General features: G+C 40.7%; 51 protein-coding genes and 3 pseudogenes (1 of these 54 running past the window's edge). 35 read left to right on the top strand and 19 right to left on the bottom strand.

The features are described 5' to 3' along the window. From ABD676_RS04600 to ABD676_RS04580, 5 genes and pseudogenes are all read left to right on the top strand, one after another. Nucleotides 1-500, top strand: partial view of a heavy metal translocating P-type ATPase gene (locus tag ABD676_RS04600; RefSeq protein ID WP_003010077.1) — the 3' portion only. The gene continues 1,612 nt to the left of window position 1, outside the view; the window shows 500 of its 2,112 coding nt (coding positions 1,613-2,112); its start codon lies off the left edge, out of view; the stop codon is at nt 498-500. A gap of 129 nt (nt 501-629) precedes the next feature. After that, nucleotides 630-1,700 (top strand): multicopper oxidase domain-containing protein, encoded by a 1,071-nt coding sequence (locus tag ABD676_RS04595; RefSeq protein WP_313260114.1) that lies wholly within the window; start codon nt 630-632, stop codon nt 1,698-1,700. A 124-nt stretch (nt 1,701-1,824) separates the two neighbouring features. Further along, complete coding sequence (locus ABD676_RS04590) at nt 1,825-3,033, top strand: multicopper oxidase domain-containing protein (RefSeq protein ID WP_344673466.1); 1,209 nt, start codon at nt 1,825-1,827, stop codon at nt 3,031-3,033. Nucleotides 3,034-3,098: 65 nt separating this feature from the next. After that, nucleotides 3,099-3,925, top strand: a pseudogene (locus ABD676_RS04585) (RteC domain-containing protein). Nucleotides 3,926-4,013: 88 nt separating this feature from the next. Continuing rightward, nucleotides 4,014-5,130: pseudogene (locus ABD676_RS04580) on the top strand (IS256 family transposase). Nucleotides 5,131-5,334: 204 nt separating this feature from the next. On the opposite strand, the gene ABD676_RS18295 reads toward ABD676_RS04580, so the two are convergent. From ABD676_RS18295 to ABD676_RS04555, 4 genes are all read right to left on the bottom strand, one after another. Then, nucleotides 5,335-5,670: a four-helix bundle copper-binding protein gene (locus tag ABD676_RS18295; protein WP_002993225.1), complete on the bottom strand. Its 336-nt coding sequence runs from the start codon at nt 5,668-5,670 to the stop codon at nt 5,335-5,337. Between the two features lie 28 nt (nt 5,671-5,698). Further along, nucleotides 5,699-6,319 (bottom strand): DUF305 domain-containing protein, encoded by a 621-nt coding sequence (locus ABD676_RS04565; RefSeq protein ID WP_344673465.1) that lies wholly within the window; start codon nt 6,317-6,319, stop codon nt 5,699-5,701. A gap of 285 nt (nt 6,320-6,604) precedes the next feature. Next, nucleotides 6,605-12,037 (bottom strand): N-6 DNA methylase, encoded by a 5,433-nt coding sequence (locus ABD676_RS04560; protein ID WP_344673464.1) that lies wholly within the window; start codon nt 12,035-12,037, stop codon nt 6,605-6,607. Further along, the gene (locus ABD676_RS04555; RefSeq protein WP_002993229.1) at nt 12,024-12,461 is read right to left on the bottom strand and encodes a DUF1896 domain-containing protein; all 438 of its coding nucleotides are present in this window, start codon (nt 12,459-12,461) and stop codon (nt 12,024-12,026) included. Before ABD676_RS04555 ends, ABD676_RS04560 begins: the two co-directional genes overlap by 14 nt. A 613-nt stretch (nt 12,462-13,074) precedes the next feature. On the opposite strand from ABD676_RS04555, the gene ABD676_RS04550 reads away from it, so the two are divergent. The 4 genes from ABD676_RS04550 to arsB all read left to right on the top strand — a co-directional run bounded on the left by ABD676_RS04550 (nt 13,075) and on the right by arsB (nt 15,610). Then, nucleotides 13,075-13,404 carry an ArsR/SmtB family transcription factor gene (locus ABD676_RS04550; protein ID WP_003010092.1) on the top strand — a complete coding sequence of 110 codons (330 nt, stop codon included), beginning with the start codon at nt 13,075-13,077 and terminating at the stop codon, nt 13,402-13,404. Nucleotides 13,405-13,479: 75 nt separating this feature from the next. After that, entirely contained in the window at nt 13,480-13,944 is a 465-nt protein-coding gene (locus ABD676_RS04545) for a DUF6428 family protein (protein ID WP_002993236.1), read from the top strand. A 19-nt stretch (nt 13,945-13,963) separates the two neighbouring features. Further along, complete coding sequence (locus ABD676_RS04540) at nt 13,964-14,578, top strand: low molecular weight phosphatase family protein (protein ID WP_002993237.1); 615 nt, start codon at nt 13,964-13,966, stop codon at nt 14,576-14,578. A gap of 3 nt (nt 14,579-14,581) precedes the next feature. After that, the gene (gene arsB, locus ABD676_RS04535; RefSeq protein ID WP_148917773.1) at nt 14,582-15,610 is read left to right on the top strand and encodes an ACR3 family arsenite efflux transporter; all 1,029 of its coding nucleotides are present in this window, start codon (nt 14,582-14,584) and stop codon (nt 15,608-15,610) included. Nucleotides 15,611-15,683: 73 nt separating this feature from the next. Here the strand turns inward: arsB and ABD676_RS04530 are convergent, their stop codons facing one another. After that, nucleotides 15,684-15,953, bottom strand: a complete 270-nt coding sequence (locus ABD676_RS04530; RefSeq protein WP_425565268.1) for a fic family toxin-antitoxin system — start codon at nt 15,951-15,953, stop codon at nt 15,684-15,686. A 34-nt stretch (nt 15,954-15,987) separates the two neighbouring features. On the opposite strand from ABD676_RS04530, the gene ABD676_RS04525 reads away from it, so the two are divergent. The 4 genes from ABD676_RS04525 (at nt 15,988) to ABD676_RS04510 (ending at nt 18,572) form a co-directional block, all read left to right on the top strand. Then, the gene (locus tag ABD676_RS04525) at nt 15,988-16,566 is read left to right on the top strand and encodes an efflux RND transporter permease subunit (protein WP_313260103.1); all 579 of its coding nucleotides are present in this window, start codon (nt 15,988-15,990) and stop codon (nt 16,564-16,566) included. Beyond that, the gene (locus tag ABD676_RS04520) at nt 16,563-17,264 is read left to right on the top strand and encodes a TolC family protein (RefSeq protein WP_313260101.1); all 702 of its coding nucleotides are present in this window, start codon (nt 16,563-16,565) and stop codon (nt 17,262-17,264) included. The genes ABD676_RS04525 and ABD676_RS04520 overlap by 4 nt, the downstream gene beginning before the upstream one ends. A gap of 8 nt (nt 17,265-17,272) precedes the next feature. Continuing rightward, entirely contained in the window at nt 17,273-17,746 is a 474-nt protein-coding gene (locus ABD676_RS04515; protein WP_313260099.1) for a TolC family protein, read from the top strand. A 262-nt stretch (nt 17,747-18,008) separates the two neighbouring features. Continuing rightward, a complete protein-coding gene (locus ABD676_RS04510; protein WP_002993247.1) occupies nt 18,009-18,572 on the top strand; it encodes a helix-turn-helix domain-containing protein in 564 nt (187 codons plus the stop codon). Nucleotides 18,573-18,587: 15 nt separating this feature from the next. Here ABD676_RS04510 and ABD676_RS04505 read toward each other — a convergent pair whose 3' ends face one another. Continuing rightward, nucleotides 18,588-18,965 carry a Fur family transcriptional regulator gene (locus ABD676_RS04505; protein ID WP_313260096.1) on the bottom strand — a complete coding sequence of 126 codons (378 nt, stop codon included), beginning with the start codon at nt 18,963-18,965 and terminating at the stop codon, nt 18,588-18,590. After that, on the bottom strand, nt 18,883-19,101 hold the full coding sequence (locus ABD676_RS04500) for a hypothetical protein (protein ID WP_344673473.1): 219 nt from the start codon (nt 19,099-19,101) through the stop codon (nt 18,883-18,885). The genes ABD676_RS04505 and ABD676_RS04500 overlap by 83 nt, the downstream gene beginning before the upstream one ends. On the opposite strand from ABD676_RS04500, the gene ABD676_RS04495 reads away from it, so the two are divergent. From ABD676_RS04495 to ABD676_RS04430, 14 genes are all read left to right on the top strand, one after another. Further along, nucleotides 19,040-21,382, top strand: coding sequence for a TonB-dependent receptor (locus tag ABD676_RS04495; RefSeq protein ID WP_344673463.1), 2,343 nt, complete (start codon nt 19,040-19,042; stop codon nt 21,380-21,382). The genes ABD676_RS04500 and ABD676_RS04495 overlap by 62 nt on opposite strands. Before the next feature lie 35 nt (nt 21,383-21,417). Beyond that, the gene (locus ABD676_RS04490; RefSeq protein WP_003010105.1) at nt 21,418-21,981 is read left to right on the top strand and encodes a hypothetical protein; all 564 of its coding nucleotides are present in this window, start codon (nt 21,418-21,420) and stop codon (nt 21,979-21,981) included. Nucleotides 21,982-22,245: 264 nt separating this feature from the next. Next, nucleotides 22,246-24,657: a heavy metal translocating P-type ATPase gene (locus ABD676_RS04485; RefSeq protein WP_003010106.1), complete on the top strand. Its 2,412-nt coding sequence runs from the start codon at nt 22,246-22,248 to the stop codon at nt 24,655-24,657. A 99-nt stretch (nt 24,658-24,756) separates the two neighbouring features. Further along, a complete protein-coding gene (locus ABD676_RS04480; protein WP_002993257.1) occupies nt 24,757-24,978 on the top strand; it encodes a heavy-metal-associated domain-containing protein in 222 nt (73 codons plus the stop codon). Nucleotides 24,979-25,239: 261 nt separating this feature from the next. Beyond that, complete coding sequence (locus tag ABD676_RS04475; RefSeq protein WP_002993259.1) at nt 25,240-25,419, top strand: hypothetical protein; 180 nt, start codon at nt 25,240-25,242, stop codon at nt 25,417-25,419. Between the two features lie 459 nt (nt 25,420-25,878). Next, nucleotides 25,879-26,568, top strand: a complete 690-nt coding sequence (locus ABD676_RS04470) for a DUF3347 domain-containing protein (protein WP_344673462.1) — start codon at nt 25,879-25,881, stop codon at nt 26,566-26,568. Nucleotides 26,569-26,600: 32 nt separating this feature from the next. Next, nucleotides 26,601-26,888 carry a phosphoribosylpyrophosphate synthetase gene (locus ABD676_RS04465; RefSeq protein WP_344673461.1) on the top strand — a complete coding sequence of 96 codons (288 nt, stop codon included), beginning with the start codon at nt 26,601-26,603 and terminating at the stop codon, nt 26,886-26,888. 18 nt (nt 26,889-26,906) lie between these two features. Further along, a complete protein-coding gene (locus ABD676_RS04460; RefSeq protein WP_344673460.1) occupies nt 26,907-29,030 on the top strand; it encodes a heavy metal translocating P-type ATPase in 2,124 nt (707 codons plus the stop codon). A gap of 2 nt (nt 29,031-29,032) precedes the next feature. Beyond that, complete coding sequence (locus ABD676_RS04455; protein WP_313260087.1) at nt 29,033-29,698, top strand: DUF3347 domain-containing protein; 666 nt, start codon at nt 29,033-29,035, stop codon at nt 29,696-29,698. A gap of 11 nt (nt 29,699-29,709) precedes the next feature. Beyond that, complete coding sequence (locus tag ABD676_RS04450) at nt 29,710-30,234, top strand: DUF305 domain-containing protein (RefSeq protein WP_313260086.1); 525 nt, start codon at nt 29,710-29,712, stop codon at nt 30,232-30,234. A gap of 24 nt (nt 30,235-30,258) precedes the next feature. Beyond that, nucleotides 30,259-30,675: a hypothetical protein gene (locus tag ABD676_RS04445; RefSeq protein WP_313260084.1), complete on the top strand. Its 417-nt coding sequence runs from the start codon at nt 30,259-30,261 to the stop codon at nt 30,673-30,675. A gap of 32 nt (nt 30,676-30,707) precedes the next feature. Further along, nucleotides 30,708-31,163 carry a heme-binding domain-containing protein gene (locus ABD676_RS04440; RefSeq protein ID WP_313512396.1) on the top strand — a complete coding sequence of 152 codons (456 nt, stop codon included), beginning with the start codon at nt 30,708-30,710 and terminating at the stop codon, nt 31,161-31,163. Between the two features lie 13 nt (nt 31,164-31,176). Then, nucleotides 31,177-33,450, top strand: coding sequence for a multicopper oxidase family protein (locus tag ABD676_RS04435; protein WP_344673459.1), 2,274 nt, complete (start codon nt 31,177-31,179; stop codon nt 33,448-33,450). Nucleotides 33,451-33,712: 262 nt separating this feature from the next. Further along, on the top strand, nt 33,713-34,549 hold the full coding sequence (locus ABD676_RS04430; RefSeq protein ID WP_313260336.1) for an RteC domain-containing protein: 837 nt from the start codon (nt 33,713-33,715) through the stop codon (nt 34,547-34,549). A gap of 118 nt (nt 34,550-34,667) precedes the next feature. Here ABD676_RS04430 and ABD676_RS04425 read toward each other — a convergent pair whose 3' ends face one another. Next, nucleotides 34,668-35,084, bottom strand: a complete 417-nt coding sequence (locus ABD676_RS04425) for a helix-turn-helix domain-containing protein (RefSeq protein ID WP_313512390.1) — start codon at nt 35,082-35,084, stop codon at nt 34,668-34,670. Between the two features lie 8 nt (nt 35,085-35,092). Beyond that, nucleotides 35,093-35,524: a helix-turn-helix domain-containing protein gene (locus tag ABD676_RS04420; protein WP_313260078.1), complete on the bottom strand. Its 432-nt coding sequence runs from the start codon at nt 35,522-35,524 to the stop codon at nt 35,093-35,095. Between the two features lie 308 nt (nt 35,525-35,832). Between ABD676_RS04420 and ABD676_RS04415 the strand changes: the two genes are divergently transcribed. Genes ABD676_RS04415 through ABD676_RS04405 form a run of 3 tightly spaced genes read left to right on the top strand, consistent with a single transcriptional unit; the run spans nt 35,833 to nt 41,731 of the window. Beyond that, nucleotides 35,833-37,161 carry a TlpA family protein disulfide reductase gene (locus tag ABD676_RS04415; RefSeq protein WP_313512387.1) on the top strand — a complete coding sequence of 443 codons (1,329 nt, stop codon included), beginning with the start codon at nt 35,833-35,835 and terminating at the stop codon, nt 37,159-37,161. A gap of 13 nt (nt 37,162-37,174) precedes the next feature. Continuing rightward, complete coding sequence (locus ABD676_RS04410; RefSeq protein ID WP_313260074.1) at nt 37,175-40,369, top strand: SusC/RagA family TonB-linked outer membrane protein; 3,195 nt, start codon at nt 37,175-37,177, stop codon at nt 40,367-40,369. 12 nt (nt 40,370-40,381) lie between these two features. Further along, on the top strand, nt 40,382-41,731 hold the full coding sequence (locus ABD676_RS04405) for a RagB/SusD family nutrient uptake outer membrane protein (RefSeq protein ID WP_313260072.1): 1,350 nt from the start codon (nt 40,382-40,384) through the stop codon (nt 41,729-41,731). Between the two features lie 30 nt (nt 41,732-41,761). Here ABD676_RS04405 and ABD676_RS04400 read toward each other — a convergent pair whose 3' ends face one another. From ABD676_RS04400 to ABD676_RS04360, 9 genes and pseudogenes are all read right to left on the bottom strand, one after another. Next, nucleotides 41,762-41,998 (bottom strand): peptide ABC transporter substrate-binding protein, encoded by a 237-nt coding sequence (locus tag ABD676_RS04400; protein ID WP_313260070.1) that lies wholly within the window; start codon nt 41,996-41,998, stop codon nt 41,762-41,764. 213 nt (nt 41,999-42,211) lie between these two features. Then, nucleotides 42,212-42,451, bottom strand: a complete 240-nt coding sequence (locus ABD676_RS04395) for a peptide ABC transporter substrate-binding protein (protein WP_313260069.1) — start codon at nt 42,449-42,451, stop codon at nt 42,212-42,214. A gap of 78 nt (nt 42,452-42,529) precedes the next feature. Beyond that, nucleotides 42,530-43,057 (bottom strand): annotated as a pseudogene (locus ABD676_RS04390) (MauE/DoxX family redox-associated membrane protein). A gap of 144 nt (nt 43,058-43,201) precedes the next feature. Beyond that, a complete protein-coding gene (locus ABD676_RS04385) occupies nt 43,202-44,146 on the bottom strand; it encodes an AraC family transcriptional regulator (RefSeq protein WP_313260065.1) in 945 nt (314 codons plus the stop codon). Between the two features lie 430 nt (nt 44,147-44,576). Then, nucleotides 44,577-45,374, bottom strand: coding sequence for an ORF6N domain-containing protein (locus ABD676_RS04380; RefSeq protein ID WP_425565267.1), 798 nt, complete (start codon nt 45,372-45,374; stop codon nt 44,577-44,579). Beyond that, complete coding sequence (locus ABD676_RS04375) at nt 45,371-47,455, bottom strand: type IA DNA topoisomerase (RefSeq protein ID WP_185216106.1); 2,085 nt, start codon at nt 47,453-47,455, stop codon at nt 45,371-45,373. Before ABD676_RS04375 ends, ABD676_RS04380 begins: the two co-directional genes overlap by 4 nt. Before the next feature lie 2 nt (nt 47,456-47,457). Beyond that, nucleotides 47,458-48,924, bottom strand: a complete 1,467-nt coding sequence (locus tag ABD676_RS04370; RefSeq protein WP_313260063.1) for a DUF3945 domain-containing protein — start codon at nt 48,922-48,924, stop codon at nt 47,458-47,460. Between the two features lie 100 nt (nt 48,925-49,024). Beyond that, a complete protein-coding gene (locus ABD676_RS04365; RefSeq protein WP_002993296.1) occupies nt 49,025-49,306 on the bottom strand; it encodes a helix-turn-helix domain-containing protein in 282 nt (93 codons plus the stop codon). A 262-nt stretch (nt 49,307-49,568) separates the two neighbouring features. Then, nucleotides 49,569-50,414, bottom strand: coding sequence for an RteC domain-containing protein (locus tag ABD676_RS04360; protein ID WP_002993297.1), 846 nt, complete (start codon nt 50,412-50,414; stop codon nt 49,569-49,571). Between the two features lie 1,065 nt (nt 50,415-51,479). On the opposite strand from ABD676_RS04360, the gene ABD676_RS04355 reads away from it, so the two are divergent. Continuing rightward, on the top strand, nt 51,480-51,725 hold the full coding sequence (locus tag ABD676_RS04355) for a hypothetical protein (RefSeq protein ID WP_344673458.1): 246 nt from the start codon (nt 51,480-51,482) through the stop codon (nt 51,723-51,725). Nucleotides 51,726-52,051: 326 nt separating this feature from the next. Here ABD676_RS04355 and ABD676_RS04350 read toward each other — a convergent pair whose 3' ends face one another. Beyond that, nucleotides 52,052-53,443 carry a sulfatase gene (locus tag ABD676_RS04350; protein WP_344673457.1) on the bottom strand — a complete coding sequence of 464 codons (1,392 nt, stop codon included), beginning with the start codon at nt 53,441-53,443 and terminating at the stop codon, nt 52,052-52,054. 548 nt (nt 53,444-53,991) lie between these two features. On the opposite strand from ABD676_RS04350, the gene ABD676_RS04345 reads away from it, so the two are divergent. The 4 genes from ABD676_RS04345 to ABD676_RS04330 all read left to right on the top strand — a co-directional run bounded on the left by ABD676_RS04345 (nt 53,992) and on the right by ABD676_RS04330 (nt 57,470). Continuing rightward, nucleotides 53,992-54,621 carry a hypothetical protein gene (locus ABD676_RS04345; protein ID WP_344673456.1) on the top strand — a complete coding sequence of 210 codons (630 nt, stop codon included), beginning with the start codon at nt 53,992-53,994 and terminating at the stop codon, nt 54,619-54,621. A gap of 324 nt (nt 54,622-54,945) precedes the next feature. Then, entirely contained in the window at nt 54,946-55,767 is an 822-nt protein-coding gene (locus ABD676_RS04340) for an alpha/beta hydrolase (RefSeq protein ID WP_344673455.1), read from the top strand. Nucleotides 55,768-55,918: 151 nt separating this feature from the next. Beyond that, complete coding sequence (locus ABD676_RS04335) at nt 55,919-56,758, top strand: LytR/AlgR family response regulator transcription factor (RefSeq protein WP_344673454.1); 840 nt, start codon at nt 55,919-55,921, stop codon at nt 56,756-56,758. A gap of 91 nt (nt 56,759-56,849) precedes the next feature. Further along, a complete protein-coding gene (locus ABD676_RS04330; protein WP_344673453.1) occupies nt 56,850-57,470 on the top strand; it encodes a peptidase associated/transthyretin-like domain-containing protein in 621 nt (206 codons plus the stop codon). Nucleotides 57,471-57,671: the final 201 nt, after the last annotated feature.

The raw sequence follows: 57,671 nt of genomic DNA, 5'->3' as shown, positions 1-57,671 counted from the left end.
ACATCAAATCTTTCCTGCTCACGGGCGATAATGAACACATAGCCAAAGCGGTTTCCGATAAATTAGGGATGGATGGCTTTATGGCCAATGTTCTGCCCCACCAAAAACAGGAAAAGGTAAAAGAGTATCAGGCAGCCGGAGAAATTGTAGCAATGACCGGAGACGGCGTGAATGATGCGCCCGCTTTAGCACAGGCAGATGTCGGCATAGCAGTGGGTTCCGGAACAGATGTAGCGGCCGAAACTGCGGATATTATCTTAGTAAACAGTGATCCACGGGATGTAATGAAATTAGTGGATTTTGGAAAACGGACATACAAGAAAATGGTTCAAAATCTTATTTGGGCTGTAGGTTACAACGTGGTAGCCATTCCTTTAGCAGCAGGGATATTGTATCCAAATTTCGTACTCAGCCCTGCAATGGGTGCGGTGTTGATGAGCGTTAGTACCATTGTAGTAGCGATCAATGCGAGCCTCTTAAAATTAAAACCGCTAAAATGATGGTGGCAATCAATCCTTGTCGAACAGTAACAACAACAATATGTTATGAGATATAATTTAATACTGCTACTTATGCTTGTTACGATAAACAGTAGCGCTCAATCAACACACTCGTCTCATGAGCAAAAAATGGGTAACCCACAAATAAATGTAAATGAGGGCGAGACGGAACAACAAAAGGCATACACCTGTCCAATGCATCCAGAAATACTCTCCGATAAACCGGGAAACTGTCCCAAATGCGGGATGAAGCTTGTTCCTAGAAAGATGGAGGGTAACGAAAGCCACGGAGAGATGAATATGAACAAGCAAGCCCAAGAAAATGTCCCAATGCTTCCAGAGAAGATAATTGGTGGCGGAAAGGTTGTAAAATACCATCTGTATGTAAAAGACACCATTGTTACCTATGGCGGAAAATCCAAAAGAGCTATCGCAGTTAATGGACAGATACCGATGCCCACATTGACATTTACGGAAGGGGACACGGCAGAGATCATGGTACACAACCTTATGGACGAAGCCACATCCCTGCATTGGCATGGTGTAATGCTGCCCAACAAAGAAGATGGTGTTCCTTGGCTGACCCAAAAGCCCATTGAGCCAAATTCTACCTATACGTATCGCTTTCCGATAATCCAACATGGTACGCATTGGTACCATTCGCATTCCGGCATGCAGGAACAGATAGGTATGTATGGTTCTTTCATAATGAATAAACGTGAGGGTGATCCCACATTCAGGAAAGGTATTGATGATCTGCCTACAGTTCCTTTGATTTTAAGTGAATGGACAAATTTAAATCCAGACAATGTCCACCGGATGCTTCATAATGCCAATGACTGGTTTGCAATTAAGAAAGGGACGACCCAAAGTTATCTGGAAGCTATAAAAGAAGGACATTTTAAAACGAAAGTTACAAACGAGTGGAAACGTATGCTTGCGATGGATGTCAGTGATGTTTATTATGATAAATTTTTGATCAACGGCGCAGATGGGCAGCAACTCTCACAATTTAAGGCGGGAGACAAAGTTCGGTTGAGGATCGCTAATGGTGGTGCTTCATCCTATTTTTGGATCAATTACGCAGGTGGAAAGATTACCGTCGTTGCCAGTGACGGGAATGATGTCGAACCGGTTGAAGTGGATAGGCTGATCGTAGGGGGTTTCGGAAACTTACGATATCATCGTTACCATTCCTGAGCCAAATAATTCCTATGAGTTATTGGTTACCCCTGAGGATCGCACCGAATCTGCATCGATTTATATCGGCGAAGGAAGGAAAGTACCACATCCCCCACTTCCGAAACTTAAATACTTTGAGGGCATGAAGATGATGAACGATATGATGAAAATGAACGGGGACATGAAGGACATGGGGATGAAAATGAGTCTCCAAAAGATGGACATGAATTCGGTAATGTATCCCGAGATCACAGGTGATAAAAATGTTAATAAAGCGATGGGTAAAATGGAAATGGACTCCTCAATGGATCACTCAGCCCATGATATGTCAAGTTATGACATCGTTACCTTAAATTACGACATGCTTAAATCACCGTACAATACCGAACTGTCAAAAGATCAACCGGTAAAAGAAGTGACCTTTACGCTCACAGGGAACATGAATAGGTATGTCTGGAGCATGGATAACAAGGTTCTTTCCGAAGTGGATAAGATTCCTGTCAAGAAAGGAGAAATTCTCAGGATTAAACTGTTCAACAACTCCATGATGCGGCATCCAATGCATCTCCACGGATTTGATTTCCTTGTCCTAAATAGTAATGGAATACAGTCCCCGCTAAAGAATGTCATTGACATCATGCCTATGGAGACGAATATCATTGAATTTGCCGCCAATACCGAGGGTGACTGGTTCTTCCATTGTCATATTATGTATCATATGATGGCAGGTATGAACCGGGTTTTTGCAGTAGGTGATTATCAAAACCCAAATCTGCCTAACAAAGAAAAAGCATATAAAAAACTGCAAAAAGAGAGCAATGGATGGCATTTTATGGCTGAGAACGACTTTGCTACAAATGGTAACGACGGGCAGGCAATGCTTCAAAATACACGCTGGAAACTTAGTACCGAATGGAGATTAGGTTATAATAATCGCCATGGATATGAAACTGAAACGCACTTCGGTCGATATATCGGAAAAATGCAGTGGTTTCTGCCTTTCGTAGGCTTCGATTGGAGATATCGGGAATTTGGCAGCCATGAGATCGAAAAGAATATGTTCGGGCAGAAAAACACGAAAAATAAAAGAGCCAAACTAAGTGCAGGTTTCGTTTACACTTTACCTATGCTGGTCGATTTTCAAGCTGAGGTATATTCAGACGGTATTGTCCGCCTCCAATTAGCACGGCAGGATATCCCTTTGACTGCAAGATTGAGAGGGGCATTTATGGTAAATACAGACAAAGAGTATATGGGTGGTCTAAAATACATTTTGACCAGAAACATTGCCGCTACTACCCATTATGACAGCGATATGGGCTGGGGGTTCGGATTGAATTTGTCCTATTAAGTTTGACTTTCTATGAGGTCGGATTTAGAATCCGACCTCTTTTGATGAATTAAAAATGTTACTTAATGAGCAATTATTACGAGGAAATAATAAAGAAACTAGAAGATGAAATAAAAGAGGTGTCTCTTGAACTGGATGGTTCCATAGCTTTGTATGAAGTTATTATCGAGTTGATATTATCGAGACTTTCCGAAATAAAGGAATATACACTAAAAAATGGCTTTGATAGTATAAATGAAGAGATCCACTTTTTCAAATATCAAAAACCAGTCATTGTTGCAAAACTCATTTACTATAACGCTATCTATAAAATAGAGACAAAAAAACCTAATGATATAAAAGCTATTAGGAAATACATTAATGGTGAGCTAAGGAAACTCAAACGGTATTTTGAGAGTAACCTTGAATTCTATAAATATTACCGAACAGGCAGTTCATTTGTAGATGAAAAGTTATTTGTTCGGGGCAAACACGATATAAAGTAAGTTTGGACACGGTTTATTTTGAAACCGACCACCGGTTTTCTACATCCCACGATTATAAGGCGGCAAAAATAATTGCCAATGACCTGATTCAAGTTTATCTTGAAGACCAACTTCACAACATAATCTATAAAGATAAATCAATAGACCTACCAACATTAAGTTGGACGGGAAGCAAAGCGGCTTTAACGGAATTGATTTACGGACTGCATTCTCAAGCCGTCTTCAATAATGGGAATACAGATATTATAACCATAGTCAGATTTTTTGAAAACAGTTTTAATGTTGATTTGGGCGATTTTTACCATACATTTTTGGAACTCAAAGCAAGAAAGCTGAACCGAACGAAATTCCTTGACAGCTTACGTGATGCTTTGATTAAAAAAATGGAAGAACAGGACGAAATATAAAATCAAAAGACGATTTTGTCGATCAGAGACTGTAAAATAAACTGTGTCAAGGATAATAAACAGAAGTATTATTTTTGACATAGTAATTATGAGTATTAAGGAAAGCGATTTTGATTTTGAGTCCATGAAGGACCTGGCCCTAGAACAGTTACGTAGTGGTGAATCACTTTATGGCAAGAACTGAGCTTTTGCTCCTTTAATGAAAAAGTTTTTAGAAGCAGCGCTAGAAGCTGAGATTGAGAGCCATCTGGATGAAGCTGAACGCTCTTGTGGTAATCGTCGTAACGGCAAGTCCAGCAAGCAGATTCGCACCTCAGATGGCACTATCGAGATCGATACTCCGCGTGACCGTCGGTCTAACTTCGAACCCCAGCTTATTAAGAAACGTGAGACGATTTTAGCTTTCTTCGATTACCGATAAGATCATTCCCCAGGTCAAGGAGTGGCAATCAAGAAGTCTAGACTCGCTTTATACGATTGTTTGGATGGACGCCATGCACTACAAAGTAAAAGAAGACCATCGGTTTGTTTCGCGGGCAGTATACAATATTCTTGGCATTGATCGAAATGGACATAAGCATCTGTTAGGGATGTATGTTTCGGAGAATGAGGGAGCTAACTTTTGGTTGAGCGTATTGACTGATTTACAAAATCGAGGCGTAGAGGATATCTTAATTGCTTGTATCGATAATTTAAAAGGGTTTTCCGAAGCGATACAGAGTGTTTTTCCCGACACCGGAGTACAGACCTGTGTAGTACATCAAATCCGAAACAGCCTAAAGTATGTAGCCAGTAAGGATCAAAAGGAGTTCATGAACGATCTAAAACCCGTATATAGGGCCGATACGTTGGATCTAGCCGAGCTTCGGATGGATGAACTTCAGGATAAATGGGGTGAAAAGTATCCTGTGGTCATTGAATCCTGGCGACGCAACTGGGATCGTCTGACCACCTATTTCCGATACGATAAATCCATCCGAAAGTTGATATACACGACTAACACGATCGAAGGATTTCATCGCCAAGTGCGTAAGGTCACCAAAACTAAAGGTGCATTCACCTCCGATATAGCGTTATTGAAATTGATTTATTTAGCACATAACAACATTAAGAAGAAATGGACGATGCCACTAGCCAATTGGGGAACAACAGCACAGAAATTAGCAATTTGGTTTCCGGGAAGAATGGTGTTAGATTTGCAATAAGAAAAATGGTTGAATTACCGCCCCGCGGGGCGGTAATTCAACCATTGACACAGTTTATTTTACACTCCCGTCGATCATTATTCGGCGAAGGAGCCAGTCCATTTTCCTCTTTCCCTAACTATCGTTTACAAATGGAAACGGTCCTGAAATTCTTTACCCAGTTTGAATTCATTGGAGGTTTTTAGACTTCTACCAATAATGAGATTATACCGCCGTTGCCATTTGCTCACAAGCTTCTGCGCATTTGTAGCAAGCATCCGCACACTCTTTGCAATGTTGCATATCATGCTTAGCACATTCATCTCCACACGCTCTACAAATCTCCGCACATAGCTTGCAAAGGTGACGGCTATATTGGCTTCCCAAACTCATGAGTTCGGCTGCGGCTCTACATATGGCTGCACATTCCAGATCAAGCTGGATACATCGAGCCATCATTTTTACATTGTCCTCTTGCAAGCAAGAAGCTGCACAATGGTTACAAGCTACAGCACAGGCGTAGCATTCGTCAATACATTTTTGAAATTGTTGATGTGACATAATTTTATTGTTTAAAGTGAGAAATTATTTATCTATTCTTATTAGCTAATAACCAGGTTTGAATCTCCGAGATTTCCTGATCCTGTTTTTCAATAATATTTTTTGCCATTGTCTGCATAGCACTTTCGTGTCCGTAAATAAGTTCCAATCTTGCGTTTCCAATTGCATTTTGATGATGCTGAATCATCAACATGGCAAAATCGTGATCCGTGTCTCCATTAATGATTTGGAGATCTGTCACTCTGCCTGAGCGTTCCATATTTTTCATCTGCTCTGTAACAAATTCGGGAACATTTAGATGCGGTACGTGACCATTGAGAAATGTGGTTAATTCTTGAATCTCAGCCTTCTGGTCTTTAATTATTTTCTGGGCCATCTCCCTCATTTGCGCATCATCGCCGGATTGCAGTTCCTTATTTGCCATGTCGATCGCTCCCTGATGATGCATTCGCATCATCAGAGCAAAAGCATTATCAGGGTCGGGGGGCATTTGCATGGCCATCATCTCATCCATCATGTTGTGCATGATAGTCATCATTTCATTGTCATCGTGATTCTGGATTTTGATTTTGTTGATATCGTCCTTATCGCACGCTTGGATAAATAACAGTATTCCTGCCATTGCCATTATTTTTATCGCTAATTTCATAGATGTATATTATTATTATCAATTTCCTTTTCTCTTTTAATAATGAAATGTTAAAGACTTTTTTTTGATAGCACACATAGACAGAACAACATACAATTCAATTTGTTTGATTTTTTGGATTCAAAACGAGCTACAGATAAGATATGTGGGTGTAAGATTATTTCTGTAATGTAGTGGTTTATGCTACTATTTATTCATCAATTTTGAAATGAATCACAGTCCAGAAATAAATTGAACGAACCTGAGATGTTGTGATTAGGAAAATGTATGAATGGGTAAATGTTTTTACAATACTCCCCGTGACATATAAATACTTTTTGTCGGTACTACGCTTTCCATAGCCTTTGGATTTTCTTGCTGCTTTTCGACTTGTTCTGTAGACTTTTCTATTGGTTCCGGAGTGATAGATAACTGTATTTTCCGCTCAATTGCCGCCAACTCCGTTTTGAGTTCGCTAAGTCGGTTTTCTTTTGTCCACGTACCATTGATTACTTCCTTAAGTATTGGAATGTTTTTTTGGAAATCTGCCATATTCTCCTGTTCTTTTCTGATATAGGTGGGCAGCTTTTCCAATGCTTTAATAAAATTTAGTGAAGCTGTTTCGGGATCTTTTGCCATTACACCATTGTTGAATGTATATTTGATAGTACCCTTACCTTGAATAAAAAAACGGTTTACACGAATATCCACCCCCTCTTTTTGTGACATTTCCGTTTTTACCAAAAGTTGAAAGCCATACAGATTACCGATTTCTTCATAATCCCCACCCGTTCGGGATTTGTCGGCAAGCTGATTGAGCTTTGCACCGATTTGTTTTATATCCGCATTGGGCGACAAAACGTCTAATTTAATAAGGTTGGCAACGGAACCGTCAGTGTTTTTTTGGATACGTCCCTGCAAATTATTCCAATCAAGGCTCATACGGTCATAGCGGGATTGGGCTTTTCCAAGTTCTGCCTCATAATCTTCCAGTTTGTACTTGGCACTTGATTTTGAACGATTGAACGATTGCCTTTCGCTTTCCAATCCGGCAATCTGTTTCTCTATTTTAGCTTTGTCCAAAAGGTCGGTATTGCCCATAAGGATAGCTACATATTCCGAGAAATTCATACCCGACTTTTCATCCATACCACCTTCGTCAATCGTCCGTTTACCAAGATTGTTGGATTTTAATTGGTCAATAAATAGCTGTTTGTTGTGCAGCAGGTTGAACTTATAACTATCCAGCGATTTTTCAACGGCATAGATGATTACATCCACTTTATTGTCGTTAAAATGCTTGGCAATCTCATTGCCTTTGCGGATAGCCCTACCGTCCCTTTGCGCAAGGTCGGACGGTCGCCACGGCGTATCTAAATGGTGTACGGCAACGGCTCTTTTCTGTGCGTTCACACCTGTACCGAGCATACTCGTAGAACCGAAAAGGACACGGATTTTGCCCTCGTTCATTCCTTTGATTAGCTCTTTTCGTTGCTTGTCATTCTTCGCTTCCTGTATAAAGCGGATTTCGTGTGCAGGTATGTCGTGGTCTTCCACGAGCTTACGTTTGATTTCGGAGTAGATATTCCACTGATTTGGCTTGTATGTTCCCAAATCCGAGAAGATGAACTGCGTGCCTTTCTGTGCATTGAATTTATTGTAATATTTAGCAATATTATCTGCACAATGGGAAGCTCTGTTATCGGCGTGGTCTTGGTAATGGGGGCTTACCATTCGCATATCCAAAGACATCTTTCGAGCGTAGTCCGTAGCGATAAGCATTTTTGCTTTTTCTTCTTTTTTAGATAGCGGTTTTCTGCCAAGTAATTCCCCTTTGCCTGATTTGGCAAACTCCATCAGCTTTTCAATAAACTTCTCCTGGTCTGGAGTTGGAGGTATGTTGTAAAATATCTCGTTCTTTTCGGGACGGTCTATTCCAATCATTTCGGCGGTACGGTAATCCGTGATTTCGGAGTAGAATTGAGCGAGTTCCGGCACTTTGATAAAGTAGCGGAAACGCTCTTTTGCCACGATATTATTGGCGACCGAAAACTCATAATCGGTTGTTTTCTTTGCGTAGATTGCCGCCCACGCATCAAACGAGTTAATGCCCTGTTTTGCCAAAGCCCTTGGTCGCAGGTATTTGAACAACAGGTACAATTCGGTCAGTGAATTGCTGATAGTCGTACCCGAAAGGAAAGTTGCCCCCATATCCGCATCGGTACGTTCCTGTATAGTCCGTATAGCAAACAAAAGATTCAGTGCCTTTAGGCTTCCCTGTTGATTGCCCAATCCTGCAACCCTTGAATGCCTTGTGTTGAAAATCAGGTTTTTGAATTGGTGGCTTTCGTCTACAAATAAATGGTCGATACCCATCATCTTGAAGTCCACAATATCATCTTTGCGGTTTTCAATGTCGTGTTGCAGGGTTTTCAGCTTGACTTCGAGGTTTTCTTTCTGTTTCTCTGCTCCGGCGAGCATACCCCGGGTTACTTCATCGCCCTGACTTCGCAAAACGTCAAGATTTTCCTCCACACTGTCCAGTTCGGATTGCAGGATTTCCTTTTGTATTTCGGGCGATTGGGGTATCATTCCGAACTGGTCGTGGGTCAATATCACACAATCCCACTCGTTGTTCTTAATATCTCCGAAAATCCGCAGTCGTTTTTGGGGCGTAAAATCATCAATGCCCGGATAGAGTATTTTAGCGTGCGGATAGGCGGTGCGGTAGGCTTCGGCAATTTCAGGTATATTCGCTTTCAACCCGATAATCATCGGTTTGTGGGCCAGTCCCAAACGCTTCATTTCCTGTGCACCCGTGCACATTATCAACGTCTTTCCGGCACCTACTTCATGGTCGCAGATAGCACCGTTATTGAGCTTTATTATCCAGACAGCATCCTTTTGGCTTGAATACAGGTCTTCAATACCCAATGCTTTTCGGTCCAATTCCGGAAACACCTGATGGGAACCGTCGTAGTGCGGTCGGACAAAACAGTTAAAGGTGTCGTTGTATTGGTCAGTCATCCTTATCTTGAACTCATCGTTTTGGGCGTGGAGCCAATCGTTAAAGGAGGTTCGGATTTCGTCAATCTTGGTATTCGCCATTTGTATGGCTTCCATATCCCGTACCTTGACATTCTTTCCGTCAACCTGTACCATTTTGGAAATATCGGGTGTGGTATTGACAAGGGCGTGCTTGAGCAGGGCAATCCCGTCATACGTCCGGCTTTGGGCTTTGACCGCATATTTATCCCATATATGGACATTTTTCTGTTTGCAGGTGACGGAAAAATCATCGGCACTGTCCGAATAGTGGATTTTCACATCTGCGTCGAACAGATGCGATGCAAATCGGGCGTAGATGCCAGTGGGTATCCAGCGTTCGCCCAGATTAAAATCGAGTTCCTCAAATTCGATACGTCTTGGTCGGGCTTCTTCCAAAACGGTAAGGCTTTCTTTAGCTTGGGTATCATCGGGATTGCTTTCGAGGTAATCTCTTATTTCGTTGGCTTTCTCCACTACATTGCCCGCAACCCAGCGTTCGAATATTTCATATTCCTTTTGCAATGGATTGTAGTAGATGAGACCGTGTAAGGCTTCTTTCAAAGCATCAGCAGGCATACCGCTGATTTCGGACATAAAGTCCAAATCCACGCTTCCGTATTTGTTCAGCGAAGCCGATAACGCTTCTTCGGGATTGTCCGTTGCAATGGTTGCGGTAGAAAAACTTACAGGACGGCTGAATATATCTGCCTTATGGATTACACCACCAACGACACGCTCCAGATAGGGCATTTCTTTGCCTACACTGTCTGTTTTGATGAGCTTGATATTGTCCGCACTGTTGAGATTTCCGTACCTTTTGACAAAAGCATCGTATAAGCGGTTAAGGTTTTCCCTTTCTTCCTTGTGTTCTGAATGTTTCTCGGCTTCTTTTTGGTAGAGGTCGATATAGGTATCACGAACTTGGATATATGCTTCGGCTCTTGCTTTTTGCAAAGACGGTAACTGCAACGGGTGGAATATTGCCCTTGCATCACTTTTATCCACTTCCTGCAAATAGCCGACCCAACCGTTATCTACGACAAGGCAATCGTTACGGTGAAACTGTTGGAGTTCGTCACTGTACGGAGCAGGTTCGGGAACAGTAGCAGGTACGGTACCGGCTGACTTATCTGCTTGGCCATTACTGTTTGCCTGTGAAAATAAATCGCCGATTGTTTTCTGTTTTGTGCCATTGGTTTGTAAGGTTTTATTGACCGTGCCGTTTGATGCTGGAGATGTATAGGACTGTTGCATCGCTCCGCTAAAGAGGTCGGTTTGCCGACCTCTTGGGGTACGTTTTCTTTTTGTCGTTTGTCTTTTGGCTTGGGTGGTTTTCTTTGGCGGGGTAATAACCGCTACGGTTTCATTTACATTTTCAAACAGGTCGAAAATGCTTAGCTGTTTTAATTCCTGCTGGCTTTCCTGTACAATGGCTGGTGCAGTAAAACGCGGTCGTTCGGGTTGTATGATTTCGGGTTCAGTAGCCGGAGGTGCCGGCGTTGGCGTAATCGGAATTTGTACGATAGGTTCATCGTTGCTTTCGCCTTTGTACAAATCAAAATTCAGGTGCTTTCCAAAATCTTCGGAAAGCATTTGCTTCAAATCTTTGGCAATCCCCGCAACACCGTCTTTATGCGTATAGATAATTGCAGGTTTTCCGTATGGGTCGGTATCTATCTTACGGTCGGTATGTATGACCCTCGTACCGTCACGGAAAAAAGCATTGCTTGAAGTATCGTATTTGGTCTGCCTGCTTTGGCAAAACAGCTCTTCCAATTCGCTCAGAGGTTGTTTTGCCGTATTCTTTTGCAGGATAATCAGGTCGCTTCCGACTTCTGTACCTGCATATTCCGTGAACAGGTTGTTTGGCAATCGGACAACCGACACCAGATGGTTGCTTTTCATTAACGCCCTACGTATCGGCTCATTGTTGGGGCTGTTTAAAATTCCTTGCGAAGTAATAAATACCTGCAAACCACCCTCACGGAGCATATCGTTTCCTTTCAAAAAGAAATAATTGTGTATGCTACGGGCAGCCTGTATTTTTGCGGGGTCTTTGCTTCGGGAAAACGTAAGATCGAACACGGAAGTATCGCCAAACGGAATGTTGCTTGCAACAACATCATAGCTATTTTGTTCCTTTTCGGGGATTTCCTCAAAACCGCTCACACGGATATTGCTTTCGGGATAGAGGTGTTTTAGGATTTTGCCTGTCAGCAAATCTTTTTCATAGGCAGTTACTTTGGTTTGTTGGTTTTCGGAAAAGGATTGTATAAACGAGCCGATACCTGCGGAGGGTTCAAGGAATTTCTGAATATTTACATCGCTTTCCCGCAGGGTTTCGGAAATTGCATCAATTACCTGTGGAGGTGTATAAAAAGCCGTCAGCACGGAGCTTTTCATACTGTCCACGTATCGGCGGTATTGCTTATCGTCTTCGGACTTTTCTTTGAGCAGTTTGTGGAGTTCCAGCGTAATGGGGAATAAATCGTGTTCGGTTTTCCTCCAATGGTTGATATCTATTTCATTTGCTATGGGGTTCAATACGAATTTAAGACCGCCAAATCCGCTGTATTGTTTCATTGACAGTCTTTCACCCACGGTAGCGTTTCGTTGCTCTTTTTCCAATGTAAAGGCAATCCGCAGGGCTTCGATATTGTGCAAGAGATGCTGCCGTTTACTGAAGCCCATTTTCCTCAATCCATATTGCGATGGTTCCGGTTATCTCGGTATAGAGCAGGTCAAACTCATAACCGTAGGCAAAATCATCGGCTAGTTCATATTGGGCGAAAACATTCTCGCAAACAGGGAACATTTTCAGAGCGAACCGCCGCAGTTCCTCGTCTGCCATTAGGGTATCGAACTCATTGCAGACTACCTGAAAAACCATATCAAACTTGGAGAAGTGCAAACCCTCAAAGAGTATGTAATTCGCTATCTCATTACATTGCTCAATGGCATTGCCGGAACGGAACGCATCCTCATAGGCATTGGCAGCCCACGAGGAACGCTGGTCAATAAATTTTTGGTTGCTGGCTTTTTCAGGGAAACTACTGTTCAGGAGTTCCTGTAGTCGTAAACGGAAATACGACAGGTCTTTTTGCTGTGTACTCATAATAAAATTTTGTTTAGAATTTTGCGTAAAACCTAAAATTAGAGCAGGGAGCAAGAGCCTTTGAAGAAGTGGCAGGGTTTGGCTTCGGGAGGCAGGATTTGGCAGAACAGTGTTTATTCAGATATCGTTATAGAGTTGTCCACTTCATTGACATATACGTCCGACCCATCAAAATCATCATCATCGTTTTGGGAACTTTGTCTTGTAAAAAGCTCCAGTCTGTCAACTTGCCCAAAAAGCCGAACAATACGCTTTCTGATTTTGTCAGGTTTTTCGGATTGTCTTCCACGGGGAGATATAAGCACCTGTGGAACATCTCTTACATGTCTTTCAAGAGGTTTTCCCTTTGTGAACAGTAGGACGATTTCTGCATTTGCCCGTGTAATATATCCCATTCCAATAAAAACCCAATCATTGTTCCTGTTCGTTTTTTTTTTCTTGCAACGGCTAAGGTATCAGCGAGAAGAAAAGGTCGACTGAAAGTGGCAGAGTTTGGCTTTGAGAGGTAGGGTTTTACCACACATAAGATTATTAAAAGAATTGATTGTTTTTTTACAAACCATATTATATCTAAATTTATTATCGTAATATTGCGATATATAAAAAACAAAGCATGGGACTTACTAAATCAGAAATATTCACGGACGAGCAAAACAGATTAGCTTCTCTATTTAAGGTTCTGGCACACCCTGCAAGGGTTGCCATACTTCAATATATCATTAACCAGAAAGCCTGTATCTGTAATGATCTGGTCGAGGAATTGGGATTGGCACAGGCTACGATTTCTCAGCATTTAAAGGAGTTAAAGAGTATCGGCATCATTCAAGGCACAATCGAGGGTAAATCTGTTTGTTATTGCATCGATAAAAATGTTTGGAAAAAAATCCAAGCAGATTTTAATTCATTCTTTGATCAGGAAGTAAAGGTAAACAAGTGCTGTTAGCCGTGTTTTTTTAATATTTAACATCGCTATATTACGATACAATATTTTAATAAATCATTTCAAAATTCAAAAACAATGAAACTATCAAACATCAAAGAAATCTTACCAACATTGGACAATGTTGAATTTCAATTAGCGGACGGAACATTTGTCCCCAAACATTTCCACGTTACGGAGGTAGGTATTGTTACAAAACATTTTATTGATTGTGGCGGAACGATCAGAAATGAAAAGGTCGTCAACTTCCAGTTGTGGAACGCCAACGATTTTGAACACAGGCTAAAGCCGACCAAACTATTGAACATCATCAAACTGTCCGAAGAAAAATTGGATATTCAAGATGCCGAAATAGAAGTGGAATACCAAAGCGAAACCATTGGCAAATACAATCTGGATTTTAACGGAAACCATTTTGTACTGAAAAACAAACAAACCGCTTGTTTGGCAAGTGATGCCTGCGGTATTCCTGCCGAAAAACAAAAAGTAGAATTATCAGAGCTGAACAGTGCTTGCTGTTCGCCTAATTCGGACTGTTGTTAAACCCTATAAACCAATCGTAATGTACAAGAATTTAGCTGAAACCATAAAGGGAATATCTGATGTTCAGACCGTAAGCGAAGAACGTAAAACCATATTGCAACCCTTGATAGACTTCGTACAACAAAAAGTAAGCAACGGACAGGTAATAAATCTCAATTTCATCTGTACACACAATTCACGAAGAAGCCATTTATCGCAGGTTTGGGCACAGGTGGCAAGTGTATATTACCATATCCCGAATGTATATTGCTATTCGGGCGGTACGGAAGAAACGGCATTATTTCCGAAAGTAGTGGAAACATTGAATGAACAGGGTTTTTCTGCTTTCAAAATTTCGGAAGCGGACAATCCTGTTTATGCTATTAAGTACAGTGAAAATGCTTTGCCGATTATCGGTTTTTCAAAAAAGTACGATAGCCCTTTCAATCCTGTATCGGCATTCACTGCCATTATGACCTGTTCACAGGCAGACGATGGCTGTCCTTTTATTGCAGGTGCAGAAAAGAGAATACCTATCACATTTGAAGACCCGAAGATTTCAGACGGCACAACAGAGCAGACAAAGATATATGCGGAAAGGAGTTTGGAGATAGCAACTGAAATGTTCTATGTTTTTTCAATGATTAAAAAATAACCAATGCAACCAAAACTAAAATTTCTTGACCGTTACCTTACCCTATGGATATTCCTTGCTATGGCATTTGGCGTAGGATTAGGATATTTCTTTCCCAACATTTCTAACGTAACAGACAGCTTGTCCGTAGGAACCACTAATATCCCGCTGGCAATAGGTTTGATACTGATGATGTACCCGCCATTGGCAAAGGTGGATTATACAGTATTGCCCAAAGCGTTTAAGGATAAAAAAGTAATTGGAATATCTTTATTCCTCAATTGGGTAATCGGTACGGTAATGATGTTCGGGTTAGCCGTTCTGTTTTTAAGGAATGAACCCGATTATATGACGGGATTGATTTTGATAGGATTGGCAAGATGTATCGCAATGGTAATTGTATGGAGCGACCTGGCAAAAGCCAACAGGGAATATACGGCACTATTGGTAGCGTTGAACAGTGTCTTTCAGATATTGAGTTACAGTTTTTTGGTTTGGCTTTTTATCAACGTATTGCCGAGTAAATTAGGATTAGCCAATTTCAATGTAAATGTATCAATGAAAGACGTTACCGAAAGCGTGTTGATATACTTGGGTATTCCTTTTTTTACAGGTTTCGTGAGCCGATATGTTCTTATAAAATCAAAAGGCATTGAATGGTACAATAGAAAATACATACCGGCAGTATCACCTATTACACTTTACGCATTATTGTTTACCATTGTACTGATGTTCAGTTTGAAAGGCGACAAGATATTGGAGTTGCCAGTGGACGTGATTAAGATAGCCATACCGCTAATCATCTATTTTGTATTGATGTTTTTCGTGAGCTTTTTTATAAGCAAATCCCTGAATGTTCCTTATGACAGGAACGCGTCCATAGCATTTACAGCCACCGGGAACAATTTTGAATTGGCCATAGCCGTAGCCATTGCGGTTTTTGGTATTCATTCTCCACAGGCATTTGTTGGCGTTATCGGACCATTGGTCGAAGTGCCTGTACTGATACTATTGGTAAGGGCAAGTTTATGGTTGAAGAAGAAACTATACTAAGTTGATGTAAATAACTTAGCGGGATTTTAGAATTGTCAAGAAACTAAAATTAAACCCTCTGAATCCGGAGCGTTTATTGTTTGTTCAAGATGTGAAGCATCCTGCCCACCTCAATATCCATTCGGGAAAATGCAAACCATTTTTTGCCCAGGTCTTTGAGCGAAGCCCCTATATGGTAAAGCTCCGCTTGGTCTATTATCAAAAATCGGTCGTGGGTATCGGAGAAAACCTTAATTTCAATCGGGAGGTATTGGCTGTTGTACCGTTTTATGTCCAATTGTAGCTGATTGCTGATTGCTTTGGTGTAGATTGTTGCGGTTACATTTTGTTTTCGCTTACCCAATATCGTTAGTGCCGTTGAGGAAATCCAACAGATAGTGGGCGAAAAAATAAAGCTGCCCGAAGATTACCACATTGAATACGGTGGGCAATTTGAAGCGGAGGCAGAAGCATCGCAGACCTTGATTGCGACCTCCCTGCTTTCCATTCTGATTATTTTCCTGATACTGTTCCGGGAGTTCAAAACGGTAAAGTTAGCCGCCATCATTTTAATCAACCTGTCTTTGGCATTGATTGGCGGTGTGTTCAGCATCTATTTTACCAGTGGCATTTTGAGCATTCCTGCCATTATCGGTTTTATCACCTTGTTTGGTGTGGCTACCCGTAACGGCATCCTGCTCGTATCGCATTACAATACATTGTGTGATGAGGGGTTGGATTTGTACGATACGGTTATACAAGGCTCAAAGAACAGGTTAAGCCCCATCCTGATGACGGCACTTACCGGAGGGCTGGCATTGATACCGCTTGCTATTGCGGGCGATTTGCCCGGCAACGAGATACAAAGTCCTATGGCAAAAGTGATATTGGGTGGCTTGCTTACTTCTACATTGCTCAACATTTTTATTGTTCCGGCGGTGTACTATTTATCTAACAAAAAAGCAGCTAAAGCATGAACATAAAATTTTTAACGGCAATCTGTATGTGCGTTTTTACCATACAATTGCAGGCACAGTCAGGATTGGAAACCGTCTTGTCTGATGTTGCCAAGAACAATAAAACGCTGCAAACCCAAAGCAAATATTGGGATGCGCAGAAGTTATTGTACCATACGGGCAATACGCTGTACGACCCTGTGGTCAGCTACGATTTTATGCGTGGCTCACCCAATGCCATTGCGGGCAACCAAACGGACATTAACGTCTTGCAGCGTTTCGACTTTCCCACGGTTTACAGTAAAAAGAAAGCATTGGCTGGCGAGCAGAGTAAGCAGGCAGATTTTTCGCTAACAGCCAACAGGCAGGAAATATTATTGGGAGCGAAAAAGATTTGCATTGAACTGATATACCGCAATAAACTTCAGGAAAGAATTATAGAACGGAAAACAAAAACCGAAAAGTTCCTGACCGACTTTCAGACCAAACTGGATAAGGGCGAAGGTAATGTGCTGGACGTGAATAAGGCTAAACTTCAATTGATTGAGATTAATAAAGATTATCAGTTGAACATTTCCGCTATCAACCAACTTCATCAAAAACTGACGGAACTTAACGGCGGTATAGAGATAGTCTTTAACGATACCATATACCCTGAATATAAGCCCGTTCCTGCATTTGAAGAATTGGAAGAAACAATTGAATACAAGACCCGGTAAGAAAATATTTGACACAACAGACCGTAGTAGCCCAAAAGGATATTGAAGTTACTAAGGCATTGACCCTGCCAAAATTTGAAGTGGGTTTTCATTATCAGGGTATTTTAGGGCAGCAGTTTTACGGTGCAAAAGTAGGCGTGAGCATTCCTTTGTGGGAAAACAAAAATCGGGTGAAGCAAAAGCAGGCTGAATTATCGGTGGCAGAAGTACAGGTAGCACGGCACAAGAACGAACATTATTATCATTTGAAGCAACTGTATGAAAAGTATATCAACCTGCAAAAGACGGTAGCAGAATATGAGAAAGTATTAAGCAGTATCAACAGTATTAAACTATTGGATAAAGCGTTATCATTCGGAGAGATAACCACTATCCAATATTTTTTGGAGGCAAGTTACTTTTATACCGCTACCAATAATTATTTGCAGGCGGAGAAAGAGTACAACGATGCAATAGCCGAACTGTACCAGTATTTGCTATAATTTAATATTGTAGGGTGAATGCAGACCATTAGCAAAGGCAGATGTATCACTGTTTTAAAACCTTGCGGAATACAACTTTCGCAAGGTTTCAATTAACTAAATTAGAAGCCTGGGCCGAGGCTTCAGGTTAACAAAAACCCAAATTAAAAGCGCCTATGCAGACAATGCAATCAGATAACTTGATTTAGACAGGAAGCAACGAGCGTAGTTCGACTTAAATCGTAAATTTGTTTATTGTGCTTAATATAGCAGTTAGTAAGATATGAATACACTCTTTATTAAAAATATGGTATGCGACCGCTGTATTATGGTGGTGCAAAACGAATTGGATAAACTTGGTTTAGATGCTAAAAATGTAAAGCTGGGCGAAGTTACCCTTACCAAAGAAATTACACCTACGGAGAAAGAGGCTTTGGTCAAGACTTTAGAGCCATTGGGGTTTGAAGTAATTGATGATAAAAAAGGCAGGATAATAGAAAAGATAAAGAACATTATCATTGACCTGGTACATCATCAGGATAGTGATGTAAAAACCAACCTTTCCGATGTATTGAGCGATAAACTGCACCACGATTACAATTACTTGTCCAATCTGTTTTCAGAAGTAGAGGGTACAACTATTGAAAAATACTTTATCGCCCAAAAGGTGGAAAAGGTAAAAGAACTGCTGGTGTATGATGAACTGTCGTTAAGTGAGATTGCCATGCGCCTCAACTATTCAAGCGTAGCCTATTTGAGCAACCAGTTCAAGAAAGTAACGGGGCTTACCCCGAGCTATTTCAAACAAGTCCGGGAAGATAAGAGAAAGCCGTTGGATAAAGTATAGGAACGGCTACGCTATTCAGGAACACTGCGGGCAAAGCCCTGACACCGTAAAATTGACTTCACTTATTTTATATCCTTTAGGCAACTTAAATAACGGTTGCACATCCTCTATACAAGTTACCGATTTACATTTTTGACAACTGAAATGCAAGTGGTTATGATTGTGGACTACTTCACAGTTATGGCAACTTGCATATCGTACACCCCCGTCAACGTTTACCACTTTGTGGACTAAATCTTCTTCCATTAACCTATCCAGTACCCTGTAAATCGTCACCCTGTCGCACAGACCATCCAACGCCAACTGGATTTCAGCGTGCGACAATGCCAAATCCGACTTGTGGAGCAGGTTCAAAATCGCTGTTTTGGCGACTGTGTTTCGTACTTGTTTCATTTTTATTATATAATAATTGCAATGTTGTTGCGTTTTCAAAGATAATAATTTGTTTTTGCAACAACATTGCATTAATGCGATTGTCGTTTTCTATGAATAAAGTTGTTTTACTTTTTATCCTATTAGTCGCAAACATCCATACCAGCTATGCCCAAAAATGCAACTATACCATATCCGGTCAGGTGGGAAGCTCTGACAAGGGCAGCCCGTTGAGCGGGGTATATATCAACCTGAACAACGGCCAATATGTGGCGGTTTCCGATAGTTCGGGAAATTTTAAGTTTGAAAAACTATGCAAAGGGAACTATCTCATAAAGGCCAGCTATATGGGACATGAGGCGGAGCCGCAAAACATTTCTTTGGAAGCGTCTCGTCACATTGAAATCTTTGTAGAGGAAAACTCCACGATGCTTGACCCGGTGGTCATTACCACCACGGTCAATAAGGCGCAGAATACCGGGCTTCTAAGAGAATTAAGACAGGGGGAACTAAGCAAGAGCAGCGGTCTCCCGCTGGCGGATATGCTCGGCCAGCTTCCCGGGATCAACGTCATGCAGACCGGAACGACCATATCCAAACCTATCTTTCACGGCCTGCACAGCAACAGGTTATTGACCATAAACAACGGTGTGAGGCAGGAGGGGCAGCAATGGGGCAACGAACACGCTCCCGAAATAGACCCCTTCATTGCAGACAATATTGCTGTCATCAAAGGTGTGGATGAACTGAAATACGGTTCGGATGCCATCGGCGGTGTTGTCCTTGTCAACCCCAAACCACTGCGGTACAGCGGATTTTCGGGAGAACTGAATACGGGCTACTTTACCAATAACAATCAGTTTGTGGTATCTGCAATGGCAGAGCAGCAACTCAAAAGTATACCCCAACTAAGTTTCCGTGTACAGGGAACTTTTAAGCAGGGCGGCAATATCCAAACGCCGGACTACATACTGAACAACACCTCCCTGAACGAATACAATTTTTCATTCACGACCGGGTACAAGACCGACAAGTATTCCATTGAAGCCTTTTACAGCCACTTTCAGACCAAGGTAGGCATATTTCAGGGTTCACACATGGGGAACTTGGCAGACTTACAGACTGCGATTGATGCGGACAGACCCAACGACATCTTTTTGGGCTATAAAAGCTTTCAGATTGGCAGACCTTACCAAAGGGTGACACACGATTTGCTAAAGGTAAAATCGGAGATATTTGCCGGAGAGAAAGCCGGGAAACTGAACATACAGATTGCCGCACAATTCAACAACAGGGAAGAATTTGATATAGTCAGGAACAGCGAAATTACAACGCCTCAAATGACTTTGAATGTCAGCACGATTTCCGAAGAAATTTCTTGGGAGCATCCCACATTCAAAAACTTTAACGGAAGTATCGGCATATCCGCTATGCAGCAGGACAATACCTACAAAGGTCGGTATCTCATCCCTGCCTACAATTCCCAAACATACGGTGCATACTGGATTGAAAAATGGAAGAAGAACAAATGGGAGCTTCAGGGCGGTATCAGGTATGATTTTAAGCAAATCAGTACGGTACGATACCCTTACAATAACCAGCCTGTGGAGCATGACTTTGATTTTTCAACAATCGGGGCATCATTCAATACCATCTACCATCTTTCAGACCATATCAGGATAAACGGAATGGTCAGCCTTGCCAATAGGGCTCCCCACGTTAACGAACTGCTCATTGACGGCATACATCAAGGTACTGCCACCTATGAACTTGGGGACGTAAACCTGAAAATAGAGCAGGCTGTAAACACGGTCTTGGGGCTTTCATATAGCAATGAAGAAAAATCGGTAAATATAGACTGGTCTGTATTCTACAATTCCATCAACAACTTTATCTATTTACAGCCCCGACCGGGAGAGCCTGTATTGACCATTGCAGGTGCATTTCCCAAATTCGTCTATCAACAGGCTGATGCCTATCTCACGGGAACGGATTTATTAATCAATTACAAGCCTGTACAGAAACTGGACATCATAGGAAAGGCATCTTTGCTAAGGGCGTACAATAAAACGATAAACGACTGGCTGATTTCCATGCCATCGGACAGGTTTTCATTGGGGTTCAATTACGAACTGCCCGATATAAGGTCTTTCCAAAAATCCTATATCGGGATGGAAATTCCGCTGGTCTTAAAACAGACAAGAGTACCTGATGAAAACATACACGGCCAGCAGGATTATAAGCTGCCCCCTGATGGTTATCTCCTGACAAATATATCCGCTGGTACAGTGGTCAGTGTCTTGGGCAGGTCACTGAACATCAATCTTGCAGTGAGCAACCTGTTCAATACCCGGTACAGAAACTACCTGAACAGCTTCAGGTATTTTACGGACGAAATGGGCAGAAACATCTCCGTTAGATTAAAGTACGTTTTCTGACAAACACGTTTTTCAACAATTAAATTTATATAACAATGACACAGAAATTCAAACATTTTTCTTCGATTGCCGTAGCGGCAATCGTACTATTCGCAACCTCATGCAGCAAAGACGATGACCCTATCCCCGAAGAAAACGACAACGAGGTAATCACTACGGTACAGCTACGTTTTAAGGAACAGGGAACCACGAACGAACTTCTTTATGCTTGGAAAGATGCTGACGGAGCCGGAGGAAACGCCCCGGTCATAGACCAGATTGCACTGCAACCGGGTAAGTCCTATGATGTCAGCGTATCCTTTCTTGACGAGGTAAATGGTGAAGACATTACCGAAGAAGTAAGTGAGGAAAATATAGACCACCGTATTTATTACGTGCCATCTTCCACATCAAATATACAAATCACAAATTTGGATAAGGATGACAACAACGTTACGTTAGGGCTGGAAAGCGTTTGGACAACCACGACCGCTTCCACTGGTACTGTCAGGGTTGTGCTGCGCCATTATCCACAGGGAGGAAAGATTGAAACGGACTTGATTAATGACCCTAAGTCATCAACTGACGTAGATATTCAATTTAATTCTAAAGTTGAATAAACCCCGCACCAAGAAGAAGACCGGGCATCCGTCAGTATTTTAAGACCACAGCTTTTTAAGCAAACAATAAAGCATTGCGATTATCTTTCGCAATGCTTTGTGGTTTTAAAGACCATCTAAAACTGGCTTTATGGCGATAACCATCTGATGAAGTGGCTCACCTATACAGGATTTCAATAAATCTTACAAATCAAATCCAAAATTTCACAACAGTACCCATAATTATAATAGCCAATTTTGCATTGTAAATTAAAGCAGGCAAATATGGCGACAAACAGAGAAAATATATACATACCGTTGGAGGATGTAGAAAGCGAACACTGTGCATTAATCGTTGAAAAGGGATTGGCACAGGTAAAAGGCGTAGAAACCCATAAAGTAGAGCTGAACAACCGCAGGGCAGCGATTACAGTAGATAGCAATGAAACCGTAGGCGAAGCTGTTAAGGCAATTAAAGATTTAGGTTACGGAGTTCCTACGGTTAAAAGTGCTTTTCCGGTATTGGGCATGACCTGTGCATCCTGTGCGGGCAGTGCCGAAAGCATTGTTAAATACCAACCGGGAGTAGTTAATGCTTCCGTGAACTTTGCAACGGGCAATCTTACCGTGGAATATCTGCCCAATATGACCGATGCCTCCACCCTGCAAAAAGCGGTTCAGGGAGTAGGTTACGACCTATTGATTGAAGACAAAACCAAGCAGCAGGAAACGCTCGAAGCCATCCACGAAAAGAAATTCCGAACCTTGAAAAACAAGACCATTTGGGCAATTATCCTTTCCCTGCCCGTGGTAATCATAGGAATGTTCTTTATGGATATGCCCTATGCAGACCCGATAATGTGGCTCTTTTCCACGCCCGTTGTAATATGGTTGGGCAGGGATTTTTTTGTAAACGCTTGGAAGCAGGCAAAGCACCGTTCCGCCAATATGGATACGCTGGTGGCATTGAGTACAGGTATTGCCTACCTGTTCAGTGTTTTCAATATGCTGTTTGCCGACTTTTGGCATCAACGGGGACTGCACGCCCACGTATATTTTGAAGCGGCAGCCGTTATTATCGCATTCATCCTCTTGGGAAAACTGCTGGAAGAAAGAGCCAAAGGCAACACCTCTTCAGCCATTAAGAAGCTGATGGGCTTGCAGCCAAAAACGGTCATCGTGGTACAGGCGGACGGAACGGAAAAGCAGACCGCTATCGAAGACGTAAGCGCAGGCGATGTGATACTCGTAAAGCCCGGTGAAAAGATTGCGGTAGACGGCATGGTCATATCGGGCAATTCGTATGTGGACGAAAGCATGTTAAGCGGTGAGCCTGTACCTGTATTGAAAAAAGAAAAAGAAAAAGTATTTGCAGGAACGATTAACCAAAAAGGCAGCTTCCGGTTCAGGGCGGTAAAAGTGGGCAAAGAAACCATGCTTGCCCACATCATCAAAATGGTGCAGGATGCACAGGGAAGCAAAGCACCCGTACAGAAACTGGTCGATAGGATTGCGGGCATCTTTGTTCCCACAGTGATAGGTATTGCCATCCTGACATTTACGCTATGGTTGATTTTGGGAGGCGAAAACGGGGTTGTTCAAGGTCTGTTGGCAGCCGTTACGGTATTGGTCATTGCCTGCCCCTGTGCTTTAGGCTTAGCGACACCCACCGCTATTATGGTAGGTGTTGGTAAAGGTGCTGAAAATGGCATTTTGATAAAGGATGCCGAAAGTTTGGAACTGGCCAAAAAAGTAAATGCCATCGTTTTGGACAAAACCGGAACCATCACCGAGGGAAGACCACAGGTAACGGGCATTAAATGGCTGAACAATGAGGACACTGCAAAAGAAATCCTTTTGAGCATCGAAAAGCAATCCGAGCATCCATTGGCAGAAGCCGTAGTGAAGCATCTTGGCGATGTAGCGACCACCTCTTTATCCATGTTCGACAGCATTACGGGCAAAGGCGCAAAAGCAGACCATGACAACGAAACCTATTATGTAGGCAACAAAAAGCTATTGGCAGAAAACAACATTGCCATTGCCGGCGAATTACAAGACCAGGCCGAAGAATGGGGCAAACAGTCTAAAACCGTTATCTGGTTTGCAAACAGCAAAAAGGCTCTTGCTGTAATCGCTATCGCCGATAAGATTAAGGAAACATCGGTGCGGGCTATCCGGGAAATGCAGGAAATGGGCATTGACCTGTATATGCTGACCGGAGATAATGAAGCTACTGCAAAAGCCATTGCGGAGCAGACAGGCATCAAGCATTACAAAGCCGAAGTTTTGCCACAGCACAAAGCCGACTTTGTGAAAGAACTGCAAAGTAAAGGAAAGGTAGTGGCAATGGTGGGCGATGGTATCAACGACAGCACCGCATTGGCAACAGCCGATGTAAGTATCGCAATGGGCAAAGGCAGCGACATCGCAATGGACGTAGCCAAGATGACCATCATTTCGTCCGACCTGACCAAGATACCGCAGGCAATACGCTTGTCCAAACAGACCGTAGCCACCATCAAGCAAAACCTGTTCTGGGCGTTTATCTACAACGTAATCGGCATTCCGGTAGCGGCAGGCATCCTTTACCCTGTTAACGGCTTCCTGCTCAACCCGATGATTGCGGGTGCGGCAATGGCATTGAGCAGCGTGAGCGTGGTCAGTAACAGCCTGCGGTTGAAGTGGAAGAAATAAAACAGTAAATCTCACAAATCAAACAAGAAATTACACAACAATAACTAACTGAATAGTACGGAAATTTGCATTATCAGATAACTCTAAAATTTGTAAACAATGGAAAATAAACAATTTCAATTCAAGACGAACATCAATTGCGGCGGCTGTATCGCATCTGTAAAGCCGCACTTGGACAAGGCAGAGGGCATCTGCCATTGGGAAGTGGACACGGCCAACAAGGACAAAGTACTTACCGTGAAGTCCGAGGGCATTACCGAGCATGAAGTAATATCGACCGTGCAAAAGGCAGGCTTCAAAATAGAACCTTTGGATGCCTAAGCCAGCAACTTTTTGAAATGCCCTTTTTCCGACCGAATTTCCATGAGGTTGGGTTGATGAAAAAGGGCATTTTATCAATTCTGAAAAAAGGCGATAGGTTATTGCGTATATGGCATTATTTTTCCATATAGCAAAAAAAACGTAAAACGATATAAAAAACCAACCTAATTTGTAACTTTGTTGCGTTGAAAAATTATAGAATACATATAGGCATTTTGACATTGTTCTGTTTGGTTTTCTTTATGATGCCAAGTCAGAGCTATGCCTGTTCCAAAAATTCAACAAAGACCGAGCAGTCTTCCTGCTCAAAGGAGAAATCCAAAAAATCAGAACATACAAAAGGTTGCAAGAGCAAATCCTGTAAAAAATGCAAAAGTGACAAATGCGGGGGCGGTTGTTCCCACAGCTCTTGCAGGTGCGGTGCTTCAACCACTTCCCTAAATGTCCCAACCGTAATCGAATTAAAGGCAAAAGATCACTTAGCAGCAGCTAAAAAGCAAAAATTCGCTTTCAAAGAAGCCTATTATTCTTCGGGCTTTTTTTCCATTTGGCTACCGCCTAAAATAAGCTAAATTTATGGCCTGCCAGCCATAGGTATGTCCTGTCAGAAGCCGCTTCGGCTTTTTGCAAATCCCTTATTTGTATCATTTATTTAAAGTTTAAAACAGAAATGGGCTTTCCATACTTCATTTCTAAAAAGTAATTATTATGAAATCATTATCAAAAATAGTGATGGTAATCGCCGTGTTACTATCCTCAATGAATGGTTTCGCACAAATCAAAAATGCGAAAACAGAAACCGTAAAGATTTACGGCAATTGTGGTATGTGTAAAACCACCATCGAAAAAGCAGGTAACGTAAAAAAGGTAGCCAGCGTGGACTGGAACAAAGATACCAAGATGGCTACGCTCACGTATGACAGCGAGAAAACAAATCAGGATGAAATCCTGAAACGTATCGCTTTGGCGGGTTATGATAGTGAGAAGTTCCGTGCGCCGGATGACGTATATGCGAAACTGGCTGAATGCTGCCAGTACGATAGACCTTTGAAGACAATTGCCCAAAACAAAGGGGCGGCAATGGACATGAAAGTCGGACATGGCAATCACAACCACGGTGAAATGGCAGCACCCGCTAACAAGGATGCAGCTCAAAATCAATCACAGCTAAAAGCTGTGTTTGACAACTACTTTTCAGTGAAAGATGCTTTGATAAAAACCGATGCGGCAACTGCATCTGCCAAAGCCGCTGAATTGGCTGCATCCCTTAAAGCAGTCGATATGAACAAGCTTTCGGCAGAGGAACATACGGCTTGGATGAAAGTAATGCAGGACTTGACAGCTAATGCGGAAAGCATTTCAAAATCAAAAGACGTTGCAAAACAAAGAAGTGCTTTTGCGGCACTTTCGGGAAGCATCTACATACTGGCTAAAGTGTCTAAACAGGATACACCAGTTTATTACCAGCACTGTCCTATGTACAATGGAGGTAAGGGGGCCAATTGGCTAAGTAAAGAGAATGCCATTAAAAACCCATATTACGGCTCACAGATGCTTACCTGCGGCAGTACGGTCGAAACCATTAAATAACAGGTCGGAAAGCTATGGAACAGTATAGTGATATGGTGCAGGCTCTTAAAGACCTAAGACAACGTGGGTACAGTATTGATTTTAGTCTGTTGCCGGACTGCCTTTACTGTGCGTCAAAGAGCCTGAAACTAAAACCGGAGGATTTTACGGTTACGGAAACTCATAGGTTTGAAAGCCTCGACAGCAGTCCTGATAACAATGCCGTGATTTATGCCATATCGTCCAATGACGGTAAGAGCAAAGGGGTACTTGTTGATGCCTATGGTACTTATGCTGAAGAAATGACCCATGAGATGGTAAAAAAATTAAATGCAACATAACTTTTAAAATCCCTTGTTATGAAAAAATACACGTGTCCCATGCACCCGCAGGTGCTAAAAGACGAACCGGGCAAATGCCCTCTTTGTGGCATGGCATTGGTTCCCGTTGGCGGTACGTCAGCTTCTCATGAACACACGCCAGAACATGAGCATTCCGGGCATTCTCAACATGGCCATGATGACGAAAACTTTGATAAACATGAGGGGCATAATACAGGCGATTTCCTCACACGTTTTTGGATAAGCCTTGTCATTACAATCCCTATCCTGCTCCTGTCGCACATGATACAGCAATGGTTGGGTTTCTCCCTTGCTTTCAATGGCGATAAATATGTGCTGTTGGCATTGGGTACGGTGATTTATTGCTATGGAGGCTTACCGTTCCTAAAGGGAATGATTGGCGAGGTGAAAGCCAAAGCCATAGGGATGATGACACTTGTTGCCATTGCCATATCCGTAGCTTATGTTTATTCCGTAGCCGTTGTATTTGGCTTGCAGGGTATGGACTTCTTTTGGGAACTGGCAACCCTTATTGACATCATGCTGTTAGGGCATTGGCTGGAAATGCGTTCCCAAATGGCTGCTTCACGGGCATTACAGTCATTGGTGGCTTTGCTGCCTAACGATGTTACCGTGGAACGTGGCGGAGAAGCCGTAAAGATAAAGCTCGAAGACCTGCAAAGCGGTGAAACGGCTATCATAAAACCGGGTGAAAAAATTCCAGCCGATGGATTGGTTCTGGATGGGCTTTCGTATATCAACGAGAGCATGCTTACCGGAGAAAGTGTTCCCGTAAAAAAGGAAAAGGACGGAAAGGTCATCGCAGGCTCTATCAATGGCGATGGTGCGCTGAAAGTTAAGGTAACAGCAGTTGGAAAAGACAGCTACCTGAACCGGGTTATCAATCTTGTGCAGGAAGCACAGGCTACTAAGTCCAATACACAGAACCTTGCGGACAAAGTGGCCAAATGGCTCACCTTTATTGCCATTGCCGTAGGCATAGGCACATTTGCCTATTGGTATGCAACCAGTGGAGATATTGCCTTTGCGCTTGAAAGAATGGTGACGGTAATGGTAACGGCCTGCCCGCACGCATTGGGCGTGGCTATCCCGTTGGTGGTCGCCATTTCCACAACGCTTTCGGCGACCAATGGCCTGCTCATCCGCAACCGTACGGCATTTGAAACCACCCGCAAACTTTCCACTGTCATTTTTGATAAGACCGGAACGCTTACCAAAGGTTCCCATGCCGTGGAAAAGGTTATACCGTTAACGGATGAATACAATGCCGATGGGGTTATCCAGTATGCTGCCGCAGTACAGCAAAATTCGGAACACCATATTGCAAAAGGCATTATGGCCACATTGAAAGAAAAGAGCCTTGCCTTATGGAAGTCTGAAAACTTCAGCTATATGCAGGGCATAGGTGTAAAAGGTGTCGTAAACGGCAAAAATGTTGTAGCTGGTGGCCCGAATTACTTCACCGAAAACCACCTTTCTTTGCCGGAAATTCCAACCGAAATTAATCAGGAAGCCGAAACAGTAAACTTTGTTCTCATTGATGACCGGGTAATCGGCCTCATTACTTTGGCAGACAGCATCCGTGAGGGGTCGGCACAGGCGATTGAGGAACTCAAAAAAATGGGCATCAAGTCCTTTCTGCTCACGGGGGATAACGACAGGATTGCTGCTGCCGTAGCCGGAAAATTGGGTATGGACGGGTATTTGGCTAATGTGCTTCCGCACAACAAGCAGGAAAAAGTAAAGGAGTTTCAGGACAAAGGTGAAGTAGTTGCCATGACAGGTGACGGTGTGAACGATGCCCCGGCACTAGCACAGGCAGATGTGGGCATTGCCGTGGGTTCCGGTACGGACGTGGCTGCCGAAACAGCGGATATCATATTGGTAGACAGCGACCCGAGGGATGTGGTCAAACTGATTGATTTCGGCAAACTTACCTACAAAAAAATGGTACAGAACCTGATATGGGCGGTTGGCTACAACGTAGTGGCAATACCCCTTGCGGCGGGCGTACTCTATCCGAATTTTGTTTTAAGTCCCGCTATGGGTGCTGTGCTGATGAGTGTAAGCACCATTGTAGTGGCTATTAACGCAAGTTTCTTAAAAATCAAAAATAAATAAAAATGAAAAATCTAACATTATCAATCATTGCTGTTATCATGGCATTTGTAACAGTATCATGCAATCAGGCATCCAACAAAAACGAGCAGTCTTCAAATGATACTGCTGTTGTATCACAAGAACAGCCAGCTTCCCAACCAAAAGAGGATGATACGGTAGCTGCGCCCACTGTGAGCGAAACACCGAGCGGTCAGGAAGCAAAAGCAACAGGAAAAGAAGAAACAAAAAACTTTTCTATTGCGCCCATAGTTACCGATTATCTGTCATTAAAGAACGCCCTTGTTTCGGATGATGACAAAGCTGCCGCCAGTTCAGGGAAAAAGCTGTTAGCTACCCTGAATAAAGTGGACATGAAAGCCGTTCCTGCCGATAAGCACAAAAAGTACATAGACATAGCGGACGATGCTAAAGAACACGCAGAACATATTGGGGAAAATGTTGGCAACATCCACCACCAGCGGGAACATTTGGCCTCGCTTGGCGAAGATTTGAAAGACCTGATTGATTTGTTCGGTACATCGCAAACATTGTATCAGGACCATTGCCCGATGTTCAATGACGGTAAGGGTGCTGTTTGGTTCAGCGAAAACAAGGAAATCAAAAACCCTTACTACGGCTCTAAAATGCTGACCTGTGGTAAGGTGGAAAAAACAATTAACAGCAAATAAATTTCTGGGTTATGGAAAATATGCAAAACAGTCACCATGCGGGTCATGCCTCGGAGCATGGCACGTACAATCCAAAACATGCTTCGGGCATGTACAAACGCTTTGCGGTGATGGCTGTCGCCATGTTCGCAGCGATGTATTTTATCATGTACGCCATGATTGACGGGTGGCAGAACCTGATACCCAATATCAACAATTTGTACATGACCCTGCTGATGACCTCGGCAATGCTGCTTATCGAATTAGCGATAATGAAAGTGATGTACCCCAACAGGAAGATGAATTGGGCGATTGCCATCATCTCGGTTGCTGTTGGCATCTTTTCATGGTTTGGTATCAGGGAACAAATCAATGTCGGGGACAAGCAGTTTGCAAAGGGTATGATACCCCATCACGCAGCAGCCATATTGATGTCCGAAAAGGCACACCTGACCGACCCGGAACTGATAGAGCTACAAAAAAACATACTTAAAACCCAAGCGGAAGAAATTGAACTGATGAAGCGTAAGCTAAAAGAGTTTGAAGAAAGTAAATAATAAAATTTAAAAAACAGTTTCGACATGAGCAAAATAATAATCGGCTTTATTTCCTTATTAACCCTGCTATTCACCGCTTGCGGACAGGTAGGGTCAAATAAGGATGGAGCGACACAGCATTCGCAGGCAACTCCGGAAAGCCACGGGCATAGTAACCAAATAGGTGAATTGGTTCCATCGGATGAAGTCTGCATGGTCAACGATGCCTATATGGGCAAAAAGCAGTTTGACGTAAAATTTGGCGGTAAAACCTACTACGGATGCTGCGAAATGTGTAAGGAGCGTATTCCAAAAGATGCCACCGTGAGGATGGCGATAGACCCCTATTCCCATAAGCAGGTTGACAAAGCTAATGCGGTGATTGCTGTGACAGGGAATAACGGTGAAGTTTCTTATTTTGAAAACAAGGAGAATTATGCCAAGTATGTGAAAAAACAGTAGACACAAAAAGATGAAGCCACAATAAAATAATTATGACCATAAAGAAGAAAATCATATTGGGGCTGGCTGTCGTCCTGATTGCCATACAGTTCTTTCAGCCCTTACGAAACCAGGCGGTTGAAGTGCCAGCCACCCATATCGAAAGGGTGTACACCGTACCCCAAAATGTAAAGGCTATCCTTGTTCAGTCCTGTTATGACTGCCATAGCAACAATACCCATTATCCGTGGTACAGCCGTATCCAGCCCGGCGCATGGTACATGGCAGAGCATATAAAAAAGGGGAAAGAGGAACTCAACTTTAGCGAATTTGGCGACTATTCTGTCCGCAGGCAGCGAAACAAGTTCAGGGCTATGGCCGGGCAGGTTAAGGACGGGGAAATGCCGTTGTCATCATACACACTAATTCATCGCAATGCAGTATTGTCACCGCAGGATAAGCAGGTTTTGATAGCGTGGTTTAGCACAATGGAAGACAGCATTAAATAAAATTTTTCAAATCATGAACAGATATAATAAAATACCTATAAGAATATTGCAAACAGTGCTGATGCTGCTTTGCACGCAAACGCTGTTTGCACAGAGAGTAGTGCATTACGAGCTGTATGTAAAAGATACACTTGTCAACTATGCAGGTAAGCAAAAAAGGGCGATTGCCGTAAACGGGCAAATCCCCATGCCCACCCTTACCTTTACCGAGGGCGACACTGCCGAAATAGTGGTGCACAACCAATTGAAAGAAAGCACATCACTGCACTGGCATGGTGTGTTCCTGCCCAATAAAGAAGACGGTGTGCCCTGGCTTACGCAAAAGCCCATCGCACCGGGTACAACCTACACCTACCGTTTTCCGATTATCCAGCATGGCACGCACTGGTATCATTCGCACTCAGGCTTGCAGGAGCAGATAGGCATGTACGGTAGTTTTATCATGAAAAAAAGAGGCGACGATAAAACCTTTAGAAAAGGAATTGACGATTTGCCGACCGTCCCGATTATATTAAGTGAGTGGACAAATCTTAACCCGGATAACATCAACCGTATGCTACACAATGCAAATGATTGGGCGGCCATTAAGAAAGGTGCTACGCAATCGTACGTTGAAGCTATTAAGGAGGGAAAATTAGGCGTAAAGGTAAAAAATGAGTGGAAACGGATGCTGGCGATGGATGTCAGTGATGTTTACTATGATAAAATCCTAATAAATGGTAGCCATAGCACCGATTTGAAAACAATTGGTGGTAAAAAGCTAAAAGCAGGTGACAAAGTCAGATTACGCGTTTCCAATGGCGGGGCGTCTTCGTATTTCTGGCTAAGATATGCTGGAGGGAAAATTACAGTAGTAGCGAATGATGGAAATGATGTTGAGCCTGTAGAAGTGGATAGATTAATCATTGCAGTTTCTGAAACTTACGATATTGTAGTGACTATCCCTCAAGATGGGTTAGCATATGAGTTTTTAGCAACAACCGAGGACAGAACACAATCAGCAAGCTACTTTATAGGTGATGGGGTCAAACAGCTTATTTCCCCGCTCCCACGATTGAAGTATTTCGAGGGGATGAAGATGATGAACGATATGATGAAAATGAATGGCGATTTGGACGATATGGGCATGAAGATGAGCCTGAACCAAATGGACATGAATGTAGTGATGTATCCCGAAATTACCGGAGATGCAGCAAAGAAATCAGACCACAGCAAGCATGAAGGTATGAACATGGATGACGACCCTAACCGTTACAACGCTAATGCCTTGGGAGACATCAAAACATTAAATTATGCTATGTTGCAATCGCCTTACAACACCTCCCTTCCAAAAGATGCGCCTGTAAAAGAGTTGAAGTTCACACTTACTGGCAACATGAACCGCTATGTATGGAGCATGGATAATAAAATACTTTCGGAAACGGACAAAATACCTGTAAAAAAAGGAGAAATCCTACGGATTACCATTTATAATAATTCGATGATGCGGCATCCTATGCATCTTCACGGATTTGATTTTAGGGTGATAAACGGAAAAGGCGAAAAATCGCCGCTTAAAAATGTGTTGGATATCATGCCTATGGAAACAGATACCATTGAGTTTTTAGCAAATGAGGAAGGTGATTGGTTCTTTCATTGCCATATATTATATCACATGATGGCGGGAATGAACAGGGTCTTTGAAGTTGGAGACTACAATAACCCCTATCTACCCGACAAGCCAAAAGCCTATAAAGAATTGCAAAGAGAAAGTAATATGCCTCATTTTATGGCACAAAACGATTTTGCAACCAATGGTAATGATGGAGAAGCTATGCTAATGAATGCACGCTACCAATTAGGAACAGAATGGCGTTTAGGCTATAATAGTATGCACGGTTATGAAGTAGAAACCCATTTAGGTAGATACATTGGAAAGATGCAATGGTTCATGCCCTTTGTAGGTTTTGATTACCGCTACCGTAAAATGGGAGAAGATGAACACGAAAAGAACATATTTGGACAAACCAACAAGAAAGACACCCGCAGGGCGTTCAGTTTAGGGTTTATGTATACGTTACCTATGCTGGTCAATTTTCAGGCAGAAGTATATCATGATGGAATTGTGAGATTGCAGTTAATGCGTGAAGATATACCAATTTCAAAAAGACTAAGAGGTGGTTTTATGGTGAATACCGACTTAGAGTATATGGGAGAACTTAGGTATATCATTAATAAGAATATAGGTATACGTACCCACTATGATAGTGATATGGGCTTTGGTGTGGGGCTGGCATTGACTTATTAAAATTAAATAACTAAGGGTTGTAAACTGCAAAACCGTAAAAAAATATCGGTAAAAAAAAAGGAGGTGATGCAGGTGTAATTCGCAAAGACTAACCTGCATCATACTACAACCCTTTAAAGTATGCAACAAAAATCTATCTATCGTTCCATCATCAATACGGTAGAGGTTGAATTTTTTTAAGCAGTAGTTACATCATAAGCTAATACGAACAGTATTAGCTTTTCTGTATTAACCAATAATATATTACATCAGAATGAAGCGAATGGATGAATTTTACAATGAAACATATCTTAAATTGGAAACAGAAATCCAAGAACTGGAGATTGAAAACGATAACCCGGTACAACTGACAGAAGCCATTATATACCGGATTGTGGAATGTCTGTCCGAAATTAAAGATTATGTTTTGAAACGAGGATTTACGAATGTTGATGAAGAAGTCCGATTTTTTAAATATCAAAAGCCAGTCATTGTTTCAAAATTGATTTATTATAATGCCATTTACAAAATCGAGACGAGGAAACCCTATGGGGCTAAGCGCATTAGAAAATATCTTAAAAAAGAATTGAAGAAGCTAAAAAGGTTTTTCGACAATAACATTGATTTTTATAAGTATTACCGAAGCAAAAACTCGTTTCTTGACGAGAAAATGTTTGTTCGAGGCAAACACGATATAAAGCTGTGGCTGGATACTTATTATTTTCAGTCTGACCAATCTTTTTCTACTTCCCACGATTATAAGGTAGCAAAGATAATGGCAAATGATTTGATACAGGTGTATCTCGAAGACCAGCTTTACTGCACAAACAAACGGTTGTTTACAAAACGTACTGCTATTTCGGGACTGAACTGGACAGGTAGTAAAGCTGCTTTGACAGAACTCATTTACTCCCTATACTACCAAAGCGTTCTCGATAATGGCAATACCGATATTAGGTTGATAGCGGAACATTTTGAAAATGTGTTTAATATTGATTTGGGAAACTTTTACCATACCTATCTTGAATTACGCAACCGGAAACGAAACCGTACCAAATTCCTTGATGCGTTGCGCGATAACCTTATTAAAAAAATGGATGAACAGGAAGAAAAACAATGACAACAATATGCAAAAAATAACAGCGGACTTGCAGATCCGCCGTTACTTTTTTAAACTCCTCCATCACCTGGTTACGAGGCAGCCCGAATATATTGTTATGCTCTAAACGATATTTTAGTTATTCATGACCTTTAGCTCTCTGAAAATGCTCCCGTTCCATCCGCAGCAATTCTTCAAACAGCTTGGTAGCCTGTTCCATTGAAAACTGATGGTTATGTTCAATTCTTACTGAACCAGCCATACCTCCCTGCGTTCCTTCAACTTTCTCATAAAAGTTATTGGTATAATAGAGTACCTGCCCTACATCAAACTTCTTTAATCCCTCTACACTAATGCCAAGTGCAATAGCTACTTTTCCCAACCGTTCATCATCCACATTCTCGGTTTGTTCTAGTTTAGATACGGCTTGTTTAGTAACACCCATACGGTCTGCCAAATCCTTTTGCGTAATGCCTACCAACCGCCTTGCGCTACTTATTTTTATACCCATGTGGTTTTTACCTTCCAAATACACGTTATCTTTTTCTCTTTCCATAATGTATGTTACGATTGATTTTTATGGTTTATAAATAATTCCAGTTTCTCCCGTTCGCTTTGTAAAAGGCGTTCGTATAACTCAACCACCTTTTCCAAAGGATTATTTACTTGTGTAGCATTCACTGTGCCTGTATTCCCGCTATTAAATGTCGAACCATTAACATCTTTATAGCTATTAATATTGTAAATAGCCCTTTCCACATCGAATTTTTTAATGAGGTCGGGTGTAACGCCTAAAGCAAAAGCTAACCGCTCCAACATTTCAGGCTCTATTACTGCTTCTCGCTCTATGGCAGATATTTGAGGCTGGCTCATGCCTAATTCCTGGGCAAGCACTTCCTGCTTAATGCCCAAATAAATACGGATACGCTGTGCATTTCTGCCCTGGTGGTTTTCTTCCAGCGTTTCCAAAACGTGTACTTTATCTTCCTCTTGCATATTTCGTTGTCATTTGATAGAGTAAATATAATAAAAGACAACCGAAAATGTATAATAGACAACCAAAATTACTTCAAAAAAATATCCATTTCAACGTTATTTGGAACAAATAACCAAAAGTGAGAAGATTGACGAACAATTATAAACAATATTGCTGCCTTTCCATAACGGGAAGTGCAAAAACTGTTGTTTTATTCTTCTCCGTTAAATTCAGCCTCCGCTGCATCATCAAAAGCCCGGATTAGCACGTCCTGCAACCATACTCGGAGCAATTAATCATTTCCCAATAACCATAATTTATAAACCCAATGGCGAATAAACTTATTCGTAATAGGATAACGATTTTTATAGCCTGCCATAACCCGGAACTGGTAACGGGCGGCAGGCACTTCCTAATTCTAATTTGTTTCATGTTGTTTGGTGTCGGCATAGCCCGTCCGCAGTCCCGAGAAGTCGGGACTGCAAACAACCAAAACATCACCGCTTTAAACATCGGCGACCAAATCCCTGATGCTCTTTGGAACACACCTTTGCAGGTGGTGAACCACCCGCAGGACAAAAAAAACATCACCCTTGCCGATTACAAAGGCAAGCTGATAATATTGGATTTTTGGAGTACGTGGTGCGGTACTTGTGTAGCTGCATTGCCAAGACTTCACGAACTGGAAAAGGAGTTTAAAGACGATGTTATCATTTTACCGATGACAGACCAGAAAGCCAACGAAATAAAAGCATTCTTAAAGAAGAATCGAGTACTTTCCCGATTAAACTTGTTTTCAGTTACCGATGACAATACATATAAATTCCATTTCCCTTACACCATGTTGCCGCATGAGGTATGGATTAGCAAATCCGGCGAAGTACAAGCTATTACACACTCATCTGATGTAACAAAGGAAAATATTACTTCGGCATTGAAAGGCAATGCAAATAGCATTGCACAGAAAAAGGACAACCTTACCTATGATGACACACGTCCATTACTGCTTAATAATAATGGTGCTGACGGGGATTTTTTTGTTAGCAGAAGTATTATTACGTTAGCCATAGAAGGCATTCCTCGTTCAAATGCTCTACCAAAAGTGAACGAAAAAGATAGCACCTTTCGGGTACTATCTACCAATGCTGACATCCGCCGTATGTACGAACTTGCATTTAGAGAATTGCTAACAATGCCACCTAACCGGACAAAGCTGGAGTTGAAGGAACCATTTTCCGTTTCGGAGAAAAGGTTTTTACAGGATAAGTATTGCTACGAATGGATTGCCCCATTGTCAGTATTGAAGCACTTTCCCCAAAAAGTACAGGCTGACCTCAATTATCACTTTGGCATAAATGGGCGTATGGAAAAACGTAATACAAAATGCTATACCATTAAGATTATAGGGAAAACGACAATAATCCCCAATAAACCCGAAGACGGCTTACAATACCTTTCGGCTTGGGTAAACAAGACCAATAAAGATATACAGCATATTCCTGTTGTAAATGATTTTACTGACCAAAAAATAGCCATCCCAAAAATAGCACCTGCTATTGAGGATGTGGAAGCTGTTAACAGGCAACTTAAACCATTCGGTATTGCCATCGTGGAAGATGAAAGAGTGCTGGATTTTTTTGTCATTTCTGAACTATAAACCAAACTACTCAATGAAACGAACAATTACTTTTTTACTCATACTTTTTTCAGTTACCAATACCATTGCCCAAAACATATCCAACATTCGGGGTAAGGTAGTCAATAATGAAAATGGTCAGCCCGTAGCAGGTGCTACGGTCAAATTGTTGAACCGCAGTCAGAATAACACCGTACAAACTGATGAAGACGGAAATTTTGAATTTACAAATAAAGCATTCCCTTTAGCAGTTAGTGTTAGTTACATTGGATTAGCAGATACGACATTTGTCCTTTCTGCTGCTCCACAAAACCCATTGACGGTGCACCTAAATCCGGCAAGCAATACTTTAAGCGAAGTAGTGGTATCCACGGGTATTCAAAAAATACCCAAAGAAAGAGCCACAGGGTCATTTGACCATATCGACAACGAATTGTTTAATCGTCAAATCTCTACCGATGTATTGAGCAGGTTGGACGGTATTGCCAGTTCAGCAATGTTTGATAACAGACCCGGTGTAGGCAGTAACAATTTGAGCATACGAGGTCTAAGCACTATTTTTTCCAATACGAAACCATTAATCATACTGAATAATTTTCCCTACGAGGGCAATATAAATGATATTAACCCGAACGATGTGGAAGATATTACCATTCTAAAGGATGCAACCGCAGCCTCTATATGGGGCGTAAGAGCCGGAAACGGTGTAATCGTTATAACGACCAAGAAAGCCAAACGGAACCAGCCGCCTGCCATATCGTTTAACAGCAATATGACTCTTATTCAAAAGCCGGATATGATGCAACTGCCTTATATGTCTTCTGCGGATTATATAGGTGTCGAAAAAATGCTTTTTGACAATAACTTTTACGATGCCAATGAGCAGTTAGGCTACGTGCCATTATCCCCCGCAGTGGAATTAATGTATAAAAATAAACACGGGTTACTAACCGATGCCGCATTGCAACAAGGGCTGAACGAATTAGCGCAATACGATATACGTCGGGAATTGAATAAATACGTTTACAGGAAAGGGCTAAACCAGCAATATTCCCTAAACGTGAGTGGGCAGAGCGAAAATGTAAGCTATTATCTTTCTGGTGGCTATGATGACAATACCAGCACCACCGATGGAGGTTATAAACGGTATAATCTACGTTCTGACAATACGTTTCGACTTTCCAAAAAATTGAGTTTGGATGCCGCCTTGTTTTTTACCCATACCTTCACAAACGCAGGAAGACCTACCAATTTTTCTTCGTTACCTTATGCCCGTATTGCGGACGAAAATGGAAGCGCTTTACCAATAGACCGATATTATCGGTCAAACTATATTCAGGAAACAAAACAAAATGGATTATTAGATTGGACGTATCGTCCATTGGACGAAATAAACCTCATCAACAATAAGCAGAAAACAAACAGCCTGATATTGAATACAGGGCTGAATTATGACATTGGCAAAGGGCTGATTGTAGAAATCAAATACCAATATGAAAACGCACAGGGAGCAGGAAAAGATATACGGAGCATGGCATCCTATTATACCCGTGATAGGATAAATACCTATACACAGGTTGGTACGGATGGAGCGTTATCCCGCCCAATACCTTTGGGCGATATCTTAAATGAATCAACAAACAGCTTCACGTCGCAATCTCTCCGTTTACAACTGAATTACTCCAAAACTTGGGATAAACACCAGCTAACAGGTCTTGCTGGAGCAGAGGCTCGTCAGGCAAACACCACTCTAACACAGTCTACACAATATGGTTATAATCCCCATATTTTGACGACTATCGCAGTTAATTACGATACTGATTATACTTTGTACAGTCCCACAGGTGGAATTGCAAAAATTCCAAATCCATATTTTACATCCGAAACTAACGATAGGTTTATATCCTTTTTTACCAATTGGGCTTATACGTTTGATAACCGCTATAATCTTAACATTAGTGCAAGACAAGATGGCTCAAATCTGTTTGGAGTAAGGAGCAATCAACGGTTTACCCCACTTTGGTCGGTTGGTGGTAGCTGGCATCTGACGAATGAACGGTTTATCAATATTACATGGCTTGACCTGTTGAAGCTAAGGACGACTTTCGGTTATAGCGGTAACCTCAATCGCAATGTTTCGGCTCTGCCCACAATGCGTTATTACAATGGTGGAAATTTAATAAATACGCCTTATGGTGTATTAGTTAATCCACCGAACGAAAATCTTCGTTGGGAAAAGAACGGGCAGTTCAATGTAGGGTTTGACTTTGCTGTTTTAAAACAACGTTTAAGCGGTACATTTGAATACTATCACAAGAAAAATACCGACCTTATTGGTTATATGCCTATCGACCAAACCACAGGTGCAATAGGTTCCTTAAGTAGCCGAGGGTTCACTTATCTTGGAAATTCGGCTTCCATGACCGGAAACGGAATAGATATACAATTGCATAGTGTCAATATCCGTAAAGCATTTGAATGGCGGACAGACTTGCTGTACAGTACCGTAAAAACTAAAATAACGGAATATCTTGCCGAGACAAGAGACCTCAATAATTATTTTAATAGCGGATTGGTTATTTCGCCCATCATTGGAAAACCCGCCTATTCTATTTTTGCATTTCGATGGGCTGGTCTTGACCCCGAAACAGGCGACCCTATGGGCTACCTTCATGGCGAAGTAAGCAAAGATTATGCAGCCATCCGCAACGAAACCACACCAGAAGAACTGATTTATTATGGCTCCGCCACTCCTACACATTTCGGTGCTTTAAGAAATACGTTCTCATGGAAAGGGTTAAGTCTTTCATTCAATATCAGCTATAAATTAGGGTTCTATTTCAGGAGAAACAGCGTGTTCTATAACGCAATATTCAATGGCACAGGTTCGCATTCGGATTTTAGTCTAAGATGGCAAAAGCCGGGTGATGAAGTCACCACACAGATTCCGTCAATGGTCTATCCGAATAATAACAATCGGGATGGCTATTTTTATCCACGTGCCGAAGTGCTGATTTCAAAGGGAGACAATATACGCTTACAGGACATCAACCTTAGTTACCAAATTAAATCATTGGAAAACAAATGGAAACTGAAAAGATTGGAGGTATTGATGTACGCTACCAATTTAGGGACGATATGGAAAGCGGATAAACATAACGTCGACCCGGAATTTGGAGATTTATCACCACTAAGAACTTTTTCATTTGGTTTAAGAGCAGGCTTTTAAAATTTAGAAACTATGACACGATATATAATAATATTACTGATTACAATAATCACATTTTCAGGATGTGAAAAATATTTGGACGTTAAACCGGATAAATCGCTTGTCGTACCGACCACGGTTGCAGACCTTAGAGCATTATTGTATAACACATCGAGAATGAATAGCTGGTATCCCTCAATTCAGGATGGTGCTACGGATAATCAATTTGTACAAACAGAAAATTTGAATAGATTCACTTCATTAACAGCAAAAAACATCTATACATGGAATGATGATGTATTTAACGATGATGAAACCAACGAATGGTCGATGATGTATGCAGCAATCTACTCATGCAATTTGATTTTGGAGCAGTTGGAGAAAATTGAACCTGTTCCGGTAGAAAAAAACCAAATTGAGGGAGAGGCTTTGTTTTTCCGCTCCTTTGTATTTTACAATGTTGCCCAGCTTTGGGCAAAACCTTATGAGAAAAATACGGCACAAACAGACTTAGGTATTCCACTAAGGTTAAAATCTGATATTGGTGAGAAATCTATAAGGTCATCGGTTGAAGAAACTTATACTAAAATTACCAATGACTTGAACAGGGCTGTTATACTTTTATCCGTCAATAGCCCATATAAAACAACACCAACGAAGCAGGCTGTCTATGGACTGTTAGCCCGCATATACTTATCAATGGAAGACTATGATAAAGCACTATCTTACGCAGACACTTGTTTAAGCTATTCAGATGCTTTACTTGATTACAATACATTAACAATGGGGTCGGCAACCTCATTCCCGATACCTCGCTATAATGAAGAAATAATTTTTCATGCTAACGATTTTGGGCGTATGGTGATGAGCATTACCTATGGAAGAATTGATAGCAACCTATATAAGTCTTATGAATCGAACGATATTAGAAAAACAGCTTTCTTTAGAAACAGAGCGGGCTATTATTCCTTTAGGGGAAATTACGATGGCAATTCAGGAATGTGGTTTGCCGGAATTTCTACCAACGAAATCTATCTGATAAAAGCTGAATGTGAAGCAAGAGCAGGAAATATTACCACGGCTTTACAGACCGTAAACGAACTATTAAAAAATCGCTATAACAGCACATTTATTCCATTCAGTTCGGACAATGATGAAACTGTATTAAGGTTTATCTTGGATGAGCGAAGAAAGGAATTAATATGGCGGGGATTACGGTGGTCGGATTTAAGACGATTGAACAAGGACAGCCGTTTTTCAAAAACGATAACAAGAAATATTGATGGAAAGATTTATACATTAGAGCCAAACAGTCCAAAGTATGTCTTTCCCATACCCAATAGTGTGATACTTAACAACGGTATGCAACAAAACGAGCGGTAACAAGGTTCAGCATAATACCGCTAATAATTATTATTCTATCCTTGTATATATAGACGAAATAACTGTATTCATATCAGGGTGTTCAGTATCTCCAATGAGTGGTTTTGCCTTAATAGCACACAATATATCATTTCCCGTTATACACGGAGGTGCTGTACTACCATTTTCATTAACAAGTGCGAAATTTTCTGGGTTGGAGATGTTACCATCTCCCGTTTCATCTGTATAGGAAAACCATTTTTCTCCAGCAAGACTGGCGTTTTTCATTACCGAAAAGGACATTGTTACAGATGCAATGGTTACCGCTGCCAGTGCAAATAGGTTATTTTTTATTTTTTTTCATCATTTTAAAATTTTGAGGTTGAAGAAATGGTCTTTTCCTTTGGATGATTAAATCTAATTAACGAAAGTATTCTCTAAATAGAGTGTGAACATGGGATAATCCTTGTTCACACTCTTTCAAATTATTTACTGAAAAAGCTATTGCAGCTTTCTTTCTCTGTCGTCAATAACAGTACCTAAATTGGGATGTTCTTCACCACCAATCATCACAGGTTGAGCCTTAACCGCACAGATTTCGTCACTTCCTTCAGGACACGTAGGCGGATTAGCGCCATCACTTGGCGTGAGTATATAATTTTCAGGATTGTTGGGATTTCCATCTCCGGTTTCATCAGTGTACTCAAACCATTTTTCTCCTGCAAAACTGGCGTTTTTCATCACGGTAAACACATGGTTACAGCTGCAATGGCTATTGCTACTACAGCAAATAGGTTCATTTTTAATTTTTTCATCGCTTTAAAATTTTGATGTTAAAAAATACTTTTTTATATGTCTTTTGGCAGACGCGCCCTCGGTAGCTTCGCCTCCGGCGTTGCTACCTCGTAATTTATGCCATAAGTAAAGCCCCAAAATGCTTAGGGAAAGGAAAAAGAGATTAAAGAAAAAATGCTGTGTCCAGTTCATACCACTTATCACCGAACCACACCCGCATGGTAATTTTTCCCATGCACCCATAAGAGCCACAGCGATTTATGCTGTAAAAGCGGTCATTAATACGGTAGATAGTATTAGACCTGCTTTGCGATACTTTTCCATTACCAATGCCAGCACTGTTATTAACTCCAATGCCGGGAGCGAGTATATTAGGATATATCCTATGCTATCTGAAAAAGGTTGGCGGAGAATGCCTCCTTTAAACGCTGTAAAGTCTGTTATTTTATCGATGCCTACGGGTATCCAAAGAAGCAGCAAAAGAATAATAACGACATTGAGTGTTATCCGTTTTCTTTTGATTTGGTTTTGATATGTAGCTGCTGTTTCCATTGTCTTTGTATCTTAATGATGGTTATCACCATCCTTTGATACAAAGTTCATCAAAGCCGTAAGCGTGTGAAAGACAAAATCGGTAAATATTGAGCAACTTTGTGTAAGAAATTTTCCGATTTTATCAATTTCGGGGAAATTCCGTTACCTGCGTTTCAGGTATTGCTCTAAAGCAGTACGAAATGGACGTTCATTGGTGTAGCCAACTTCCATATATACGTCTTTTATAGCTTTCCCTTGTTTTTCGATGAGGAACAAGGCGTGAGAAATGCGCAATTCGGTAATAAAATCCTGTACGCTTATGTGGTACTGGCGTTTGAAGATATTGAGCAAAGTACGTTCCGTAACGAAAAAGTATTCTGAAAGGAATTTTATGGTAAGCGCATTATCACAATAATGTTCCTGGATATAGGCTTTGCTTTTATAAGCAAGGTCGGCTTTTTGGTCTTCTAACATTGTGTCGTAATGCTCCAGAAGGTAGCTGATATACTTGCGGAGATTGCCATCCAATGCCCCGATATTGGTCTGTGAATAACTGTATATTTTATACAGCCATCGGTGTATCTTCCTGTCCATCCTGCATTGGTACATGGTGTCGTAGGTGCGGTTATCGTGTTTAAAACGATGCAGGACGTTTTGGATATTAGGGTAGTTATGGTACATGCTTTCTATCCATTCAGGCAAAATACTTACCACGAGACAGATATGCATGCCTTTTTGGGCATAGGCGAAATACCTGCCCGAATCGTAATAGGACATGAGGAAGCTGTTAGGCTGCGTTTTTATAATCGGCTTACGGCTTTCAGTCATATACAACAATGTGCCTTTGAGCATAAAATAAAGGTACAGTTGCCGCTCTTGAATGTCGAAAGGAATATAAACAGGGTTGCTTACATTAAGCTGCACTAAATCTATAAAAAAAGGACTGTTTTTAATTTGCTGGCTCAATAGTTCATAATACGGCAGCGTAAAGCCCTGCCTTTGGACAGCGAAAGGTAATGGGTATTTGCTCCACTCCGGGAGGTCGTTGGGATTGGCTATCCACCTTTTAAATTCGCTTTCTATTTTTAGGATATAAGGTATTTCCATAGGCGGTAATTTATTCTCCTATCGGATGCCTTAATAAATTCCGCCCTCTTACTTCAATTCCACTTTTACGGTAAGGGGTTCCTGTAATCAAACGGATGGAATTTGATATAGGCTATACAAATCTGAACCATTCAAATGAATAAAAAACCCAAGTTGGGTAGAACTTGGGTAAAATTTTTTTTCAAACAATTGAAGCAAGTGGGAAAGAAAGTGTACCGGGGCGTGCCACCGTCTGCATTTAACCACCGCACAGAGGACGACCCAAAAATGCAACCGGGTCGGGCTATCCGCTATATCTTTTGCGGATCTTAAAGGACCACAAAAGGATGTCGCTGCTATCCCTCACGCAATATGCCATTTAGTAAACTAATCATCTTACTTGCCTCTGCGCTCATTTTGGAAAAGGCAAACCATTTCTTACCCAAATCCTTTAGTCATGCCCCGATGTGGTATAGTTCCGTACCGTCAATAATGAGGAAACGGTCATGGGCATGGGCAAATGCGTGTACATTGATAGCCGGATATTGACTGTTGTAGCGTTGTAAATCGAGTTGTAATTGATTACTGATATTTTGGTGTAAATAGTGGCAGATACGGATTGCCCACGCTTTCCGAGTAGCGTTAGCACCGTATCATCCACATAGTTGTCTATAAGGATAATTGACCTTTGTGCGCTCCGTATAATATCGGCGACAAAGGTATAGGCATCAAATATCTGCCCGTCATAGAAAATACCTTTATCACTGTGCAGCTTCCCGCTTTCCAAAGCCTTAAAGATTTCCTCAAATTTGCCGTCCGCTTCAATCTGTTTGAGTTCGATTTTATCCATCCGGGAGAACAATGCGGCATTTCCGATTAACAATCTGCGCATTTCCACAAAGGCATTCATAATCTCGATGCTGACCTTTACAGCTATCTCGCTGCGCAAAACGGCGGACAGCATGGCGACCCCTTGCTCGCCAAAAACATAGGGCAGGTAACGCCTGCCGCCGTAATTTAAACTTGAGGTTCCAATTTGGAACCTCAAGTTTTCAGCTTCTTCTTCTGTTAATTGAAAGCAGAATGATTGGGGAAACCGCTCTATGTTTCTTTTTACGGCTTTGTTAAGGTTTTTTGTTTCGACCTGGTACAACTTGGCAAGGTCGCTGTCCAACATAACCTGTTTGCCCCGTATTGTGTAGATAAGGTTTTCTATTTCCTTTCGGCTTATGATTGCGTTGCTGTTCATCTCTTTTTATATGTGCTGTTGTCAAATTCAAACGATGTTTCATAGGTATCTTTCAGTACGATACGGGCATCAAACTTTTTGCCTGCTTTGCTTTTCATCCCTTTGATAAGGCTGGTCGTTCCTTTGTTTACGAGGTTCTCCACTTCGTTAAGGCTCAACCGTACCCCGCAGATATTGCGGAACAAAAGCCAGTTGCACGCTTCATCGGGACATTTGACCACCTTATCCCTGATGAGCAGTTTATGGGCTTTGCACTTTTGGCAGGTCAGTTCGTGCTGCTTTTCGCCCGCAATGCTGATGCTCAACAGTTCCTGCGTAACGGCCGAGGCGTAGGCTTCCATGGATTGGTGAAAATCCATAGCATCTGCCTCGTTGTTTTCAATCTTCTGCAAAGCCATTTCCCATTCGGCGGTCATAGCTACATCGGCAATTCTTTTGTCCTTTACAGCATCATAAACCTGCAATCCTTTTTCGTTAGGAACAAGGGATTTCTTTTCACGCTTGATATAATCCCGCTTAAAAAGCGTTTCGATTATTGCCGCTCTTGTAGCGGGTGTTCCAATGCCAATGCCTTGCAAGGCTTTACGCTCATCTTCATTCGCTATTTCCTTTCCGGCATTTTCCATTGCCGACAATAGTCCGGCTTCGGTAAACAGCACAGGTGGTTTTGTTTTCTTTTCCAAACAGGAGGCTTCTTTGATTTTCAATTCACCGCCTTTTTTCAGTTCGGGCAAATCCTGTATCGGTTCGGTATCTTCGTCCGAAAATGTTCCTTTGATCGAACGCCAGCCCGCTTCCAAAACTTTACAGCCTTTTAGCATAAAATCGTAGTGTGATACTTCCAATGCTATATCCGTTATTTCTTTAATGCAAGGCTGAGAGATAGCTTCGAGCAGTCGAAAGGCAATCATATCATAAACCTTTGTTTCGTCGGCATTGAGTGCAGACGGCACTTTGTCCGTGATGAGTATTCCGTGGTGGTCTGTTACACGCAGGTCATTCACGACACGTTTATTGAAGCGACCCCATTTTAATTTAGAAATAGCTTGCTTAAAGTTATCATTGTCCTGTAACGCTCTTACAAGATTAGGTATCTCACTCCACATATCTTCGGGTATATATTTGCTTCCGGTACGTGGATAGGTAATAAATTTCTTTTCATAAAGGTTCTGGGCAATATTGAGTGTTTGCTCTGCCGACAGGTTCAGCTTTTTATTGGCTTCTTTTTGCAAGCCTGTGAGATCAAAAAGCAAGGGGGGTTGCTCCGTGGTGTTTTTGTTTTCCACAGATATGACCGTTGCGGTTCCGTGTCTTTGGACCAGTCGTAATGTATCTTCCGCAAGCTTTTGTTCGTTCCATTTGGTTTTTGAGATACTCTTAAAATCAATATTCTCTTTGCGGTGCAATAGCTGAATTTGCCAATACTTTTTAATAGCGAAATTTTTATTTTCCAGATAGCGTTTACAAATCAAAGCCAATGTAGGTGTTTGCACCCTGCCCAGCGAATAAATGCCGTTGCCAGCGGCTATACTCAATGCCTGTGTCGCATTGATGCCGATCAGCCAATCGGCACGGCTTCTGCCTTGTGCAGCCTGAAATAAGCCGTCAAATTCTTTACCGTCTTTCAGGCTGTCAAACCCTTGCTTGATTGCTTTTTCAGTAAGCGAGCTTATCCAAAGCCGCTGAAAGGGCTTACGGCATTTCAGATATTCATAAATGTACCGAAAGATAAGTTCACCCTCACGACCTGCATCGGTAGCTACGATAATACTGTTGCTTTTATGGAATAGCTCCTTGATGACTTTCAGTTGCTTTAATGCTCCAGTATCGACTGTATAACCTTTGTCTTTTTTGACCTTACGAACAGTCAAAATAAACGGATTCGGGAGTATCGGCAAGGAAGCCTTGTCAAATCCCGAAATCCCATAATCTTCGGGCATTCCCAAACCGATAAGGTGTCCGAATGCCCACGTAACGAAATAGCCATTGCCCGTTAGATAACCGTCCTTTTTTTCGGAAACACCCAACAAGCTGGCTATTTCCCTTGCTACGCTTGGTTTTTCTGCGATAATTGTTTTCATACCTAACTCACTTTCCTACCCTTTGATTTTGCAGGTGCTTTGGGTTTGTTCTGTTGCTCCTGTTGCTTTTCGTTTTTCGGTCTTTGCTGCCCTTTCTGTAGAGGCTCTTTGATATTCTTGGTCGCTTCGTTGGTCTTGCCCTCGGAATTGACGGCAATCTGCGTTTTATGGGCTTCTGTAGGTTTTATCCGTTCCTTGTATTGGTTGGGAAACTCAAAGTTGGTTTTTCCTGTTTCCTTGTTGAATGTGATATAGCCGTTATAAGTTTGCCCTTTCTTATCGACCAAATTCGGAATGTAAACTGTTTGACCGTCTTTGAACTTGTTGTATTGTTCATCCTCCAGTTCCTTTCCCCTAAAGGTTTTCGGGGCTTCCTGCGACCTGCTTTGCTGATTGTCCTGTTGGCTGTTTTGGGTTTGCCTGTTATTGTTGCTTCGGTCAAACAGAAATTCCACATACCGTTTATCCGCATTGAACTGTACGTTTGCATCAAAGGGAGTACCTTTTGTAGAAATCATTCCCTCAATGAACAGGGGTTTGCCCTCCACTAAGGTTTGTTTTTGTTCGTCATTTAGTTTTATACCTTTAACCTCATCGGGGATTTTGATGAAATCTGTTTTCAAAGCAATCAGCTCATTGGTAAGCCGGTCCACACTAATGATGGACGGCATCAATTCGCCTGTTTTGGAGTTTATCAGATCGACCACACGCCCCATATTGCCTGTTTGACGTAAGTTCTGTTTGTCCTCGTCCGAGAACTTGTGTCCGAAAAACTCAAAGTTTAAGTTGGGTTCACGCCTGATACCGTGTACCGCTGCCACAACGTCCCCCTCCGGGGTGGACTGTAAAGACAAGCGGGCATCTGTACGGACGACCGCACCGCCAAGATTAACGCTTATAGGTACAAGCTCATTGGTCTTGTAACCCCTCAATAGTGGGTCAAGGAGGTTCTTTTTCTCAAGGTATTCCTTGCTTAATCCGAGATTGTTCATTGTTTCCCAATCAATCTGTTCCGGCTGGAAGCGGTACTCGCTTGTTTCCGGGGTTGTCTCTGTTTTTTCCATATCATTTTTATTTTCTTGTTTTTGCTCTTGTTCGGGTTCATTTTTCACTTCATGCTTTTCCATTTTCTTTTTGCCTTCGGCAGTTGGATTGTTTATCTGATTCTGAAATTCTTTTGCTTTCTCTACGGCTTCGTCAGCCGAAACTTTGAAAAGAGCAAATTTGGTAGGGTCTTTTAACTGCCTCCAAAAATTGGAAAGGAAATTGGTCACGAAATCACCGTGTTTATCCACCCGCATGAACTCGCTTTGGTTCTTCTTCGTAGGGTCAACCGTTTCCATTTTTCCGCTTTTGTCAATACTTTTTACAGCTTGGATTTTCATTTTTTCTTTATCCAGCACTAAAAGTATATCCGATAACTGTTCGGAAGCAACCTGTTGGTTTTCTGTTTCTTTTTCTTCACTCATAATCTGAAAAGTTTAAAGTTTTATTGCCGAAAGTAAATGAAGCAGTTACTGCATCGCCCGAAGTGGCAGTCAAAGGCAGTATTTGGCACGCATTGGCGTTTTACTTGTTAAAACTCTCCCTGATAAACTGGTGCACATCGGATAGCTTGTAATACAGTTTTCCGCTAATGGTATAGTAAGGTAGTTTACCTATGGAGCGGTAGCGTTGCAGGGAACGGTTACTGATTTTCAACATTTGCAGCAGGTCCTGGTTATCGAGCAGTTCTTCTCCGTCTATGCTATTGCGTTTCTTTTTTAAATCGTCAATATTGTCGCCCAACATATCAAACCTGTCCATGATGCGTTCCATCCACGCTATAAATTCCATTCTGTCAATATTCATAGTCGATAAGTTTTAATGTTCACCATGCAAAATTGGGAAGCGTGGCAGTGTTTATCAGCCAAGCCCTGCCAATTGGTTTGGCTGTTTTTTGAAAATTTTTGCAATTGGGAGAAACCCTTGTTTGGTAGGGCTTAAAAAGAATTTCGAGTATTTAGGAGATGGTTTATACCATCATTTGCCAATTGACATACATTGGCTTATAGTATAAACAAAAAAGCAGTACACAACAATGCACTGCCCTGAACAAAAGACCTGCATTGGGTTAAAGGTCTTTATCCATATATTCTTCCAATGAAGTTTTAAGCTGGTCCAAGAATGCCGTTCGGGAACCGCTTCGGGTTTTCATTCTGTGGAATGCGTGGTGCAGGTCACCGAGCGTAATGCCAAAAAGTATCTGGAACATCAAACTGATTTTTCGGACACCGGTTTTACCGTGCGAAACTGCTGCCGAAGCATACAGGGCATATATCAATTCGACAAGTGCGTTTTTGCTTTCTGTCCAAAAAATATCTTTGGCGTTTTCCGGCTTTTGTAAAATAGCATCGGGATTTTCATCTGGATTGATTTTCGTCAGCAGATAGGTATAAAGCAATTCGTTGGCGATAATCCTTGCGGTCTTGTAATCGTAGAAAGTAGAAAATTCGGGATCAATTTCAAAGACGATACTGTTCAGACCGTCGTGGTAATTTATGTTGCCTCTTTTGAAATAGGTGTCGTCACGGTCCGTACGCCCCGAACGATAGTACCTATAAAAATCTGAATTGCAGATATGCTCAATGTACTCTCTTTTAAGATTGGCTAATTGAGTCGAAAAGTAACTGTAATACATTTTGCCGTTGCTGACCGGACAGGTCGTTTCAATCCGGTAAATTTTATTGTAGTAGATGAGTTTTCCAAGTATTTGGGGTTTGATGGTTCGGAAGAATTTTATTTCTTCCCCATCATTTTGAAAGCCCTTTTTAGCAATATATTTCTTGACCTCAAATAACAGGTCTTGTAGATACAAGGTCATTTCATAAGCCTCGTCAATCAACCTTTTGCTCTGTGATAAAATCTTATCTTCCTTATTATGTATCTCTAAAATAATGGTGTGTAAAGAATGCTGCATAGCCCATAATTTTTGTGATCAATACCGAATTTCAAATTCAGTTTATCCCTAATTAATACACAAACATCATTATATTAAGTGATACCTTTACCCAAGTTCACCCCACCTGTGGGAAGATTTTTGCCATAAATCTCACCCAACTGTGGAGATTATTTTATAAATATTCAGTATGAAATGACTTTGAAAAGCCCCTTTAGTAAACGCAAATTTAACGGATACAAAGAGACTTTAAGTCTGATTGCTTTATTATATAACTTTGAACCTTGTTAATCTTTTTATTTGAAAAAATGAGCCAGAAAAATCGCTTTAGTGATTTTGAGGTTTAAATCAAAAATCACCAAATTGTATTGCTCAATCAAATTAAATGATTAAATTTGCAACATCGAATCACAAATTATATGTGAGTTAAACGGTGAGTAGTTCTTTTTAAAGAAAGTCAACATATTGACATATAGATATTTGAGTGTGCGCAGATTCGTCCTGCCACCCCGACAAAAAAATCGAAGCCTTCCGCATAGCGGGAGGCTTTTTTCATTCAGGGGCAGAGCCAAATTTATTTGTGCTCAAGCCCCTGAATGAAAAAAGATCACCTCCGGTGAAGCTTCGATTTTTTATGGCAACCCCCCACACAGGAAGGCTCAGGGTATGCGTCTGGGGCTCGTGGGGCTGAGCCAATCCTTTCTTTTAGTATTTAGTAGGGAGTATATAGTATATAGACCTTTGTCATACTCTCTTTTCAAGACCATCAGAACTGTAACCATTAAGGTCATCCATTAATTGCTACTGAAAATCAGTGGTTTTTTTGTTTTTAGATCTAAAGCATCTGATTGTTAAGCTAAATTAGGACCGTAAAATATCTTGTCTTAATGCTAATTAGAAAACACAATAGAGATAGGAAGTCTTTTATTATCTGTCTTATGTGGATATAAACCATAGCAATACATTTTTTAATGTAAGAAATAAACTCTCCTGGAAGGATTGGTTAGACGATTTTTTTGCTAAATTGACCTTGTTAGAATTAGTGCCAGAAAAATAAACCTCAATAGCAAATTTAAGACTAAAATTATGAAGAGAAATTTACAAGAATTATCAGATCAGGAATTATTAAAAGAGAGCAAAAATGCAAAATATGTTTTAGGAATCTTCATAGGAGTAATCATTGTTATGGTTATATCCGGGGCTATTTCGACAATAAAACAGGGAATAAATGTTTTTACTTTTCTTCCTGTCGTTTTTCTTGGAATTGCTGTGTCCTTTTCGTCGCACTATACCAAAGTTAAAAATGAACTTAAATCTCGAAACATCGAGTAAAAAAAAACCTAGAGCTTTTTAATAAAAAATAATACTTCTGCTAAGATAGTATTAGCTAATTGGCGGGGTAAAGGAGAAATGAGAAATTTCTCCTTTTTTCATAATTATAGTAAATAATAAAAGGCTGTTTCTTAGGTTAGTGCAAGCTTGAAAGTTTGGGCTCATTATTGGGCCACTAACGTCAATATGCAGTTCATTAATTTTTCTTGTAAAGAACCTCACGACAAACAATATCCGGCAATTTCTGTTTTAAAATTTCACCCAAATACACGACTCATTTAAAGCACTAATCCCTTCCTCTGAAAATTATTGATTATTTCTCTATCTCATAGCCCATCCTTATAATTCGGATTTAGTTTCCTAGGGATTTTAGCATGTGTATCCAATATTTTCTTCTTCAATTCCGACTTCATTTTTTTCAAGATATCGGGATATTCAGAAGCTATATTTATTCGCTCTCCAATGTCTGATGATAGATTATACAAAAGGTATTTATCGTCTTCATAGTAATGGTGGAGTTTCCAGTTTTTAACTCTTATGGTACTTCCTGGGCGAGTTCTAAATTTCGGATCACGACCATCATCCTTAGATGGGTTGTAGGCTTCCAGATATATCGGGAAATGCCAGAACAACACTCGTTCTTGTAGATCCTCCTCACCGAGAATATTGCTCCATAACGATTCACCATCTAATAATAAGGACGATTTATCTTCTACAATCTCTTTTATAGTCGGTAACAGGTCAAGGTGACTGACTAAAGATTTGCTGTCCCGACCTGGCTGTATTTGCTTAGGCCAGTGTATAAAGAAAGGTATCCTGACCCCACCTTCAAAGTAAGAACCTTTCCCAGCACGCAGAGGTTGTTGGGGAGAGATGGTATTTATGCCTCCATTGTCCGAGCAAAACCACAGAATTGTATTCTCCAATAATCCTTGCTGTTTGAGTTTATCGACAAGCTTACCAATATTATGGTCCAAAGATTCAATCATAGCAGCATAGACAGGATAATCCTGCTCACCTGTTCCTTTTATGCCTTTATAGTGATTTTGCAATGAATCGGGCGCTTCTAGAGGAGTGTGCACCGCATAGTATGAAAGGTATAAAAAGAAAGGGGAAGATTCCTTTTGCTGACCGATATAATCGATAGCCTCGTTTGTAATTCGGTCTGTTAAATATTCACCAGGTTTTCCATCAGGTATTGCCTTGTTTTTATAGGGTGAAAAGTGCTTATTATGCCCGCTATGATCACCTCCAAAGCTGTATGAAAAGCCATGGTTAAGAGGAGAGTCACTAAGATGCCACTTGCCTATGGCTGCAGTTTGATATCCTTTCTTACTTAGGAGCGTCGCTATGGTAGGAAGATTGCTATCCAGTGTCGTGTTATTTTTGATGGGAATTAATTTTCTATCTTCAGATTTACCTCTTTCGGAAGAGCCGACAGTATAAATGCCATGTCTGCTAGTTTGTAAGCCTGTCAATAGACTTGCACGGCTAGGAGCGCAGTTTGATGCAGCGGCATAGGCCTGTTCAAACACTAAAGATTCTTTTGCCAAGCTATCCAAATGTGGAGTACGATAAAAGCTTCCACCCATAAACCCAACATCCTTGTATCCGAGATCATCCACTAGGATAACAATGATATTAGGAGGAGCTTGTTGTGCATAGGAGCGTGTGATACAACAAATGATGAATAGGAAAAGAATATTTAAGGTTTTCATAAGGTTGTTACTGTAGAGTCCGTCCTATGAAATAGGATCATTTAGACAGCCTCAGGTTTATTATTTATGGTTTAGGTTCTGCTACCGGTCAATATATTAAATAGATTAATAATTAGCAAATCCGGGATTCTCCGGAATAATTGTTCAATTCCTGAATTTTTAATTTCAAGGGTAGTTTCGACTGCCATATCGCTTGATGAATTTTTCACTGATTAGTATAATATTTCCTCAATCCCTGCCTTCCATAGGATAAAACCCTTGTAAGGAAATATTTAGCTGCCGAATTAGTTATTATGAAGATAACGTTTACCCGATTTATGAAAATGGAAATAGCTTTTGAAAATCTGGTTACAATATTTAAGGAAAATGCTATGAAATTATAATTAACCGCAAACTAAAAATTTGAAATGGATGATTATAACTATTAGTGATATCATATTGCTATTTCTAAAGATTTGATTTACAGTTATATTTAGTGGGTATGTTGTTAAATTTATTTTCATTATCTTCGGATTACAGATTAATCACTAACAACTTATATTTTTTTTATGAAAATATTCTTAATTATTACCTTTTCAATTTTAATAAATTATAGTTATGGGCAAGATATCGATTACTCTAAACTAAAACATTTAGATTCTTTAGGTTTAATTTTTAATCCTCCAAAGTTTTTAAAATTGAATGGATCTACTGATTGTTATAATGATGACCCCACATTAAAAAAGATTCTGACTTGTCAATTTAATAGATTTGAAATTGGAGGCCAGGAATGTCGAATTTACTACGATATTATATCTTATCAATCATTAGTAGATCCAGACAATCCATTTGCCAACAATGAGGATCTAAGTAAAACACCGAATAATCTTTTGCAATTACTTAAATTAAATATAAAAGCAGCTTATCCAAATGCTGACTCCTCAATGTATGACACACTCATTGTGAAGTACGGGAAACAAGAGACGTTAACAAAATTTAAGGCAGAGGAAGTGTATAGTTATACTTTGAAAATCCCAGGAAAATCAAAATTTGAAACTCAGTTTTCAAATTTAAAAATGATGATAAAGCAAAAAAATGGTCGACCATTATTAGCAACGTATATTCTTTATAGCGATAAATCCTCTGACTTTATTGAACATAATCAATTAAATATTTACCAAGGAATAGGCTATAAATAAATAAGCGGATATAGAAGATATGAGCTATATCATTGACCAACTTGATTGTATAAACTTTTTTGGAAAAAGGAAAATTATCTTTTGATGAATGTTTTGCTTATGAACCACTAGTAGGTCTGGGAAATATTGTTTAATACAATCTTCAATATGAATTAATCAAATTGATAACCTATAAGTTTAATTATCATTCTAACCCTCTTTAAGCAATGATTAATGAAATATTATGAGAAGTTTAGTTTTTCCCCCTTCCTCTTTGTATATTAGTCTCCAGTTAATTTATTTTGACAGCACTATTAAAACTATACACCCAATTAATATTTAACTATGAAAGCCATACATACTAACTTTCTATTACCTCTGTTCCTCTTGATTTTTATATCATGTTCTGCTCAGCAAAAGGATCCTATACCCGAACATGAAACGATCAAGATACAGTCCAAACAAGTGGGAGAGGAGCGTACTATCAATATTTGGACTCCGGAGTCCTATAAATCCAGCCAAGATTCGTTCATGGTGTTATACATGCCGGACGGTGGAATTCAAGAAGACTTTCCACATATAGCCAATACTTTGAACGATTTAATCAAAGCCAATAAAATACCTGCAGTAATCTTGGTTGGAATAGAGAATACGGTTCGAAAGAGAGATTTGACGGGTCCAACGTCTATTGCAAAGGATAAGGAATTGCTGCCTGAAGGTGGAGGTTCTGAAAAGTTCAGGGCATTTATTGAAGAAGAGCTTATTCCCGAAATCAATAAAAAATATAGAGTCAGCAATAAAAAAGGAATTATAGGGGAGTCCTTAGCTGGATTATTCGTTACAGAGACATTGCTTTTAAATCCAGAATTATTTGATTTTTATATAGCTTTTGACCCTTCCATCTGGTGGAATGATGCGTATTTGGTCAAACAATCGAGTCAATATTTAGATAAATTTCCTACTTCTAAAAAGACCTTTTGGTTTGCGGGTTCAAGTGCAACAGATATTTCCGGCAATACCAAAAATCTAGCTGAAAAGCTTAAAACAACAAATCCTACAAACATCGTATGGAAATATTCCGATGAAAAAAAAGAAAAGCATAATACGATTTTCCGAGCAACAAAAGAGAAAGCAATTATTTGGACGCTTAATAATTTGACTAATTAGTATAGATTAACCAATATCGTTGATTCTATTCTTTCTTAATTCTAGCTCTCAATTTTGTTTTACTGATTTATAGTTTTTTGATTCGAAGATGTTTTGTCAGTTTTAATTATTCGTAACTTTGATAGAGCAATCCTTTAACTCTCATTTTTTTATGATTAACTTTTTAAATAAAGTTTTGCCAGAGAATTTTCTTGTCAATCAGCATAAAACCTTTGTCGCTATCTTAATTGGTATTTCCCTGATTGTATGTCTGACTGTTATTCAGGATTATCTAGTAGCAAATCGAAGTGGCTATTCTTTTTATCTTACGGAATCATTGTTGTTTAAACTTCATTGGCTTTTATTTTTTCCTTCCACATATATTTTGAATAGCTTTTTTACAAAGCTTAAGACTTTCAATAGGGTTGGTGTTTTATTAAAGTATTTTGTATTGGCTATTTTTTTCCACTTGGTCTTATTTTCAATTGTGGGGTCAGTTTTTTCCTATCTTTTTTATAAAGCACATTTTGGTCCTTACAAATTCCTTGTTTATGCGGTTGAGCATGACATTTTGAGTATCTCGATTATTTATATACTACTTATTCTATTGACCTTTTATTCTATAGTAAAAGATGTAAACACTTCTTCTGAACCAAATAAAATTCCATTGGAGAATATTATCGTTCAATCAGGCAAATCAAAGGTTTCTATACATTTAGCTCATGTATTTCAAATTAAGTCTGAAAGTCCTTACATCTGCATCCAATTAGAAAATAAAAGTTATTTACATAACGAAACCTTGAAATCCTTCCTGGAGCGGTTGGATGAATTTAAGTTTGTTCGAGTTCACAAAACTTGCATTGTAAATATTTCTAAAGTCGTAAGTTTTACATCTCGCCTAAACGGAGATTATGATCTTTACCTAGCAAACGGTGAAATAGTTCGGCTAAGTCGTACCTATGCCGCAGATTTCAAAATGAAAATGTTCAACACTCCTCAGCTTAAGCAGTAAATCCCTCAGCTTAACCTAAATCGTCTACTAAGGTGTTTTTATACAGTTAATTAGTCTATACCTTTCATTCGTAAACTTAATAATGAAAGATATGAAAAAGCTAATTTTACTAAGCAAATTATGTTTGCTTATCCTATTTTATTCTTGCGAGGCTCAACCAAGACATCATATCGGTGGCCCTTGCGAAGGTTGCGAGGCTATTTATGAGTATGCTAATAAAAAATTAGCTGCCATCGATACTTTGCCTGAGTTCTGGAACAATGAACCAAAGATGAAAATTACTGGTACAGTGTATCATCTAGATGGAAAGACAGCGGCACAGGATGTGATAATCTACATCTATCATACCAACAGAAAAGGTATTTATCAAACCAAAGGTAATGAAGCAGGTTGGGCAAAAAGACATGGTTATATCCGTGGCTGGGTGAAAACCAATAAAGAGGGGAAATTTACCTTCTATAGTTTTAGACCCGCTTCCTATCCTGATGGTTCAGAACCCGAACATATCCATATCACCATTAAGGAGCCCGGTAAAAACGAATATTATTTAGATGAATATTTCTTTACGGATGACCCCCTTTTTACAAACCAATTTAAATCTCGATTAAAAAATAGAGGAGGCTCTGGGGTAGTAGTGCCAAAAATGATCAATGGAATGTGGTTTATCCATCGCGATCTTATTTTAGGAAAGAATATTCCGGATTATTATTGATGGAAAACACCGTTTTAATTTCCCTCTCTATCTTCTTTTTTCTTTAGTGTTTGGTCGGCTTTCAGGCTTTTACTCGTATACTTATATCTCCATATTAACACTGTTTTCAGTGGTTTTTTATCTTGTCCGTTCCTGAAAATGGTTTACAAAATCCGAACAATTAAAACGTAAATTTAACGACATGAGTAAACCGACAAAAAA

It is taken from the genome of Sphingobacterium kyonggiense (genome assembly GCF_039536825.1).
GTDB lineage: Bacteria > Bacteroidota > Bacteroidia > Sphingobacteriales > Sphingobacteriaceae > Sphingobacterium > Sphingobacterium kyonggiense.
This window is presented reverse-complemented; position numbering and strand designations above follow the sequence as displayed.

Bases quoted from the DNA above. Each gene is read 5' to 3' on its own strand.
- ABD676_RS04595 (WP_313260114.1), top strand. From the start codon at position 630: ATGGGTAACCCACAAATAAATGTAAATGAGGGCGAGACGGAACAACAA.
- ABD676_RS04590 (WP_344673466.1), top strand. From the start codon at position 1,825: ATGAAGATGATGAACGATATGATGAAAATGAACGGGGACATGAAGGAC.
- ABD676_RS18295 (WP_002993225.1), bottom strand. From the start codon at position 5,670: ATGTCACATCAACAATTTCAAAAATGTATTGACGAATGCTACGCCTGT.
- ABD676_RS04565 (WP_344673465.1), bottom strand. From the start codon at position 6,319: ATGAAATTAGCGATAAAAATAATGGCAATGGCAGGAATACTGTTATTT.
- ABD676_RS04560 (WP_344673464.1), bottom strand. From the start codon at position 12,037: ATGGGCTTCAGTAAACGGCAGCATCTCTTGCACAATATCGAAGCCCTG.
- ABD676_RS04555 (WP_002993229.1), bottom strand. From the start codon at position 12,461: ATGAGTACACAGCAAAAAGACCTGTCGTATTTCCGTTTACGACTACAG.
- ABD676_RS04550 (WP_003010092.1), top strand. From the start codon at position 13,075: ATGGGACTTACTAAATCAGAAATATTCACGGACGAGCAAAACAGATTA.
- ABD676_RS04545 (WP_002993236.1), top strand. From the start codon at position 13,480: ATGAAACTATCAAACATCAAAGAAATCTTACCAACATTGGACAATGTT.
- ABD676_RS04540 (WP_002993237.1), top strand. From the start codon at position 13,964: ATGTACAAGAATTTAGCTGAAACCATAAAGGGAATATCTGATGTTCAG.
- arsB (WP_148917773.1), top strand. From the start codon at position 14,582: ATGCAACCAAAACTAAAATTTCTTGACCGTTACCTTACCCTATGGATA.
- ABD676_RS04520 (WP_313260101.1), top strand. From the start codon at position 16,563: ATGAACATAAAATTTTTAACGGCAATCTGTATGTGCGTTTTTACCATA.
- ABD676_RS04510 (WP_002993247.1), top strand. From the start codon at position 18,009: ATGAATACACTCTTTATTAAAAATATGGTATGCGACCGCTGTATTATG.
- ABD676_RS04505 (WP_313260096.1), bottom strand. From the start codon at position 18,965: ATGAAACAAGTACGAAACACAGTCGCCAAAACAGCGATTTTGAACCTG.
- ABD676_RS04495 (WP_344673463.1), top strand. From the start codon at position 19,040: ATGCGATTGTCGTTTTCTATGAATAAAGTTGTTTTACTTTTTATCCTA.
- ABD676_RS04500 (WP_344673473.1), bottom strand. From the start codon at position 19,101: ATGTTTGCGACTAATAGGATAAAAAGTAAAACAACTTTATTCATAGAA.
- ABD676_RS04490 (WP_003010105.1), top strand. From the start codon at position 21,418: ATGACACAGAAATTCAAACATTTTTCTTCGATTGCCGTAGCGGCAATC.
- ABD676_RS04485 (WP_003010106.1), top strand. From the start codon at position 22,246: ATGGCGACAAACAGAGAAAATATATACATACCGTTGGAGGATGTAGAA.
- ABD676_RS04480 (WP_002993257.1), top strand. From the start codon at position 24,757: ATGGAAAATAAACAATTTCAATTCAAGACGAACATCAATTGCGGCGGC.
- ABD676_RS04475 (WP_002993259.1), top strand. From the start codon at position 25,240: ATGCCTGTTCCAAAAATTCAACAAAGACCGAGCAGTCTTCCTGCTCAA.
- ABD676_RS04470 (WP_344673462.1), top strand. From the start codon at position 25,879: ATGGCTACGCTCACGTATGACAGCGAGAAAACAAATCAGGATGAAATC.
- ABD676_RS04465 (WP_344673461.1), top strand. From the start codon at position 26,601: ATGGTGCAGGCTCTTAAAGACCTAAGACAACGTGGGTACAGTATTGAT.
- ABD676_RS04460 (WP_344673460.1), top strand. From the start codon at position 26,907: ATGAAAAAATACACGTGTCCCATGCACCCGCAGGTGCTAAAAGACGAA.
- ABD676_RS04455 (WP_313260087.1), top strand. From the start codon at position 29,033: ATGAAAAATCTAACATTATCAATCATTGCTGTTATCATGGCATTTGTA.
- ABD676_RS04450 (WP_313260086.1), top strand. From the start codon at position 29,710: ATGGAAAATATGCAAAACAGTCACCATGCGGGTCATGCCTCGGAGCAT.
- ABD676_RS04445 (WP_313260084.1), top strand. From the start codon at position 30,259: ATGAGCAAAATAATAATCGGCTTTATTTCCTTATTAACCCTGCTATTC.
- ABD676_RS04440 (WP_313512396.1), top strand. From the start codon at position 30,708: ATGACCATAAAGAAGAAAATCATATTGGGGCTGGCTGTCGTCCTGATT.
- ABD676_RS04435 (WP_344673459.1), top strand. From the start codon at position 31,177: ATGAACAGATATAATAAAATACCTATAAGAATATTGCAAACAGTGCTG.
- ABD676_RS04430 (WP_313260336.1), top strand. From the start codon at position 33,713: ATGGATGAATTTTACAATGAAACATATCTTAAATTGGAAACAGAAATC.
- ABD676_RS04425 (WP_313512390.1), bottom strand. From the start codon at position 35,084: ATGGAAAGAGAAAAAGATAACGTGTATTTGGAAGGTAAAAACCACATG.
- ABD676_RS04420 (WP_313260078.1), bottom strand. From the start codon at position 35,524: ATGCAAGAGGAAGATAAAGTACACGTTTTGGAAACGCTGGAAGAAAAC.
- ABD676_RS04415 (WP_313512387.1), top strand. From the start codon at position 35,833: ATGGCGAATAAACTTATTCGTAATAGGATAACGATTTTTATAGCCTGC.
- ABD676_RS04410 (WP_313260074.1), top strand. From the start codon at position 37,175: ATGAAACGAACAATTACTTTTTTACTCATACTTTTTTCAGTTACCAAT.
- ABD676_RS04405 (WP_313260072.1), top strand. From the start codon at position 40,382: ATGACACGATATATAATAATATTACTGATTACAATAATCACATTTTCA.
- ABD676_RS04400 (WP_313260070.1), bottom strand. From the start codon at position 41,998: ATGAAAAACGCCAGTCTTGCTGGAGAAAAATGGTTTTCCTATACAGAT.
- ABD676_RS04395 (WP_313260069.1), bottom strand. From the start codon at position 42,451: ATGAAAAACGCCAGTTTTGCAGGAGAAAAATGGTTTGAGTACACTGAT.
- ABD676_RS04385 (WP_313260065.1), bottom strand. From the start codon at position 44,146: ATGGAAATACCTTATATCCTAAAAATAGAAAGCGAATTTAAAAGGTGG.
- ABD676_RS04380 (WP_425565267.1), bottom strand. From the start codon at position 45,374: ATGAACAGCAACGCAATCATAAGCCGAAAGGAAATAGAAAACCTTATC.
- ABD676_RS04375 (WP_185216106.1), bottom strand. From the start codon at position 47,455: ATGAAAACAATTATCGCAGAAAAACCAAGCGTAGCAAGGGAAATAGCC.
- ABD676_RS04370 (WP_313260063.1), bottom strand. From the start codon at position 48,924: ATGAGTGAAGAAAAAGAAACAGAAAACCAACAGGTTGCTTCCGAACAG.
- ABD676_RS04365 (WP_002993296.1), bottom strand. From the start codon at position 49,306: ATGAATATTGACAGAATGGAATTTATAGCGTGGATGGAACGCATCATG.
- ABD676_RS04360 (WP_002993297.1), bottom strand. From the start codon at position 50,414: ATGCAGCATTCTTTACACACCATTATTTTAGAGATACATAATAAGGAA.
- ABD676_RS04355 (WP_344673458.1), top strand. From the start codon at position 51,480: ATGAAGAGAAATTTACAAGAATTATCAGATCAGGAATTATTAAAAGAG.
- ABD676_RS04350 (WP_344673457.1), bottom strand. From the start codon at position 53,443: ATGAAAACCTTAAATATTCTTTTCCTATTCATCATTTGTTGTATCACA.
- ABD676_RS04345 (WP_344673456.1), top strand. From the start codon at position 53,992: ATGAAAATATTCTTAATTATTACCTTTTCAATTTTAATAAATTATAGT.
- ABD676_RS04340 (WP_344673455.1), top strand. From the start codon at position 54,946: ATGAAAGCCATACATACTAACTTTCTATTACCTCTGTTCCTCTTGATT.
- ABD676_RS04335 (WP_344673454.1), top strand. From the start codon at position 55,919: ATGATTAACTTTTTAAATAAAGTTTTGCCAGAGAATTTTCTTGTCAAT.
- ABD676_RS04330 (WP_344673453.1), top strand. From the start codon at position 56,850: ATGAAAAAGCTAATTTTACTAAGCAAATTATGTTTGCTTATCCTATTT.